Source organism: Vibrio sp. 1978 (assembly GCF_033344345.1).
Genome location: NZ_JAWPOP010000015.1, coordinates 57,672 through 115,342 on the forward strand (window position 1 = coordinate 57,672; position 57,671 = coordinate 115,342).

52 protein-coding genes and 1 tRNA gene (1 of these 53 only partly in view) are annotated in these 57,671 nt (G+C 45.5%); 27 read left to right on the top strand and 26 right to left on the bottom strand.

The annotated features are described in order from the left end of the window. Positions 1 to 1,280 carry the 3' portion of a tryptophanase gene (locus R8N49_RS15465; RefSeq protein ID WP_053307136.1) on the top strand. Its footprint begins 121 nt before the window's first position, so only the last 1,280 of its 1,401 coding nucleotides appear in the window; its start codon lies beyond the left edge, outside the window; the stop codon is at positions 1,278 to 1,280. Positions 1,281 to 1,358: 78 nt separating this feature from the next. Here R8N49_RS15465 and R8N49_RS15470 read toward each other — a convergent pair whose 3' ends face one another. Continuing rightward, entirely contained in the window at positions 1,359 to 1,970 is a 612-nt protein-coding gene (locus R8N49_RS15470; protein ID WP_005374167.1) for a DUF2913 family protein, read from the bottom strand. Between the two features lie 32 nt (positions 1,971 to 2,002). Beyond that, a tRNA-Leu gene (locus R8N49_RS15475) sits at positions 2,003 to 2,086 on the bottom strand. 561 nt (positions 2,087 to 2,647) lie between these two features. Between R8N49_RS15475 and R8N49_RS15480 the strand changes: the two genes are divergently transcribed. Next, on the top strand, positions 2,648 to 3,856 hold the full coding sequence (locus R8N49_RS15480) for a NupC/NupG family nucleoside CNT transporter (RefSeq protein WP_017635515.1): 1,209 nt from the start codon (positions 2,648 to 2,650) through the stop codon (positions 3,854 to 3,856). Positions 3,857 to 3,910: 54 nt separating this feature from the next. Here R8N49_RS15480 and R8N49_RS15485 read toward each other — a convergent pair whose 3' ends face one another. Both R8N49_RS15485 and R8N49_RS15490 read right to left on the bottom strand, forming a co-directional pair. Continuing rightward, a complete protein-coding gene (locus R8N49_RS15485) occupies positions 3,911 to 4,999 on the bottom strand; it encodes a DUF3541 domain-containing protein (RefSeq protein ID WP_005384167.1) in 1,089 nt (362 codons plus the stop codon). Positions 5,000 to 5,068: 69 nt separating this feature from the next. Then, positions 5,069 to 5,674 carry an alpha-ketoglutarate-dependent dioxygenase AlkB family protein gene (locus R8N49_RS15490; RefSeq protein WP_158173507.1) on the bottom strand — a complete coding sequence of 202 codons (606 nt, stop codon included), beginning with the start codon at positions 5,672 to 5,674 and terminating at the stop codon, positions 5,069 to 5,071. A 132-nt stretch (positions 5,675 to 5,806) separates the two neighbouring features. On the opposite strand from R8N49_RS15490, the gene R8N49_RS15495 reads away from it, so the two are divergent. Next, a complete protein-coding gene (locus R8N49_RS15495) occupies positions 5,807 to 7,162 on the top strand; it encodes a diguanylate cyclase (RefSeq protein WP_021035911.1) in 1,356 nt (451 codons plus the stop codon). Between the two features lie 387 nt (positions 7,163 to 7,549). Here the strand turns inward: R8N49_RS15495 and R8N49_RS15500 are convergent, their stop codons facing one another. After that, on the bottom strand, positions 7,550 to 9,106 hold the full coding sequence (locus R8N49_RS15500) for a DUF3612 domain-containing protein (protein WP_080773721.1): 1,557 nt from the start codon (positions 9,104 to 9,106) through the stop codon (positions 7,550 to 7,552). Positions 9,107 to 9,280: 174 nt separating this feature from the next. Here R8N49_RS15500 and R8N49_RS15505 point away from each other — a divergent pair, with 174 nt between their 5' ends. Then, entirely contained in the window at positions 9,281 to 9,859 is a 579-nt protein-coding gene (locus R8N49_RS15505; RefSeq protein ID WP_005374156.1) for a malate synthase, read from the top strand. A gap of 90 nt (positions 9,860 to 9,949) precedes the next feature. On the opposite strand, the gene R8N49_RS15510 is transcribed toward R8N49_RS15505, so the two are convergent. Beyond that, on the bottom strand, positions 9,950 to 10,963 hold the full coding sequence (locus tag R8N49_RS15510) for a GGDEF domain-containing protein (RefSeq protein ID WP_005374150.1): 1,014 nt from the start codon (positions 10,961 to 10,963) through the stop codon (positions 9,950 to 9,952). A gap of 349 nt (positions 10,964 to 11,312) precedes the next feature. Between R8N49_RS15510 and R8N49_RS15515 the strand changes: the two genes are divergently transcribed. From R8N49_RS15515 to R8N49_RS15525, 3 genes are read left to right on the top strand one after another with little or no spacing between them, the layout of a single operon-like run. Continuing rightward, positions 11,313 to 12,665 (top strand): DASH family cryptochrome, encoded by a 1,353-nt coding sequence (locus tag R8N49_RS15515; protein WP_318190014.1) that lies wholly within the window; start codon positions 11,313 to 11,315, stop codon positions 12,663 to 12,665. Next, positions 12,665 to 14,209, top strand: a complete 1,545-nt coding sequence (locus R8N49_RS15520; protein WP_186585525.1) for a cryptochrome/photolyase family protein — start codon at positions 12,665 to 12,667, stop codon at positions 14,207 to 14,209. The genes R8N49_RS15515 and R8N49_RS15520 overlap by 1 nt, the downstream gene beginning before the upstream one ends. Next, the gene (locus tag R8N49_RS15525) at positions 14,209 to 14,916 is read left to right on the top strand and encodes an SDR family oxidoreductase (RefSeq protein ID WP_186585524.1); all 708 of its coding nucleotides are present in this window, start codon (positions 14,209 to 14,211) and stop codon (positions 14,914 to 14,916) included. Before R8N49_RS15520 ends, R8N49_RS15525 begins: the two co-directional genes overlap by 1 nt. Before the next feature lie 61 nt (positions 14,917 to 14,977). On the opposite strand, the gene R8N49_RS15530 is transcribed toward R8N49_RS15525, so the two are convergent. Beyond that, positions 14,978 to 15,124 carry a DUF2256 domain-containing protein gene (locus R8N49_RS15530; RefSeq protein ID WP_005374142.1) on the bottom strand — a complete coding sequence of 49 codons (147 nt, stop codon included), beginning with the start codon at positions 15,122 to 15,124 and terminating at the stop codon, positions 14,978 to 14,980. A 33-nt stretch (positions 15,125 to 15,157) separates the two neighbouring features. Next, positions 15,158 to 16,300 (bottom strand): peptide-methionine (R)-S-oxide reductase MsrB, encoded by a 1,143-nt coding sequence (msrB, locus tag R8N49_RS15535; protein WP_132936960.1) that lies wholly within the window; start codon positions 16,298 to 16,300, stop codon positions 15,158 to 15,160. Positions 16,301 to 16,502: 202 nt separating this feature from the next. Here msrB and R8N49_RS15540 point away from each other — a divergent pair, with 202 nt between their 5' ends. The 5 genes from R8N49_RS15540 to R8N49_RS15560 all read left to right on the top strand — a co-directional run bounded on the left by R8N49_RS15540 (position 16,503) and on the right by R8N49_RS15560 (position 23,958). Further along, on the top strand, positions 16,503 to 16,901 hold the full coding sequence (locus R8N49_RS15540) for an OsmC family protein (RefSeq protein WP_186585523.1): 399 nt from the start codon (positions 16,503 to 16,505) through the stop codon (positions 16,899 to 16,901). Positions 16,902 to 17,030: 129 nt separating this feature from the next. After that, positions 17,031 to 17,585: a sugar O-acetyltransferase gene (locus R8N49_RS15545; RefSeq protein ID WP_186585522.1), complete on the top strand. Its 555-nt coding sequence runs from the start codon at positions 17,031 to 17,033 to the stop codon at positions 17,583 to 17,585. An 87-nt stretch (positions 17,586 to 17,672) separates the two neighbouring features. Next, entirely contained in the window at positions 17,673 to 17,906 is a 234-nt protein-coding gene (locus R8N49_RS15550) for a hypothetical protein (protein WP_005497910.1), read from the top strand. Positions 17,907 to 18,938: 1,032 nt separating this feature from the next. Then, on the top strand, positions 18,939 to 19,808 hold the full coding sequence (locus R8N49_RS15555) for a hypothetical protein (RefSeq protein ID WP_005384146.1): 870 nt from the start codon (positions 18,939 to 18,941) through the stop codon (positions 19,806 to 19,808). 31 nt (positions 19,809 to 19,839) lie between these two features. Then, positions 19,840 to 23,958, top strand: a complete 4,119-nt coding sequence (locus tag R8N49_RS15560; protein WP_054574510.1) for a M66 family metalloprotease — start codon at positions 19,840 to 19,842, stop codon at positions 23,956 to 23,958. A gap of 70 nt (positions 23,959 to 24,028) precedes the next feature. Here the strand turns inward: R8N49_RS15560 and R8N49_RS15565 are convergent, their stop codons facing one another. From R8N49_RS15565 to R8N49_RS15580, 4 genes are all read right to left on the bottom strand, one after another. Further along, positions 24,029 to 24,211 (bottom strand): hypothetical protein, encoded by a 183-nt coding sequence (locus R8N49_RS15565; RefSeq protein WP_005393690.1) that lies wholly within the window; start codon positions 24,209 to 24,211, stop codon positions 24,029 to 24,031. A gap of 164 nt (positions 24,212 to 24,375) precedes the next feature. Further along, positions 24,376 to 25,062 (bottom strand): helix-turn-helix transcriptional regulator, encoded by a 687-nt coding sequence (locus R8N49_RS15570; protein WP_005497912.1) that lies wholly within the window; start codon positions 25,060 to 25,062, stop codon positions 24,376 to 24,378. A gap of 47 nt (positions 25,063 to 25,109) precedes the next feature. Further along, entirely contained in the window at positions 25,110 to 25,424 is a 315-nt protein-coding gene (locus tag R8N49_RS15575; protein ID WP_258489554.1) for a hypothetical protein, read from the bottom strand. A 115-nt stretch (positions 25,425 to 25,539) separates the two neighbouring features. Beyond that, entirely contained in the window at positions 25,540 to 26,463 is a 924-nt protein-coding gene (locus R8N49_RS15580; RefSeq protein ID WP_258489553.1) for a LysR family transcriptional regulator, read from the bottom strand. 138 nt (positions 26,464 to 26,601) lie between these two features. Between R8N49_RS15580 and yjjG the strand changes: the two genes are divergently transcribed. Further along, entirely contained in the window at positions 26,602 to 27,276 is a 675-nt protein-coding gene (gene yjjG, locus R8N49_RS15585; RefSeq protein WP_005374109.1) for a pyrimidine 5'-nucleotidase, read from the top strand. Between the two features lie 51 nt (positions 27,277 to 27,327). Further along, complete coding sequence (locus tag R8N49_RS15590) at positions 27,328 to 27,867, top strand: NUDIX domain-containing protein (protein ID WP_172563700.1); 540 nt, start codon at positions 27,328 to 27,330, stop codon at positions 27,865 to 27,867. A 79-nt stretch (positions 27,868 to 27,946) separates the two neighbouring features. On the opposite strand, the gene R8N49_RS15595 is transcribed toward R8N49_RS15590, so the two are convergent. From R8N49_RS15595 to R8N49_RS15610, 4 genes are all read right to left on the bottom strand, one after another. Beyond that, on the bottom strand, positions 27,947 to 28,381 hold the full coding sequence (locus R8N49_RS15595) for a hypothetical protein (protein WP_005480927.1): 435 nt from the start codon (positions 28,379 to 28,381) through the stop codon (positions 27,947 to 27,949). Between the two features lie 20 nt (positions 28,382 to 28,401). Continuing rightward, complete coding sequence (locus R8N49_RS15600; protein WP_005480925.1) at positions 28,402 to 28,953, bottom strand: YtfJ family protein; 552 nt, start codon at positions 28,951 to 28,953, stop codon at positions 28,402 to 28,404. Positions 28,954 to 29,032: 79 nt separating this feature from the next. Then, a complete protein-coding gene (locus R8N49_RS15605; RefSeq protein ID WP_020841751.1) occupies positions 29,033 to 29,752 on the bottom strand; it encodes a carbonic anhydrase in 720 nt (239 codons plus the stop codon). Positions 29,753 to 29,830: 78 nt separating this feature from the next. Next, the gene (locus tag R8N49_RS15610; RefSeq protein ID WP_206949456.1) at positions 29,831 to 31,174 is read right to left on the bottom strand and encodes an OmpP1/FadL family transporter; all 1,344 of its coding nucleotides are present in this window, start codon (positions 31,172 to 31,174) and stop codon (positions 29,831 to 29,833) included. A gap of 772 nt (positions 31,175 to 31,946) precedes the next feature. On the opposite strand from R8N49_RS15610, the gene R8N49_RS15615 reads away from it, so the two are divergent. Genes R8N49_RS15615 through R8N49_RS15625 form a run of 3 tightly spaced genes read left to right on the top strand, consistent with a single transcriptional unit; the run spans position 31,947 to position 36,479 of the window. Beyond that, entirely contained in the window at positions 31,947 to 33,122 is a 1,176-nt protein-coding gene (locus tag R8N49_RS15615; protein ID WP_258489552.1) for an efflux RND transporter periplasmic adaptor subunit, read from the top strand. Position 33,123: 1 nt separating this feature from the next. Continuing rightward, positions 33,124 to 35,088, top strand: coding sequence for a MacB family efflux pump subunit (locus R8N49_RS15620; protein WP_206949455.1), 1,965 nt, complete (start codon positions 33,124 to 33,126; stop codon positions 35,086 to 35,088). A 14-nt stretch (positions 35,089 to 35,102) separates the two neighbouring features. Beyond that, positions 35,103 to 36,479, top strand: a complete 1,377-nt coding sequence (locus R8N49_RS15625) for an efflux transporter outer membrane subunit (protein WP_206949454.1) — start codon at positions 35,103 to 35,105, stop codon at positions 36,477 to 36,479. Positions 36,480 to 36,574: 95 nt separating this feature from the next. Here the strand turns inward: R8N49_RS15625 and R8N49_RS15630 are convergent, their stop codons facing one another. After that, the gene (locus R8N49_RS15630; RefSeq protein WP_005374097.1) at positions 36,575 to 37,117 is read right to left on the bottom strand and encodes a carboxymuconolactone decarboxylase family protein; all 543 of its coding nucleotides are present in this window, start codon (positions 37,115 to 37,117) and stop codon (positions 36,575 to 36,577) included. A gap of 111 nt (positions 37,118 to 37,228) precedes the next feature. On the opposite strand from R8N49_RS15630, the gene R8N49_RS15635 reads away from it, so the two are divergent. After that, positions 37,229 to 37,828, top strand: coding sequence for a TetR/AcrR family transcriptional regulator (locus tag R8N49_RS15635; RefSeq protein WP_033906273.1), 600 nt, complete (start codon positions 37,229 to 37,231; stop codon positions 37,826 to 37,828). Positions 37,829 to 37,982: 154 nt separating this feature from the next. On the opposite strand, the gene R8N49_RS15640 is transcribed toward R8N49_RS15635, so the two are convergent. Beyond that, complete coding sequence (locus R8N49_RS15640) at positions 37,983 to 39,239, bottom strand: type 2 secretion system lipase (protein WP_017819748.1); 1,257 nt, start codon at positions 39,237 to 39,239, stop codon at positions 37,983 to 37,985. A 466-nt stretch (positions 39,240 to 39,705) separates the two neighbouring features. On the opposite strand from R8N49_RS15640, the gene R8N49_RS15645 reads away from it, so the two are divergent. Together R8N49_RS15645 and R8N49_RS15650 are read left to right on the top strand one after the other, a co-directional pair. Next, positions 39,706 to 41,736 carry a S8 family serine peptidase gene (locus R8N49_RS15645; protein WP_025768035.1) on the top strand — a complete coding sequence of 677 codons (2,031 nt, stop codon included), beginning with the start codon at positions 39,706 to 39,708 and terminating at the stop codon, positions 41,734 to 41,736. Positions 41,737 to 41,745: 9 nt separating this feature from the next. Next, positions 41,746 to 42,108 carry a hypothetical protein gene (locus R8N49_RS15650; RefSeq protein ID WP_005384348.1) on the top strand — a complete coding sequence of 121 codons (363 nt, stop codon included), beginning with the start codon at positions 41,746 to 41,748 and terminating at the stop codon, positions 42,106 to 42,108. Between the two features lie 217 nt (positions 42,109 to 42,325). On the opposite strand, the gene R8N49_RS15655 is transcribed toward R8N49_RS15650, so the two are convergent. From R8N49_RS15655 to R8N49_RS15665, 3 genes are read right to left on the bottom strand one after another with little or no spacing between them, the layout of a single operon-like run. Continuing rightward, positions 42,326 to 43,582: a PTS ascorbate transporter subunit IIC gene (locus R8N49_RS15655; RefSeq protein ID WP_005384349.1), complete on the bottom strand. Its 1,257-nt coding sequence runs from the start codon at positions 43,580 to 43,582 to the stop codon at positions 42,326 to 42,328. A gap of 9 nt (positions 43,583 to 43,591) precedes the next feature. After that, a complete protein-coding gene (locus R8N49_RS15660) occupies positions 43,592 to 43,879 on the bottom strand; it encodes a PTS sugar transporter subunit IIB (protein WP_258489549.1) in 288 nt (95 codons plus the stop codon). Between the two features lie 59 nt (positions 43,880 to 43,938). Next, entirely contained in the window at positions 43,939 to 44,382 is a 444-nt protein-coding gene (locus R8N49_RS15665) for a PTS sugar transporter subunit IIA (RefSeq protein ID WP_005384357.1), read from the bottom strand. A 248-nt stretch (positions 44,383 to 44,630) separates the two neighbouring features. Between R8N49_RS15665 and R8N49_RS15670 the strand changes: the two genes are divergently transcribed. Beyond that, positions 44,631 to 45,659 carry a LacI family DNA-binding transcriptional regulator gene (locus R8N49_RS15670; protein ID WP_005442357.1) on the top strand — a complete coding sequence of 343 codons (1,029 nt, stop codon included), beginning with the start codon at positions 44,631 to 44,633 and terminating at the stop codon, positions 45,657 to 45,659. A gap of 86 nt (positions 45,660 to 45,745) precedes the next feature. Here the strand turns inward: R8N49_RS15670 and phnX are convergent, their stop codons facing one another. The 3 genes from phnX to phnW all read right to left on the bottom strand — a co-directional run bounded on the left by phnX (position 45,746) and on the right by phnW (position 49,150). After that, positions 45,746 to 46,561: a phosphonoacetaldehyde hydrolase gene (gene phnX / locus R8N49_RS15675; protein WP_186585510.1), complete on the bottom strand. Its 816-nt coding sequence runs from the start codon at positions 46,559 to 46,561 to the stop codon at positions 45,746 to 45,748. A gap of 79 nt (positions 46,562 to 46,640) precedes the next feature. Further along, positions 46,641 to 48,020, bottom strand: a complete 1,380-nt coding sequence (locus R8N49_RS15680; RefSeq protein WP_186585509.1) for an aspartate aminotransferase family protein — start codon at positions 48,018 to 48,020, stop codon at positions 46,641 to 46,643. 26 nt (positions 48,021 to 48,046) lie between these two features. Further along, positions 48,047 to 49,150 (bottom strand): 2-aminoethylphosphonate--pyruvate transaminase, encoded by a 1,104-nt coding sequence (phnW, locus tag R8N49_RS15685; protein WP_186585508.1) that lies wholly within the window; start codon positions 49,148 to 49,150, stop codon positions 48,047 to 48,049. A 266-nt stretch (positions 49,151 to 49,416) separates the two neighbouring features. Here phnW and R8N49_RS15690 point away from each other — a divergent pair, with 266 nt between their 5' ends. From R8N49_RS15690 to R8N49_RS15710, 5 genes are all read left to right on the top strand, one after another. Continuing rightward, entirely contained in the window at positions 49,417 to 50,427 is a 1,011-nt protein-coding gene (locus R8N49_RS15690) for a putative 2-aminoethylphosphonate ABC transporter substrate-binding protein (protein WP_171342663.1), read from the top strand. 260 nt (positions 50,428 to 50,687) lie between these two features. After that, positions 50,688 to 51,794 (top strand): putative 2-aminoethylphosphonate ABC transporter ATP-binding protein, encoded by a 1,107-nt coding sequence (locus tag R8N49_RS15695; RefSeq protein WP_186585507.1) that lies wholly within the window; start codon positions 50,688 to 50,690, stop codon positions 51,792 to 51,794. Between the two features lie 8 nt (positions 51,795 to 51,802). After that, the gene (locus R8N49_RS15700) at positions 51,803 to 53,527 is read left to right on the top strand and encodes a putative 2-aminoethylphosphonate ABC transporter permease subunit (RefSeq protein WP_213986350.1); all 1,725 of its coding nucleotides are present in this window, start codon (positions 51,803 to 51,805) and stop codon (positions 53,525 to 53,527) included. Positions 53,528 to 53,536: 9 nt separating this feature from the next. After that, positions 53,537 to 54,241 (top strand): phosphonate utilization transcriptional regulator PhnR, encoded by a 705-nt coding sequence (phnR, locus tag R8N49_RS15705; protein WP_005374048.1) that lies wholly within the window; start codon positions 53,537 to 53,539, stop codon positions 54,239 to 54,241. Positions 54,242 to 54,307: 66 nt separating this feature from the next. Beyond that, complete coding sequence (locus R8N49_RS15710) at positions 54,308 to 55,213, top strand: EamA family transporter (RefSeq protein WP_186585504.1); 906 nt, start codon at positions 54,308 to 54,310, stop codon at positions 55,211 to 55,213. A 68-nt stretch (positions 55,214 to 55,281) separates the two neighbouring features. Here the strand turns inward: R8N49_RS15710 and R8N49_RS15715 are convergent, their stop codons facing one another. After that, positions 55,282 to 55,833 (bottom strand): outer membrane beta-barrel protein, encoded by a 552-nt coding sequence (locus tag R8N49_RS15715; protein WP_005374044.1) that lies wholly within the window; start codon positions 55,831 to 55,833, stop codon positions 55,282 to 55,284. A gap of 12 nt (positions 55,834 to 55,845) precedes the next feature. After that, complete coding sequence (locus R8N49_RS15720) at positions 55,846 to 56,772, bottom strand: VirK/YbjX family protein (RefSeq protein ID WP_005384371.1); 927 nt, start codon at positions 56,770 to 56,772, stop codon at positions 55,846 to 55,848. A 412-nt stretch (positions 56,773 to 57,184) separates the two neighbouring features. On the opposite strand from R8N49_RS15720, the gene R8N49_RS15725 reads away from it, so the two are divergent. Beyond that, positions 57,185 to 57,544, top strand: coding sequence for a DUF3316 domain-containing protein (locus R8N49_RS15725; protein ID WP_017819758.1), 360 nt, complete (start codon positions 57,185 to 57,187; stop codon positions 57,542 to 57,544). The last annotated feature ends 127 nt before the right edge of the window (positions 57,545 to 57,671 follow it).

Sequence of the window (57,671 nt, forward strand, 5' to 3'; positions counted from 1 at the left end):
ATGATGTTTATATCGATTTGCTGACTGACTCTGGCACTGGTGCCATGAGTGATAATCAGTGGGCTGGCATCATGATGGGGGATGAATCCTATGCGGGGAGTCGAAATTACTACAACCTGTGTGATGCAGTGGAGCACTTCTTCGGTTATAAGCTCACCGTGCCTGCACACCAAGGGCGTGGTGCCGAGCAAATTTTGTTCCCAGCTTTGATTGAGCGTATGCGTCAGGTGCGTGGTGGCGAAACGCCAGTATTTATCTCGAACTACCATTTTGATACCACAGCGGGTCACATTGAACTCAATGGCGGTAAAGCGATTAACGTGGTAACGGAAGAAGCATTCGACACCACTACGCCTTATGATTGGAAGGGCAATTTTGATATCGATAAGCTGGTGGCAACAATTGAAGCGCACGGTTCGCATAACATTTGTGCAATTATCACCACGATTACTTGTAATAGCTCCGGTGGTCAGCCTGTGTCGATGGAAAACATGCGCAGTGTGTACGAGATTGCAACCAAGTACGATATTCCAGTGGTGATTGACTCGGCTCGTTACTGTGAGAACGCCTACTTTATCAAGCAGCGTGAAGCGGGTTACGAGAATAAATCGATTCTGGAAATCATCCGTGAGATGTACCAGTACGGTGATATGCTCACCATGTCAGCTAAGAAAGACCCGATGGTAAACATTGGTGGCATGTGTTGTATTCGTGATCATAAGGAGTTGTTCCAGGCGGTGCAGACGCGCTGCGTACCCATGGAAGGATTTGTAACATACGGCGGCATGGCTGGGCGTGATATGGAAGCGCTCGCTCGCGGTTTGTATGAAGCCGCGGATGAGGATTTTCTTCACTATAGAATTAGCCAAGTTCAATACTTAGGTGAGCGCTTACGTGAAGGCGGTATTCCGATTCAATACCCAACGGGTGGTCATGCGGTGTTTGTGGATGCCGCTAAGATTTTGCCACATATTCCAGCGGATCAGTTTCCTGCGCAGGTATTGTGTAATGCTTTGTACTTGGAAGCGGGTATTCGAGCAGTAGAGATAGGATCGTTGCTGCTTGGTCGAGATCCGGAAACGGGTAAACAAAAAGTGTCAGAGCTTGAGTTGATGCGTTTGACCATTCCACGTCGTGTCTACACAAACGATCATATGGATTACATTGCGGATGCGATTATCGAACTGAAAAATCGTGCACATGAGTTAAAAGGGCTCACTTTCGAGTACGAGCCACCAGTGCTGCGCCACTTTACTGCTCGATTTAAAGAGATCGATTAACTCAAGTTTAAATCTAGATAAGCAAAAGGCCGCGAGTTTCGCGGCCTTTTTCGATTCGTTTATTTCTTAGCGTTACACTTACGCCAACTCTAATGTGATGCGAACGAACTGGTCGTCTTGATACTGCACTTCATAATTGAAGGTACCACTGGCGTAAATGCTGCCAAGAAAAAGTGAACGTTGACTCATTGGTCCGCGGAACAGCATCGAAATAGGAGCGATTAGGGCGTTATTATCATCGAAGTGCTGATTTAAGTTCTCAGAAAGCACACACAGCAAACAGCCGTGTTGGTCGTGAGATAAGTCGACGTCTTCCGGTCGAGATAATAACACGGTAGTCCCCAGTTTCTTCTCAATCTCGTTGATCAGCAGCAAGTAGCTATCTAGATCGGGTTGAGGGTTGCTGGGTTTGTCTGCACCGACGCAGCGCTCGAGTAATGCTTCCAGATTTCCGTTCTCACCTTTTGCCTGCTGAGTCAAAGATTTTAACGGCTTTTTAATCAGCTTATAGCGATTACTCTTCAGTTTTGGTTTCAGCCATTTCTGAAGTAAGTCATTACGTTCTTTAAGGGAGAGGCCATGCGAGGACGCGTGAATTTTAAAGTGCAGGTGTAATAAAGCGTGAACCGCAAGCTCACTCAGAAGTTGATTAGCATCTGTAGACTGTCTTGCCTGCTTAGAACTTTGCATTACACTCGAACAAAATTAGGGAAGAAGGATAATGGTGCCGAGAGAGGGACTCGAACCCTCACACCAAAGGCACTAGCACCTCATGCTAGCGTGTCTACCAATTTCACCATCTCGGCATCATGATGCTCTGAATACTCAGAGGCCTCGAAAGAAGCAACGCGAATTGTATAACCAAAATCCACCTGTTGGCGAGAGCAAAATGACGAATTTTGGCTCTTTCGAGTTTGATTGCATATTTATTGGTCACTTTTATGTTTTTTACCATCAACGCCTATCCTTATGCCCTTACTTTTATTAATAGTATGACGACAAAAGAGTACTTTTGCCTAAATTTTGAACGCTTGAACGTTTGCGTAAATAAATGTGATGAATATCTCTTTTTGTTGGCTATACTTGCGTCCCGTTTAAGCGGGAATTAGGGTTTAGTTGTTCAGGACCCTTACCCATACAAGCCGTCACATGGAGCAGGCCAAGCAACATGCTCGCCAGCAGTGAATGACCCCACGGACCGGACCAGCTACGTTCAATTGCTTGTATAAGGTAAAAATAAGATGTCGAACTATTCGTTCTGTCTACATTCTGGATCTAAAAGTGAGTTATCACTCGCTGCGTTGTCCCTTTCTTCTGCCAATTCCTTTGGCTCTTTTTTCTTTTTCAACGTTTAGTAGGTCCAGCTCATGAGTGTTCTATTTAGTCTATTTGGTATTGTTGCACTGCTAGGTTGTGCTTTCCTACTTTCTGAGGGTCGTTCTTCCATTAATTGGAAAACTGTATCTCGCGCCTTGATGCTACAAATGGGGTTTGCTGCTTTGGTGCTCTATTTCCCGTTGGGTCAAGCGGCGCTGGCGAGTTTAAGTAATGGGGTCGCGGGGCTACTCAGCTTTGCTGATGAAGGGATTAAATTCCTCTTTGGTGACCTCGCTTCTTCTGGCTTTATCTTCGCTATTCGTGTCCTTCCTATCATCATCTTCTTCAGTGCTCTTATCTCCGCCCTTTACTATTTGGGCATTATGCAAAAAGTGATTCAATTTATTGGCGGCGCTATCCAGAAGTTCTTGGGTACGAGTAAAGCAGAGTCTTTGGTTGCAACAGGGAACATCTTCTTATCTCAAGGCGAGTCACCACTTCTTATTCGTCCATTTCTTTCTAACATGACTCGCTCTGAACTGTTTGCCGTGATGGCTGGTGGTATGGCTTCAGTGGCGGGCAGTGTGCTTGGTGGTTATGCTGGTTTGGGTGTCGACCTCAAATACTTGATCGCGGCAAGCTTTATGGCAGCGCCAGGTAGTTTGATGATGGCAAAAATTATCGTTCCTGAGCGTCAAACGCCAAGCGATTACAACAATATTGAGCTAGATAAATCAGAAGAAAGCAACGTAATTGATGCGCTAGCAAGCGGTGCTATGGGCGGTATGAAAGTTGCTGTTGCTGTTGGTACCATGCTTATCGCTTTCGTGAGTGTTATCGCGATGGTGAACACGGGGCTAGAAAACTTGGGTGAGATACTTGGTTTCTCTGGCGTAACGCTACAAGCGATTTTTGGTTATTTGTTTGCACCTCTCGCATGGTTGATTGGTGTGCCAAGCCACGAAATCCTAGCTGCGGGTTCATACATTGGTCAGAAAGTGGTGATGAATGAGTTTGTTGCGTTTATCGATTTTGTGCAGCACAAAGCGACACTGTCTGAGCATACTCAAATTATTATCACTTTTGCGTTGTGTGGTTTTGCGAACATTGGCTCAATTGCGATTCAGTTGGGTTCTATCGGCGTGATGGCACCTGAGCGCCGCAAAGATGTTGCAAGTCTAGGCCTAAAAGCGGTTGCTGCTGGTACACTCGCTAACCTGATGAGTGCGTGCTTAGCGGGCATTTTTATCTCTCTCTAATTTAGATTGAAGATACACACTAAAAACCCGCCTAAATGGCGGGTTTTGTTATTTCTAAGGCTTGGGCATTAAGCCGTAAGGTATCGATTTAAAAGCCTCTGGGTGCTCTTGATAAGTTGGCGCTTTATGTACCCCTTTCCAATCGAGCAGCATGATGGCTAGCACGTTACGGTGTTCGCCGTACTTGAGATCAAAGTTACCGTCGACCGACGGAATCATCCCTTTTTCTGCGTTGATTGCGTGACGAATGGCTTGGCGGGTTTTCTTTACGACCGGATCATGGTCCAAGCCTGCTAACAAAAACGAAATGCCGACTTCCGCAATCACGTCTTCTTTGGCGCGCAGTAGGATAGTGTCGATGTTGTTGCGAAAGTAATCATAAATCCATTGGTGTTTCTTCTCGCTTACTCGCTCCTGATAATACTGTGAATCGGCAAAGATGATGTGCGTCATCCCATAGAGTTTGTTCCAATACTGCTGAGCTGAAAGCATCTTATCTTTATCGTCGGGGTAGGTGTCACGGAAGGTTTGAGTGAATTCCTCGACCACATCTTGCTCTCCTAACTGACGAAGCCAGTAGACTTGGTTTGCAAGCTGAGCTGCCCATGCTTCTATCATCTCTTTGTCCGTAACGTAACGCGAGAAATCGTAGCGCCTAATAATTTTTCTCAGCGTTTTGTCTTGTTTATGCTTTAGGCCGTATTCGTTTGCTCTTGCCATTGCGCCAAGCAAATCCACACCAAGATAAAGGTACTCAGGATGGTGTTTAGTCACGGTATAGCGTCGCTGCCCTCGTTCGGTTTCTTTCTCTTGATACGTGGTCAGCCTTTGAGATGAATAGAGAATGATGTCTTCTGGTTCAACAACTTCATTAGCAAATTGGTTTAACCGGCTGGCTACTTGTGCCATGTCGGTCCAAATGGCAGCGTGATATTTCTCATCTAATGTTTGGCGGTACATGCGTAAGCCAAAATGGCCCTCTTTAAACGCCGGGAAAGTGAACAGTTCCTGTTCGTAGGTACTACGAATCAACTGCGCTGATTGAGTATTATCGAGAAGCGGTACCTCTTCCTGTGATGCCTGAGCTGCAAAGGTAAGTGAGCAAGAGAGTAAGACCGCTAAGCTAAGAGGTTTAATACGCATAAATCCATTCCCTATGAAGTCCTGAACCTAAACCTACCATCAATATTAATTGAGAATGTAAAAGCAGAGTCAATAGTTAAAAATTTGCCTAAAAGTCAGGTTGATACGTTCATCTTTGGTTTTCGCGGTTTTTGGTACGCAGTGCTTCCAGTGATGCTGTAGCTCGCCAGCCATAATCAGTAAGGAGCCGTGAGAAAGCTCGTATTCAATCTCAGTTTTACAATGTAAATTTCTAAGCAAAAATCGACGTGTTTCACCTAAGTTCAAAGATGCGATAACAGGGTTTCTACCTAACTCTGGTTCATTATCTTGGTGCCAGCCCATTGAGTCTTGGCCGTGTCGATATAAGTTAGCGAGAACAGAATTAAAAGTGACATCAGCAACTGATTCACAACGCACTTTGAGCTGAGTTAACTCAGGAGTCCAAGGGTGAGGCTGCATGGTTAAGCCTGAGTAAGTATATGCTGCATCACCGTGCCACGCTTGTAAGCGAGGTTGAAGTACTGACTTGCCGAACATAGTAATGTGTTCTTGGTGCCATGGCAGTGTCTTTCGAAGTTGGTCAAAGTAATTATCCGCCTCAAGATTGCTAAGAAAATGAGGATCATAATAAAGTTTTCCTCTTTCTACTTCTTGCCATAGATCGCCGCCAAATAAATCGCCTTGTTGATGCATCATCTCACACCTAAAACATAAAAGTTGTCAATCACTGTTACCTTTCTGATTATGATTGGTTATTCTTGTGATAATAAGAATTTTAACAATAAATAAAAAATCTCGTAGTTGTATACGAGTTGTGGGGAGAAAATGCGTTATTTACCCAGAAAGCGATGCTATTTTGCATTGTTCTTCCTCACCTTTTTCGCTTTGTGTATTGGGGTTATTGAGCTGTTAAATCGAAACCAGCAAGAGCTTCACAAAGAGCGAGTTCAAGTTGAGGCCAAAGAACAACTTTCCATTCTCCGTTCCAATTTGGAAGCGGTACTTATGGCGGATATCTACAAAGCCAGTACTTTAGCGACACTCATTACGTTACTTCCTAAAAATCAAGAAGAAGAATTGAGTATCGCCGCTCACCGAATCCTAAATAAAAGTAAACATATTACAATCATCGGTATCGCGAAAAATGATGTAATTAGTCATGTATTTCCACGCCAAGGTAATGAGCGCCTAATCGGCCTTGATTACCGCGCAGTGCCACAGCAGTGGGTACAGGTGCAAAAAGCCAAGGATGTACAAGAAATTTTCATCGCAGGGCCAGTGACTTTGATTCAAGGTGGCCGAGGTTTGATCGTGCGTGTGCCTGTTTTTCTTGATCCTCCAATGAATCAGGACTACTGGGGAGTGATCAGTGCGGTGATTGATTTCGATGCTCTGATGAGAGAAACCGGCGTAATTGATTTCTCGTATCGTTACCCTTTAATGATCCGTGGTTACGATAGCGGTGGCTCATTTGGTGATGCTTTCTTTGGCGCGCAAAGTGTAAATAGCATGGTATATGCAAAAGAGATGGTTCATTTTCCTTATGGTGGGTGGAGTATGGTGGTTTTCTCTGGAGGCAAAGCTGATCGCCAAATCTCTTGGCATCAGTTGCATTTAGCTAGAGTAATCGGCTATCCCATTATATTCGCACTTAGCCTCGCGCTGTTCGCCATTTATCGACTGTATACCATTGCAGATGACAGAGCTTTACACGATGAACTCACGAATTTACCAAACCGTCGCTATTTTATGAAGTTTTACAAGCAGCAGTTTGAAATAGCGAAACGTTATAAAAAGCGTTATAGCTTCGCCTTAATTAATATTGACCTAGATAGGTTTAAACACATTAACGATACCTATGGTCACGACGCAGGTGACAAAGTTTTAATCGCTACGGCTGAAAGGGTAAAAAGCTCTCTGCGTAAATCAGACATCGTGGCCAGAATGGGCGGTGATGAGTTCTTAGTTGTAGTTCATCACCCAGGAACGGAAGAAAATGTTCAGTCCCTTCTACAAAAACTTCGATTAGCGCTATGCTCGACGCCCGTCATTTACGATGAAACGCTTATCTATTTGAAAGCCAGTATTGGGTACGCGATATTTGACCCGAAAATGTCATCTCCTGAGCAAATGATGAAAATAGCCGATGAGAGAATGTATCAACAAAAGCATGGCGGATGAGCCTGAACCCAGTTTCAATAAGGGGTTAGAAGAATGGTAAAGTTGGGAGCCCGAAATCTCATCATCATTGAGGTGCAAGAATATGTGACTTCATATGTTCACAGACACTTTGCTGAGAGAGTCGTTATTAGCAGTGCATTCAGTGGCATATTTGCATAATGTTGCATTTTGCAAATGCAGTTTGCGAAATTAATGGTTAATAAAGCAACGATATGCATCTGGATCTACTAAAAAACGGCTTTTTTAAAGTTGGCACGCATCGTGCATTACTTAGAGTGACCCTTATTAAGCCGAGGGTCACCTAGCCAACTGACGTTGTTAGTGAATACAAATTGTTCACAAGTATATACCGCCAATCACGTATATTGTGATTGGCGTTTTTTCTTTCTAAAGACCGATGATATTCACGTCGCTGCCCGTCTCATCAGCTTCTCCGCACTTGCTGTAACAACTAGGTTGTCTTGGACAAACCGCCCCTCTGGAGCAGATCAACCTTGCTTGGGTTTGAATCCCGCGCTCTATCCAGTTGATGTTTAATATCTTAGCGATAGTCGTTAAGTCTTTTTTGATGTGGGGAGGAATAACACTACTTCCGCCGGAAGCGACACAAAGGGACTTAAGTTCTTCCGCTATGGAAACGGCATCGCCACCTTGTGCAGAAATAGCAGGGTTAAGATCAATACCGGCACATAGCACGCGATTATTTCCCGCAGGGTCAAATACGTTGACCGATTCGCAGCAGTAGATACGTGGCTCGTCGCCAACATTTAAAATCGAAATTTGCGCTGAACTGGTATCCAAAGGCTGGGAAAGGCGTCGGAATACCGCCCAGTGCTGGCAAGGGTCGTTTACTTTGCGCATGTTGCCCCAAGGCAATGGAATACCATTTCCTCGATACACTGCTTTTAACTTGCCGGGGCCATAGGCATCAAAATAGTGCCAATGAGGGTAAGGCGAGACCACCGTCATGCGACGCATTGCAACAGAAGGAGAAACTCCCGCCTTTTTGTGAACATCAATCTCGTAACCAGAACGGTCAAGCAGCTGACGAAAGGGTACTTTGGGGCAGAGTAGGGCACCGGCAAAGAAGCTGGACTCAAAATCACGCCAAGCTTGCAGGATATCTTGCGAATTGAGTTCAGAGTTCGACACAGGGCTGTCCATTTGCTCCCAATTGTTTTGATGCCCGATAGATAAAACGTTATTCATTGCATCGCTGCTATGGAGTACTCGATGGCCGATATATACCGCCAAGTCATACTTCAATCGGGTTGGATAGTCACGCATTCGTTTATTGAGATAAATAGTCCCAGGTGGCTCCATGAAAGACGTAATCAACTGTTTGGCGCTGACGCCCAGTTCATCAATCACATCTTGTGGCGCTCGATCTACCCAGCGGATATCCAATCCCATACTCTTTGCAATGTCTACGAGATCTTCTACAGATAGATTCAGCCGCTTCAAGCCGACCTCTTCGGCGGCGCGCTCTAAATCAGGAAAATGGTTTTGATGGTTTTCTTGGTGTGCTCGAATCAAGAGATGAGCAAACTGACGCCCCGTGATACCTGTTTGGGAGAGCATTTCTGGTATCGCGATTTGAAGAATATCATTGGAGAACAGAAAGCTCGGCTCCAACGCCATGCCACTAATCCCGCCACGATTTCCTTTGTTGGGTGTGATGGCTTCTAATTCGGGTTCATCATCTAAAAACCAAGCAGGATCTTTTTGAAAAACTTCCGCGATCACTTCGAGCATATCGATACTCGGTACGCGTTTTCCGCGCTCAATCATTGAAAGGTAAGAAACCGACGGAGCGTACTCTGGATTAATTCTTACACAACGGGCAGACAAATCTTCCATCGTTAAATGGTTGTTTTTTCTTAGGTTACGAATTTTCGTACCAAGAAAATGAGACTGACGAATAAGGCTTTTTGACACAGACATTTTGTAAAATTCACATTGTAAAATTTTTGTTGTGAAATTGTAGTCAATATTTCGCTAGTCTACATAATGAGCAGGCAAGGAAATTAACCATCCACTTCACAGAATTGCCTGAAACTTAAATAAAGGATTTAAGTTTTTACTCTAGGACGAGTTTTTAAGTGCGAGGATATGACGATGAATATGCTGAACTTCGATAAAAAAGAGATGCAACAACAACAACGCCCATTTATCGCTGAAGCCGTATTTGCCGTCGAAGCGGTAAGTGCTGAGCAGCAGAGTGAGAAACAAGTAAAAGCGAAGCAACTACTAGACCGCATGTTTCCATTGGAGAACGGGTCGCACCAAGATGTATCAAGTTACGTGATTGATTACCGCCATGTTTTGGCTTATTTCAAAGACGGTACACACAGCGGCCTGAAAAGCCCAAAACACTTCGTGGCGTACACTGGTGAAAAGGAAGATCCAAAGTCTATTTTGTTCAAAGATGATTCGGGCAATCATGTAGAAGTGCTGTTTGGCTGTCATAAAGGCACTGGTTGCGTGGAATTAGTGGACATTGATGATATTCAATTGGAAACTCGCACGACGTTTCATCCTGAACTAACTGGCAATGCACCAACCGCGATGCGCCATTGGATAAGTCTAATCAAAGGCGACAAAAAAGGTAAGCCGATGGCATGCAGTGAAGATAAAGAATATACCGCAAAAAATGGTGACGACTACATTCTAAGTTACTGTTACAGCGTCGATTAAGATACTCATGATTGGATACAAAAACCCCGCACTTTACAGCGCGGGGTTTTCTTTTTCATCATAAAAGTCGTTTTCGCTTAGCCAGTTTATTTAAATTGGCATCACGCGGTTACGACCGAGTTGTTTTGCTTCATAAAGCTGTTTATCGGCTTTATTGATTAAGGCTTCAGGCGTATCACCCGGCTCAAATTCTGCTACCCCAAAAGAAGCGGTAATGCTGTGAACTTGTGTGCCTGAGCGCTTATCTCTGATACGCAGCTTTTCTATCATGCGGCGTAGTGTGTCTGCATATTGGCGAGCAATTCGCAGAGATTTGTTAGGTACAATTAACGCGAATTCTTCACCACCAAAACGGTACGCACATATCCCATCTCGGCAGCTTTGTTGTAGTCGGCGGGCAATGGCTTTTAATACTGTATCGCCAAAAAGGTGCCCGTAATTGTCGTTAAATGATTTGAAATGATCGATATCAAGCATGATCAAGGTCATTGCCTGATTTGATGCAATAAGTGAAGAGAGATCTTTGTCAAATGCTCGGCGGTTGTATAGGTTTGACAAACCATCGAACAACGCATCTTGCTGTACTTCAGCCAATTGGTTTTTGAGGCGAGAAATTTCTTCACTCGCGTTAGTCAATTGGCTATTCAAAAACTTTGTTGAGTGACGAATTTCGTGTGACTCTGCGACAAGTTGACGAATCACCACCATCACTTCTTCAATGCTTAGGCTATTGTCCTCAACTTTTTCCAGTTTATTAAAGCTTTTGTCTACCATCTCAGAAAAGGAGGAAGTATCTGAAATCGTATCGCTCATTGAACTGGATACTTCATGTAGCAGAACTTCTACATTGGTTCTAAGATCTTCAAGGCTGGTTTCTGCTTTGCTGGCCACATAGTTGTTGTAAAGCTGCTTATTGGTTGCTGGCGGGCAAATACCGTAGTTTTCTAACACCGTGTCTAACTCAAAGTTGAGTTCTGGAATGGTCTTGTCAACGTAGGTATACCAAAGCGCGTAGTTGGCTGGCGTGGCAGCAACATGGTTTTTGATCATCAGTGGGACCGCTTTTTTTAAATTAGCGGTTGATTTCTTAAACTCGTCGGTCATTTCTGCGATGGTACTAGCAAAATGGGATTGGGCTTAGATTAACGGATATTAACTAATGTCGCTTTAATTTTTATCACTTTTGCATGGTTTATATAGAAAATGAGTGATTAAGATCGTGATCAATACCGTTGGATTCGAATTTTATAAAATATCAGTATGAAACATGTACAGGCATTTGGTGGTATTGCGTGTTTTGAGATATCCAGCAAATGGATTCCGTGTAAACGTTAGTAACCTAATGATCGTCAAACTCTCGTTTTCGTATAAAAGCAAGTAAATCAAAAGGCTTAACGTCAGGGTCTCCGTGAAAAGAACTCGTAGACGAAGAATTAACATCTGAGGGTGCGAATTGAAAAAGAAAATAGGACTTTATTGGTTCACGAACGACTTGCGATTGCACGACAACCCACTGTTGAAAAGCGCCAGTGTAGAAATGGACGAGTTAATTTGCTTGTATTGCTACCCTTCAATGACGCCTTACTTGCATCACTTTGCGCAGGAAGCCTCTTTCGGGCGTGCGAAATTGCAGTTTCTCGACTTATCGCTTAGTGAACTCAATCAATCTTTGAATCACCTTGGTCAGCGATTATGGGCGGTTGAACTGACGCCCGATCAAGCAATCAAGTATGCTGTTAATCGCTTCGACGTCACACATATATATGCTGACGCCTTTCCCGGTTCGGATGAGCAACAAGCGTTAGATCGCGCAGTTGAAGGCGCGTCTCATGTAAAAATAAAACAGCAAGCAATCCGGACCCTGTTAAGGGAAGAACAACTGCCATTTGACTTGAGCAATCTGCCTACGACTTTCACGCAGTTTAGAAAGCAAGTTGAAGGTTTAGACATCTCTCGGCCCCACGAGAGTATCCGTTCGTTACCTCCAATTCCTTTAGGTGTGAATCTTCCTTCCGTTACTGCATATTACTTTGACACAAAAGCTGCGTTTCATGGTGGAGAAAGCCGCGGGCTTGAACATTGTCGCCAGTATTTTGCTTCCACACTAGCCAGTGAATACAAACAAACACGCAATGGTTTAGATGGCATGGATTACTCCACCAAGTTCTCTCCTTGGCTAGCTCATGGGTGCGTTTCTCCGAAAACTATTTATGCCATGTTGAAACGTTATGAAGCGGAGAATGGTGCAAATGATTCAACCTACTGGATTTACTTCGAGCTGCTTTGGCGTGAATACTTTTATTGGTATGCCCGTCGACACAAGCGACAGCTCTTCCGATTCGGTGGCATCCAAAATCAAGCACCACTCACCAGCTTTTACGCGCACCGTTTTCAACAATGGAAGAAAGGTGAAACGCCATTTCCTATCGTCAATGCGTGTATGCACCAACTTAATGAAACCGGTTATATGTCGAATCGTGGCAGACAGTTAGTCGCCAGTTGTTTGGTGCATGAACTTGGCCTCGATTGGCGTTATGGCGCGGCGTACTTTGAGTCACAACTGGTTGATTACGATGTGGCATCAAACTGGGGAAATTGGCAATACCTAGCGGGCGTTGGTGCTGATCCGCGTGGTTCACGACAATTCAACCTCGAAAAGCAAACCGAAATGTACGATCCGCACATGGAGTTCATCGATAGGTGGCAAGGTCGTTGTCCTGGCGCGCATTTGGATAGTGTAGACATGGTCGATTGGCCGATTGTGATGGGCAGCAGTGACAAAGCTTTGTCATCGGAGAAACCGTAATGCAATTTGAAACCGTACGATTGATCTTGGGCGATCAACTTAACAGTGAGCACTCTTGGTTTCAGCAACCGGATGAGCAAGTGCTTTACCTGATTGCGGAGCTCAAGCAAGAGAATACATACGTCACGCACCATATTCAGAAAGTGTGTGCGTTCTTTTCTGCAATGGAACAGTTTGCGAAAGAGCGTCAGAGTGAAGGTCACCAAGTTCTGTACCTCACATTGGATGACACACAATCCTTCGACGATCTTGAGCAAGTCTTGCAACACTACGCGAGTGAAGTTGGTGCAAGTAAGTTTGAATATCAACGCCCGGATGAATACCGTCTGCTGGAGCAGTTAGCCAAACTAAAGCTTGATGGGGTCGTGACGCGTTGTGTCGACTCGGAACATTTTTTGTTGCCGTTTGAGGAAATAGAATCGCAGTTTCCTCAAGGCAAACACATCATGATGGAGCACTTTTACCGCCGTATGCGCAAGCGCTTCGACATCTTGATGCAAGACGGAAAGCCCGTCGGCGGAAAATGGAATTACGATGCCAATAATCGTAACAAGCTCAAAGCCAAAGACATTGAACAACTTCCACAACCTTTGATGTTCAGTGCCGACGTAAGCGACATTATTGAGCGATTGGCAAAACATGACATCAAAACTATCGGAAATCTCGAAGGAGACTTGTTGTGGCCGATCAATCGCGCGCAAAGCCTCTCTTTACTCGCGCATTTCTGCCAAGTCTGTCTGCCGTTGTTTGGCCGTTTTCAAGACGCCATGACAGGCCAGCATGATGCTAAGTGGAGCTTGTATCACAGCCGAATTTCATTCTCGCTTAACAGCAAATTGCTGCACCCGAGAGAAGTCATTGATGCTTCACTCAAGGCATTTCATTCCAACGCGGACATCGACATTTCTCAAGTTGAAGGGTTTATTCGCCAAATATTAGGATGGCGAGAGTACATTCGAGGCGTCTATTGGGCGAACATGCCTCATTACCCGAAAAAGAACGAGCTGGGCGCAGAAAGAAAGCTGCCAAACTTCTTTTGGAGTGGCGAAACCAAAATGGCCTGTATGCGCAATGCGATTGAGCAGTCCCTCGATTATGCCTACGCACACCACATCCAACGTTTGATGGTCACTGGTAACTTTTGCTTGCTAACCGAGATCGACCCAGATCAAGTGGATGAGTGGTATCTCGGTATCTATGTTGATGCGATTGAATGGGTCGAAATGCCGAACACACGTGGCATGGCATTGTTTGCGGATGGCGGCATTGTTGGCACCAAACCTTACGCGGCGAGTGGTTCTTACATCAACAAAATGAGCGACTACTGTAAAGGTTGCCATTACGACAATAAGGCGAGGAGCGGAGAAGGCTCGTGTCCGTTTAACAGCCTTTATTGGCGCTTTATGAACAAGCACGACAAGCGCCTCGCAGCCAATCCACGAATCGGGATGATTTTCCGCTCTTGGGACAACATGGAAGAACAGCAACGCCAAGCGATTCTTGATACCGCAGAGCACTACATAGAAAACGTGGAGAACTTGTGATGGAAATACTCATCGTCGGTGGCAATGGTGGAATTGGTTTGGCAGTGGTGAGAGAAGCCGCAGCTCGGTTCCCTCAAGCGCGCGTGCATGCCACTTATCGTAAGCAGCAACCAGATTGGCAACACCCAAATGTCGTTTGGCATCAAGTGGATGTATCGCAAGACGAGCAGATAAAAGCGTTCAGTGAGCAGATTGAACACGTCGATTGGTTGGTGAACTGTGTTGGTATGTTGCACACCCAAGAGAAAGGCCCTGAAAAGAATCTTAATTCGCTCGACGCAGACTTCTTTCAGCAAACCATCACGGTTAATACTTTGCCAAGTTTGCTGTTGGCGAAATACTTCACGCCCAAGCTAAAGCGCAGTACTGCACCCAAGTTTGCGACCATTTCGGCCAAAGTTGGCAGCATTAGCGATAATCAGTTAGGTGGTTGGTACAGCTATCGAGCATCGAAAGCCGCATTAAACATGTTCCTAAAAACCATGTCGATCGAATGGCAAAGAGTGGTCAAACATGGCACGGTGCTTTCACTTCACCCTGGCACCACAGATACCGCTTTGTCGGCACCTTTTCAAACCAATGTCCCAGAGGGAAAGTTGTTTACGCCAGAGCGAGTTGCTAAGGATTTATTAGGCTTGATAGAAAAAGCAACCCCGCAAGATAGCGGGGCGTTTTGGGCTTATGATGGGACGTTATTACCTTGGTAAGAGAACGCGTACAAACGTTAATACAAATGAAATAACATACTCCAGAGAGGGTCGGAGTGACCTACGTTTTCGTTGATTTATTTCTTCGGCAACGCTCAGAACAATAAACGATTTCCTCCCAATTTCGCGCCCACTTCTTTCTCCAAGAAAATGGGCGCTGACAGACCGGACAGACTTTCATGGGAAGGTTGGATTTAAAACCTTTCATCGCGCTGAATGTTCACTCCTAATTTGGTTAAAACTACTTATCAAATAGGTACAGGTAATCGCCGTAGCCTAAACTCGCCATCTTGTTCACAGGTACAAATTTCATCGCAGCAGAGTTCATACAATAGCGTAATCCCGTCGGCTTCGGACCATCTTTAAACACATGACCTAGGTGTGAATCACCAAACTTACTGCGGATCTCCGTTCTAGGGTAGAGCAGTTTATAATCGGTTTTCTCCACGATGTAAGCCGGGTTAATTGGTCGAGTAAAGCTTGGCCAACCTGTGCCAGATTTGTATTTATCAGTAGAAGAAAATAGCGGTTCACCGGTCACAATATCCACATAAATTCCCGCTTCTTTGTTGTCCCAGTATTCGTTATCAAACGGACGCTCCGTGCCTTCTTCTTGCGTCACGTAATACTGTAGCTCTGTTAAGTTTGATTTGATTTCAGACTGAGCAGGCTTACTGTACGCTTTCACTTTCGAAAGCAGCTTTTTTTCTTCAATCAACTGTCGAAGTGTTTTAGGGCTTTCTTTTCGATCTTCACCAAATACTTCGTCGAGATATTTATCGCGACCTGATGCGTAGCGGTAGTATTTGTACTTCAGGCTACTCTTCTTGTAGTAATCCTGATGGTACGATTCCGCAGGGTAGAACTTTTCAAACTCGATCAGTTCTGTTTTCAACGGTTTTGGATAGATCATCGCCTTGTCGATTTCCATCATAAACTGCTCAGCAATCTGCTTTTGCTCCGCATTAAGATAGAAGATCGCCGGGCGGTATTGGGGACCACGGTCGACGAATGAGCCTTTGTCGTCAGTCGGGTCGATATGGCGGAAGAAGTAGTCCAGCACTTGTTCGTAGTTCACGACAGCAGGATCGTACTTCACCTCAATCACTTCAATATGACCAGATTTACCAGAAGAGACTTGGCGGTAAGTCGGGTTTTCAATATGACCACCTGAATAACCTGATACAACATCGATTACGCCGGGCAGTTGCTCTAAATCCGATTCTGTACACCAGAAACAACCGCCAGCTAGCGTTGCGATTCTTGTATTCTCTGAAGCCTTCAGCTTATCCATCGTATCGGCGGTACCTGTTTTACTCAATAGTAGAAACAAGACTGGAAGTGCGAAGGAGAAACCGGCCAATAACTTAGACATATTCTTCATAGCTACCTCATCGTTATTTTTGTAGAAAGTGTTACTTAAATAAAAAGTGTTACGTATAGAGAAAGGTAACCGAGCGAAAAAATTACAGTAATGTTGAAAATTCCGTTGCCCTTTTATGCGATAGAGCTAAAGTATCGACAAGAAACACACCGCTAGTAAGGGCAACGATGCCTTGAATAAGCGATGCTAAATGAGGTAAATCATGCAAGCTGAAGTTAAATGGATAGAAGATTTTAAATTCCTTGGGCAATCTCAGTCGGGCCACTCCGTAGTGATGGATGGCAATGGTGGTGCAACCGCACCAAGCCCAATGGAAATGGTACTAATGGCTGCTGGTGGCTGTAGCTCAGTCGATGTTGTTGATGGTTTGAAAACAGCAGGCCAAAAGGTTTCGTCAGTTAATGCCAAGCTAACCACAGAGCGTCGTGAAACCGCACCGCGTATCTTTACGCAAGTGAATATCCACTTTCAAGTGTCAGGTGACGAGCTTGACCCAGAAGTCGTAGCAAACGTGGCGGCTGACTCGCTAGAAAAATACTGCTCGGTTTGCTTAATGCTAGGCGAAGGTGTTGAGATGACCCACAGTTGGGAAATTGTGTAAGTTGACAGACTCCACAAAATATAAAAACAGGAAAGAGAAAAGTCCGGGCTTTTCTCTTTTTTTATTTCGCAGTTCACGTACCTTGTGAGGAGTCTGAAAGCAGTAATTGCAGGTTGTAGGAGTCTTCCAGTGACAGAACTAGAAAAAATGATGTCTGGCCAGGTCTTTGATGGCATGGACAAAGAAATTGACGCCATTAGAAGCCATGCTCTTCAAGCACTTAGAGCACTCAATAATAACACCGACGAAAGTCAGCGCGACGAATTGCAAAAGCAGCTATTTGGCAAGGTAGGCCGTTGTATTGTCCAGGTCCCTTTTCATTGTGAATTTGGTAAGACCATCGAAATAGGTGAAGAAACCTTTATCAACATGAACGTGGTCATGCTCGATGGTGCCAAAATTACCATCGGGAACCACGTGCTCATTGGACCGAGCGTGCAATTTTATACCGCTTCTCATTCTGTTGATTACCGAAGTCGCCGACGTTGGGAAACGTTTTGTAAACCCATCACGATTGAAGATGATGTGTGGATTGGCGGAAATTCGGTCATTAACCAAGGTGTGACGATAGGTGCTCGCTCAGTAATTGCGGCGAATTCAGTCGTTAACCATGATGTGCCGCCAGATTGTCTATACGGAGGCACACCAGCGAAGTTGATTCGTCGTCTCAACGAAGAAGAGTAAGAATCGATAGTGATGGCATGATGACTCGCTTTACGGGCGTAAGAGAATCATGCCATCAGAAAGGGATAATTCGTCAAGGAGTCTAAGATGTCGAACAAGACAGAAGTCCTCATGTGCCCTACATGTGGGGTAGAAACGCATCATGTCGTGGTGTTAGTTAGAAAGAAAAGTGGCTATGAAGGCGATAAAAATCGCAACAAGAAAGAGTTCATCGCTGGCTTTCTTAAAAGTGTAGTGTTCGGCGCCTTCCTTGCTTCTATGGATGAATTTGAACGTCACTTGATCTGCGAAAACTGTGGTCATAAAACCATTCAACAGTAACTGATAGTCTTTCTTTCTCTGCATAAGTTCATAAGTGCGGTTTGAAGCACTGGTTATTCAAATCGCATTATCCTCTTTTAGTGCTTTTGCTCTTCTTATGTTCCTCTCTCAAAAGTGAGTCACATCAGTACGCATTTTAACCGCTTGGATGCAGGTAACTCACTGCTATGTATAATAAATTTTGGTGGGAAATACGTGTTTCAGCTCGATGTTTAACCTCTGTTCTATCGACACGTTTTGAGTCAGTAAACACTTAAATTTCGTTTACTTTATGTTGTACGCAGTGCAATTGTGTGAAATTAGTCACATTAATGTTTAATTTATGAAAAAATAATTAATGAATAGTAATTCACAAATATGCTGACCGTATGTGCTATTTAGTTTTGACTTATCTTTTGAATATTCACTTGGTGAATGCTTTGTTGTTTTTAGATTGACTGAAGGTTTGATTTTCTATTCAAACTTGTGAAAGGTTGAATCGATATATTAGAAAACATGAATTTGATCTTGTTTCTATCTTTTGTTTTAAATGCGAAATTCATTATTAACAACGGATGGTTTTGATGATTTCTCTTATGTGTATCCCACCAATTTTAGAAATTGAAAATTAAACTTTCTCAATACAATAACGACTAAAATTAAACGGAATGATGTTCTTATATTTTTATTGTATTTTAACTTATACATTTTGACTCATTCATTTTAACTGTTTTTGTTGATTTTAAGTTGTTGATAATAATTGCCTTTTAACTTTTGTTTTAATGACGTTGCTTTGCTGTTTCTTTAATGTTGTGGTGTGTGGCTTTATTTATAAAAAGTCATTTTAAAGTACGTTTTTAAGCAAATTAGAACGCGACAATACTCAGATAAATAGTATTAAAAAGTTAAATAAGGATTTAACCATAAGAGTAATTTTATGGTTGATAGGTTTATTGGGGTTGATTATCTGAATTTTTATGGAATTTCATCCCAATAATCTGTTTGTCTTTAAGTTTATTCTAATAAACTTAATTCTCATGGAAGTTTCAAAACATGCAGCACACAACAAAGTGGATGATGACGCCGCTTGCAATGTTGTTGGGTACGCTGTTTTCAGCGCCATCATTCGCGGTGGAAACGAGTGTAATTGATAGCACTAGCACGCCTGAATCTACACAAAATGAAGGAGATACGTCCTGTATTGTTTGTAAGTTTAGTGGGGCCGTTTACCTATCTTACGATACAAACATTTACGATAAAGACGACTACCGTTCTGTCCGCAATTTCTCGTGGGGAGGCGATCTCGTTTATTCCTTTTCGAGCGACACAAAAGCCTATTTTTCTACGGGGGGCTATCGTGCCCTAGAAGATGAAGTCGGCACCTACGCGACAGATTCGGTGTTGGGCTTGCAATACACGAACCTATATCGCTTTGGAGATACAGGGAAAATCGGCGTTGCGGGTCAGCTCACCATTCCAACTTCAGAAACATCTCGTAAAGATGAACTGCACACCGCGGTTCGTTTAGATGTGCCGATCTCTTTTTCAGCTTGGAGCGTCGATTTTTCGGTTTCGCCAAGACTGAGAAAAAATTTCCACGAATACAAAACCATGGGTGGACGCTCGCTGACTGAGTGGACTTACTCGTTGTTTGCTGTTGCGGAAAAGTCGTGGGAATCGTTCGCAGTGGGGATTACGGCGTTAGGTGGTAACAGCATCAGTTATCAAGGTACGCGCAGAAGCAGTTGGCAGTATGAGGGGGCGTTGTACGGCACATACGAGTTTGATGAAAGCTGGTCATTGCTACTCGCGGCATCATCAACGGGTTTCTATCAAGATGCAGAGCGAGGCACCTTGGGCAACATCGATTTGTTGGACCAAGAGAAAGCGTCTTACATCGTGACAGTGACTTACTCCTTCTAGGAAAATAACAACAATTAAGGATATCCAAATAATGTTTAAAAAATTGACTCTGGTGTCAGCAATAACGGCCGCACTTGCAGGCTGTGGCGCAGATGATCAGGCGTATGACTATGTCGAAAGAGATGCAAAAGAAGTCGCAGTAAAAGACCTTAAAGACGGTCGTTGGTTTTACGTTCCGACGACTGGTGCCGCGCCACGCTTTGCTCTGAACCAATTCCCATTCTTGCAAGGTTCACCTCGTTACGTTGAGCTTTGTTTTACCAAAGAAGGTCTGGAAGTTCGCAGTTACGATAAAAACTACCCAGACGCGCATCTAAGCAAAGATGCTAATAACTACTGCGGTGAAGAGAAATTTGTCGCAGACGACGACGGCGTTAACTTCGCGCAAGTGCTGACGATTCCGGGTGACTTTGCGGCGTATCGCTGTCAAGAAGACGCGCATGGTGATTGCACCAACAAAGAAGAAACCAACGAAGACGCAAGCCTAAACTACAAGAAGAAAACCCACTTCACTCCTCGTCCTGAAGATCTCGAAATTGCAGAATTCAATATGGAAGATCTGTATGGCATTACCGAAGGCATTGATGAAATTGGCGCACCACGATTGATCTCGTGGGACTTTGACCCTAAAAACGGTCTTCTCAATTTCGAACTAGAGCGCACGTTCCGTATCGATTTAGATAATATTTCTGACTACATCAACTTTGCAACGAAAGCGAGCTTGGATGAAGCGCTTGTGGATGGCGCGTTTAAATCTCGTTTCTACTACTCGTTAGTGCACGAAAGTGAAGTGGCAACCGAAGGTTACCAACCGATCTTGTACCCTGTGGGTGATGAGAACGACATTGGTTTCTTCACCACGTCGACGAAAAAGCTTAACCCAGTCACGAATAAATACGACCGTGATGTGGTTTACCTCAATCGTTTCAACCCAGATCAAGGCTCTATCAAATATTACTTGAGCGACAATTTCTTTGAAGAGAAGAACAAGTTGTTCTTGGATGCAACGCTGCAATCGATCGACAAGATGAACCAAGCGCTGAATGTATTTGGGGCGGATGCAGGCAAGCCTGAAATCGAGATTGTGAACAAAACCAAAGCGGCTGGTATTCACCCAGGTGATCTGCGTTACAACGTGATTAACCTGATTGACGAGCCTCTAGCGAACGGTCTGCTTGGCTATGGCCCGTCGGTTTCTAACCCGATGACGGGGGAAATCATCAAAGGCCACGTGAACCAATACGCAGGTGTTGCAAGAACGGGTGTGCCTTTCTATTGGGACAACTTGGCGCGTTTCTATAATCGTAATCAACTGGACTTAGATGGCTTAGATCCATTGCCAACCAGCAGCGAATCTGTGAAAACAGAAGTCGCGGATAGAATTGAAGCGCTTTCTACAATGGCGGCGATGGCGAGCCTGAAATCGGATGAAAACATTCATGCGCCGCTCGTTTCAAAAGAAGACATCGTTTCTGGAAAAGCAGCGACGAAGAGCCCAACTCAGCTAATGAAAAACTTCAATGATGACATGGAGTTTGAAAAGGTGGTTGAAGCTGAAGAGAACCGTTTGTCTTTCTGGGCAGAGAACAACGTCTATCCAATCGAAGCGTCGTGGGTTTCTTCAACCAACAAGGCCATGTTGGACAACTTGAAGTTGGATGACGAGCGTTACTTTGAGATCAAACTCGATGACGCAGGTAACGAAGTATCGCGTCAGCTTAAGCGTTGGAAATACCTACCAAAAGAGTTGCAAGTGAAAGCCGCAGATGCGATTACGGTTGCGACTTACAGCAATACGCTTGTTCACGAGCTTGGTCATAACATGGGTCTGCGCCATAACTTTAAAGGCTCAAATGACAAAGCGAACTACTACACGCTAGAGCAAGCGCATCAACTTGGTTTGAACAACATTCCTGCTTACAGTTCGACAATGGACTACGCACCAAGCATGTTGGATGAAACGCCAACTTGGGGTCTGTACGACATTGCGGCGTTTAAGTTTGGCTACGGTCGTAAAGTCGAGACGATTCAAGATTCTTCAGGTTCAGCTCCTGCGCCTGTTGCGAAACCGGCAGACAGTGCGAGCGATGAAGACAAAGCGGCATACGCTCGTTACCTCGCTGATCAGCAAGCCTACCAACAAAGCTTTGCATACAAGTTTGGCAACAATCCAGACAACACATCGCTGATGGTGTGTTCTGAAGTGAAGGCACTAACGGGGAGCGAGAAAGGCAAATCACTCTACAACTGTGACTTCAGCCGATTCGATACCGCCGCGTTGTCTGATGATCCTGAACTGAATGCGAAAACTCGTTATGGCGCACTTTACTACCTAGATAAAGTGAATGAAATTGAGCGTAAGTCTTACGATTTCTGTACCGATGGGAACGTTTCTCTAAACAGCGACTGTAACCGTTTTGACGAAGGTACAAACCTAGAAGAAATTGTTTCTTACGAGTGGCAGAACTATCTCGATAGCTATGATCGACGCAACTTGGAGTTATATGGGACGACGGGATTATTCTCGTCCGATTATCCTGGTTACTTAGTGCGCCGTTATATGGAAATGAGCGCTATCCGTGACAAGATGGAAGATCTTGAGCGCATCGATAACCTGTACACCAATCTTGGTTACACTTCGTCAACGGATAAGCCGGGTGATTTCTTATTGCGCATTGCTTCAAACCCTCAATACTGTAGCGAAGGCAAAGCCGATAACTCATGGTTCTGTGATTACGCGAATGGGGCGAAAAAATCCGCGGCGTTCTTCCTTGATATCTTGCGCACACCAGAGCATCAATGTGTGATAGAAAATGCGGCAGGCAACCAAAAAGTGATTTCTTTTGGTCAACTGTTAGACAACAACTCACACCAAATTCCGGCTGATTACGATCTTTCAACAGCCAGCTGTTTTGATGATTTGGCAGCACGCTTTATCGAAGATTCAGATGAGGGTTATATAGCTGTTGCGGAAACTGCGAATGGACGCTTCCTAAACTCAATTGGTAGCTTTGACCCTGATTATCCTTGGTCAAATGCGGTGTCTGTGTTGGGCAACTGGCCAGACAAAGCGTTGGCGAGCCACTTCTTAGCACGTCGATTCTCGAACCGTTTTACCGATGAGGTGAGCTTTGCATCGCTGCTTGATATCCCTGGGGTGCAAGCTGAATACGAAGACATCATGGGCAACATCGTGGCAAATGACGCGTTAAATACGCCAGTTAAATTGGTGGGTAAAGACGGTAAGGAATACACCAATCTAAAAGGTGTTACCGTGAACCTACACATCACTGAGCAAATGGAGTCCCTACCACCAATGCCTCGTGGTATTGCAAGATTCCTTGATATTGGTGCAGAAGGCCGCGGACGTGTTGGCGATGTCATCTTGAGAATGGGAGTGCGCCAAATGAAGTCTTACGACTACACAGTGAAGACTCGTGGTCAATCTCAGTTTGATACGTTTACGAAGCAGCAAGACCGCTACGGTATTATTGCGGGTGACAAGGTTGAGTTTGTTATCGACGGCGAGAAGTTTGTGGCAACAAAAGCAAACAAGCTGGCTTACGACTACGCAAATCAACTGGTGACGTCCAAAGGTTACGATCTAAAAACGTACCTAGATAGCTATGAGCCTGCAACACTAAACAAGGTCGCAGAGAGCATCGATAGCGCTTGGGGGCCATTCCGAACAGCGATTGTCCCAGCGTTCCACGATCCTGTATTGCTGCTGGATGCGCCAATGGTCAACGCAATGAAGCGAACCATTGATGCGGATATTGCGGCAGGTGTGCTGTCGTTCAGCCAGTCTTTCATCAACTTTACGACAGCGAATGTGACTTCGGGTGATTTGGTCATCGATGCAACTTCGGGCACATTGAGCTATAAAGGTGGTAAAGCGCACGATGAGCTGAAAGCGTTCGAAGCTTACACAGATGCGATGCTTTTGATTTACAACGATCACGCCGAAGACATGATGTTCGCGGTCGACAATGTGTACGCAGGGTACATGGCGTCTTCAGATGCTGACAAAGAACTTTGGCTGAAAGATCTCAATATGATTCAAGCGTATTTGCGTGGTGATATCGGCGCTGTGGCTGGTGATTACTACAAGATGCTTGATCGCCTACCAACTGCAGTGAGTTTCCAGTAAATAACTCTTAATTCACTCATACAAAGGCCTGCAGCAATGCAGGCCTTTTTCGTCATAGGACTGATAGAATTTAGGAGTGAAAGATGATCTGTCCGTCTTCTGTCATCACAAGTGTCGCTTTGCTTTGTTCGATAAGTTGGGCAGCATAAGAAGGGGTAACGGCCTGCATATCACCTTTAGATCGAAGAGTTAAAGACTCCCACGCTTGATCTCGATATTTCCCTGCTTGGGTGTATTGAATCAGTACTTTCATAGCTTCACGCTCCGGTGTGGTTGACGTGCTACTTAAGTTAACGATCTTAGGTTGGTTGCGCATCTGTTAAAAATGAAACATTAGTTTAACCAAATGTGCCTTTCCAAATATCGCGCATTGAGCAGAGCAATTTAGAATCCTTGTGATGGAAGGATGAAGAACACTCAATCTTTCGATTCATACTGCGCAATATAATGTTTGAGAGATTTGGTTTCCGCACTCTGAAACTCTTCATCGTGCATACGCAGTGCTTGGATACGGTCGAGGCGGAACTGGCGGTAGTCATCGCGCAATTCGCACCAGGCGACCAGCGTCCAGACTTTGCCCCAAAAGAACTGGCCTAACGGTTGGATTTTTCTCTCGGTCACCTGTCCGCTTTCATCTTGGTAATCCAAACTGACTTTAAACTGATGATCAATCGCGTGGCGCAGAAGCTGCCCTCGTTTGGCAGTCTCGGATTGGGTGTGATAATCGGGCACAATCAGCGGACAATCTTCCACTTGTTGTTTGAGCTTATCGGGCAATACCGAAAGTATTTTGGTGGACGCAGAGTGAGACGCTTCGGCGAGTTCGGCATCCGACCAAGCTCGAACCATCCGCATACCCAGTTCAAGCGCCATCATCTCTTTTTCTGAGAACATCAAAGGCGGGAGATGAGAGCCAGCTTGCAACAAGTAGCCGACACCTGCTTCACCTTGAATAGGAACACCAGAACTAAGCAACGACTGAATATCGCGATAAATCGTACGTTCGCTAACTTCCATTCTTTCTGCGAGCTCTTTCGCTGTCACGGCGTAACGCTTTGCGCGCAAAAGCGTCAGTAGCTCAAACAGTCGTTCTGATTTGCTCATGATGTTCCTTATCTAGACCTACTGGTTGTTAGTGGTAGTGCGGCTGATTACTTCTCTAGCTCACTGCACATTTTTAAGTTGTGATGTTTAAGCTCGAAGCTTTCGCAGTCAATCATTGATAACAGAGGCTGAAATTCAGCGGCTTGCTTAAGCTGTTTTCCCGCCTGTTTTGCATCGTCCATTGAACGCCAGTAAATGATGTCTGTCCACACATCGTCCGTCGCTTCGTGACTGAGTGAGCGATACAAAAAGCCTGGCAGATTCTTCACAAACGTTTGTGACTGTCTGGCAGCGGCGATCACGTCTTGCTCTGTTGTGCCTGCGGTTAGACGAAATTGCACAGTTTCGATAACGGTTTCCATATTGTGATTCCTTATTGGTTTTGGCGGATTGCCTGTTGAGTTCCAAATAAGGTTACGCGGATGGAATGTCAGAACATGTCAGTAGTGAAATCTCACTCACTTATCATCAATATGGTTATTTTTCTGGGCTGTTGTAACGATCCCAGTAAGGTAAATCTGTGCCGAGTTTTTCGCTGATAAAATCGATAAAGGCTCTTACTTTCAACGGCATGTGCTTGCGCTCAGGGAACACCGCATAAATGGCGTGTTCTGGTAGAGAATACTCTTCCATCACCGGTTTTAGATTTCCTGCGGCAAAGTCTCTTCCTGCAATAAACGTCGGCAGTTGCGCAATGCCCGAACCTCTTAACAGCAACTGGCGAATGGCTTCGCTGTTATTGACGATAAAGTTTCCTTTTGGAAGCACCTTGTATTCGCTGCCATTGTTGATGAACATCCATTCGACGCCGCCACGGAAATAGGAGTAGCGCAGGCAGTTGTGACCGACTAAATCACTTGGTTTTTGTGGTGTTCCAAACTCCGCTAAGTAATCTGGTGAGGCACAAAGCACACTTTTACAAGGGGCGAGACGTTTTGCGATTAGATTGGAAGAGGTGAGTTCACCAATACGGATCCCCAAATCAAAACCTTCTTTAACCAAATCGACCATTTTGTCTTCGAGGTTTAAATCCACTTCAATTTTCGGGTAACGAGCGAGAAACTCGCTGATCAAAGGCGCGATATGCAGCACACCGAAAGACATCGGCACGGTAATTTTGAGCCGACCTTGTGGAGATCCTTGCAGCTCCGATACCGCGTCCACGCCTTGCTGGGCCAGATTGAGCGCTTGAGAAGCGTACTCAAAATAGCGTTCTCCTGCTTCGGTCAGGCTCAGCTTACGCGTAGTTCGATTAAGGAGACGAATGCCCAAATCGTCTTCTAGTTGGTTGATGCGTTTGCTGATCGCCGATTTCGTCAGATTCAGCTGTTTGGCCGCAAGGGAAAAGCTGCCGCATTCGACAACAGCAACAAAAACGGGCAGGGAGGCAATCGCGTTCACATCAATCTCCTATTATCGTGAAGCATTTATTGTTGAGCACAAGGATACAATTAATTTCCAATTATAGAGATTATCTTCAAGAAGAAAACAATCTAGACTATGCACCAGTATTACGACCTTGATTTTGGGAAGAAGAAAATGAAGTACGATTGGATCCTGTTTGACGCTGACGAAACCTTATTCCACTTTGATGCTTTCAAAGGTTTGCAGCTTATGTTTTCTCGCAAAGGCGTAGATTTTACTGAACAAGATTTTGCTCATTACCAAACCGTAAACAAACCGCTTTGGGTGGATTACCAAGACGGCAAAGTAACGGCAGATGAGCTAAAACATAAGCGTTTTACCGAGTGGGCTGAGAAGTTGAATACCACAACAGCAGATCTCAACAGCGCATTTTTAGAAGCAATGGCCGATATTTGCAGCTTGTTGCCAGGTGCAAAAGAGCTGATGGAAGCGCTGCAAGGCAAAGCTAAAATGGGCATTATCACCAACGGTTTTACAGAGTTGCAAGCGATCCGCCTTGAGCGCACAGGGATGACTGAGTACTTCGATAAAGTGGTGATCTCTGAACAAGTGGGCGTAGCAAAACCGGACTTAGGTATTTTTGAATACGCGATGCAGCAAATGGGCAATCCCTGCAAAACGCGCGTACTGATGGTGGGTGACAACCTGCATTCCGATATTCTGGGTGGTAATAATTTTGGTATTGAAACTTGCTGGTTAAATACCACAGGCGCAAGCGTTGATGAGCGTATCGCACCAAATTACACCGTTGAGTCTTTGAGTGAACTAAAGAACATTTTGGTGGCGTAACCGAATCGGGTATTATTCCACAGTAACCCTCAGAAAAATCAAGGAATAACCATGTCAGACATCAAACAGCTAGACAGCAAAGTCGTTTACCAGAATAAGTGGATGACGGTGCGTGAGGACAAAATTTTACGTCCGAGCGGCGCAGAGGGCATCTATGGTGTGGTCGACAAACCTGATTGTGCTGCGATTCTGGCTATCGATAACGGGATGATTCACTTGGTTCAGCAGTACCGTTACACCGTAGGTCAACGTTGTTGGGAGATCCCACAAGGGGCGTGGGAATCAAACCCAAATGCGGATCATCTTGAGCTTGCCAAAGGCGAGCTGCGTGAAGAAACGGGCATGCAGGCGAGCGCCATGGCGTATGTCGGCGCGCAGTTTATCGCATACGGCTTTTTGAATCAGACATGTCACGTCTATTTCGCCACTGATTTAACGGACGTGGGCAATCAACTCGACAGTGAAGAAGAGGATTTGATCGCTCGTGCTTTTTCGGTTGAGGAGTTCGAACAGATGATGATCGACGGTACGATCAAAGATTGTGTCACCATCGCTGCTTATGGTTTGGCGAAGCTGAAGAAATTCATTTAGTTATTCATTACGATTTTTTAATGAAAACAGCGGCCTAGTGCCGCTGTTTTTAGTTTGGGTGAGCTCGTTGAGCCATCGCTTACTCGTCGATTTTCTTACCTAAGATTTCCACTTGCGCTTTTTTGGTCACCCCCGCGACTTGCAGCGCAGTGCTGCCAACCGATTCATAGTTCAACTCGATTTTGTCTAACTTCGCGTTATCTTTTGTTGGTAGGCTTAAGCTTCTTGATGACATGCCTTTAGTCAGAACCCCTAAACTGTCGAACGTCTTTTCCTGACCATCTTTCATGATTACTTTAACGCTTTTCAGATCGACCGTACCTTGCGTACATTTGATTTTTATGTGGCTGAAACGAGCGTTAGCAAATGGTGACAGTGGATTGACTGTGTCGGTTTCCGATTTAAAACTGACGGTCTTATCTGCAATCTTATCCCAATCGTTGTCTCCTGCAACCGATTGGAAAGAGGCTACAGCCGCTAAAAGACAGAGTGCGATGGTGTTGAACAGTTTCATAGCTTTTCCTTACCTTAGGTTTAGATATTCTGTTTAATCAGTTCGATGACGTGTGTGACTTCGTCTTGAGTTAAAGCCCCTTCTTTCACGAATAAAATTTCGCCTTGTTTATTTTGTACGATAATCGCAGAACTTTCTTGCTGTAGATCCCAAGTTGTTGCTAATACGCCATTTTTGTCTAACACCATGGAAGACCAAGAGAATGTCTTTTTGCTGTCCTCTGCCGACGATTTAACAAATGTACCGGTTCCCCATATGGCGTCTTCTTGGTTGATCACGGTTGTGGTCTGATACTGATCTTCAGGAAAGTGAGCGGCAGTGATTGCTGACATCAGCGGCGCGTTCATCTCTTTGGCTTTACTACGACCTGCAATGGCTTGTATCACACGGACTTTGCCTAACATCTGCTGAGTTGCCCAAGGTTGATAAGCCACATCGTCTCCTTGCAGCGTCATTTCGCCATAGGTATCAATGCTGACGGAAGGGGTGGTTTGACCGACAGAAAGGTTATGAGAGAAGGCGAATGTCGGGGCGAGTGCGAGTAAGAGTGACAGAACAGATGGAGTTTTCATTGGGGGTTCCTGTAACGAAGTGAGGTTAGATCGAATCAAAATAAGGGGCAAATACGATGCCCCTTATCGGATGTGGCGTTTAGTTAGAAAGTACAACGCGCGCATTTAGCGGTTGCAGCGGACGATTGTTTTGTCCCATGACTTCCATCAGTTTCGCGGCTTGATCTTTGGATAAGGTTTGAGTGTCTTTAAGCACAAACCAGCGCACACCTTCTGAACATGGCGGTGTGGTTAAAGAGCCGTTAAATCGATAGTAGTTTGCAGTTTTTGGCAGTAAGTCATTAATCTCAAAAGTATCTTTAAAGAACGTGGTTTGATTCTCTTGTGGGATTGCGTTGATCAGTTTAGACAGCGCTGCGTTTTGATCGCCAGCATCAAACATCACCGAAATTACCGCCAACTCGCCGTCTGCGTTGGCGTGTACAAAGTGCGCTTCAAGTGGATATTGGCGGCCTTTGATTTGGTTTTCTGAAGGTGTGTGGAAATGGAACTGTTGCAGCTCGAACGTCTCGCCATCGATGGTGAAGCTGTTACGTCCGTTCACTTGCGCTTGCAGCGTATGACCATTGTTGGTTAAACCAATGACCTGACCAGTGTACGAAAGGTTCAGTGCTTCCAGTTTTGCATCGGCTGGGTTGTCGATGTTGATTGGGCTTTGGTTTTTCGTGGTTGCGCAGTCTTTGGCGATTTCTCCCCAGTGTTCTGGCCCGTGTTTGTCATTGCCATAGCCCCATTCCGAAGCCTGAGCCGCGCTTAGAGTGAGAAGTGAGAGTGAAAAAGCAAGTAGTGTTTTGTTCATAATAATGTCTCTGTTCGGTCGCTTTGATAAGCGTTGTTACAAGGCAATGACCTAGAGGTTTGATCACTGCCTGACGAATTAGAAACGGTGGCTGAGTTGGGCACCAATTAGGAACGCATTTGAATGGGTAACGCCCGTCACCATCGGTGCAGGAACACCTTCATACGCGTACTCTTCTACGTTGACATCTTCACCAATCAAGTACGTCATGCCGATGTCAACCGTGGTATCTGATGACCATTGGTAAGAGGCCCCCGCAGATAACCAGTGACGGTTCGAATCTGGGATAGAAAGCGAAGTCAGCTCATCGACAGGTGTTTTGTCGAACATGTAACCCGTGCGTAGTGTCCAACGTTCATTGGCGTACCAAGTCGCACCGATGGAGTAGTGCGCGGAGTCTTGCCACTGAAAATCTTTTAGCAACTGATCATCAGCTTTCAAGCTGTCAAATGCTGACCAACCAATCCACTGCACAGAATAGTGCAGGGCAAATTTAGGTAAGACGCGGTGATAACCGGAAAACTCCGCAATATCCGGTAGCGGCATAGCAAGCGAGTCGTACGATTCGCCAGCAAAGTGGATGTCACCCTTGGCATCAATGTTAGGGCTGTGCTTGTAGCTTAAACCTAAGCGATGACGTTCGTTAAACTCGTACATCATGCCAATGTTCGCGCCAAGCCCAATGCCGCCAGCTTCCACATCAAGTGCGTTGCCTTTTACGGATCCACAGCGTTGTTCTAGTTCGTTTCCAAGTATGTTCCCACCAACGCAAACACCCACGTCCATATCGCGGTACAGCTCACCAGAGCCGTAAATCACATCAATACCACCACCGATACTAAAACGATCGTTCACCTTGTATGCCAAGCTTGCGCCAAGGTTGACACTCGCTACGCTGGTGACACCGCCAAAAACAGGTGCGCCATAGTTTGGTTTAAACTCCATGTCGGTTCCGAAGTTGGAATATGCCGATAAGCCTAGATACCAGTCGTCGTTGATAGGGTGAATAAAGTAAAAATTGGGTACAACGGCTGGTTGACCAACGCCATCGACGTCATCAATGTCGGTCACGGTTTGAGAGAAGGACGGGGTAATGTCAGCTTGAGGGGACGGAGGAAAACCACCCATACCAACATTGACATCCGCATTAATGTTAGCTCGATGATATTGCGCATTTTTAACGGTAACGTCAGGTTTGACGTAAGTGACACCGAACGATAAGGCATTTTGTTTAAACAGCGTCATCGCTGCGGCGTTACGGCTGACTACAGACGCATTATCACCAATGACGGCATCACCAGCAAAAGCACGACCAAGACCCGTCGCCGAATGTTCGTTAATTTGAAAACCACCGGCATACGCCGTCGAGTAGGCTAACCCGATTAATAAATAAATCGGTGAAAGAGTTAATTGTCGCTGCATGTTTTTCTCATGAATTAATTAGAATTTGTATTGCAACTAAAATCAGTAAAATAAACAAATCTGACCAGTGCATTTAGGAGTAAAATTAACAGTGTGCTGACAATAAGTAAATTTAACTTAATAAATATTTATTGTTGAATTTATTAATGCTTCATGGCGTGAATATAGTGGTTATTTTACGTGTAAATTAAATCCTGAACCTCTATTTTTATTTTTGCGGTATTACTTCTCTATTTTTATTGTGCTGACTGTTCCCTAACAAATAGAGGGAAATCCAGCGATAAAGTGTCCGTGATGGAAACTCTGAGTCATTTGTATTTCCATTGCATCCCAACGTTGGTAGTTCGAATCAGCAAGAGAACTATCGTTTTAAACCCACATGACACACTCCTCTCGGTCTTACCTGTGTTATGTGGGTATTTTTTATTTAACTTGCCACTTAACTCCTCTTGAAATTCAATAATTAAAAATGGCCATAATGAAATTTTAATGGATTGTATATTTAATAAGTTAAGATTTTTACTGGTTTGTTGGTATTTAAAAGTTTTGTTTATAATACTTATAACTTGAATTTCTATATTAAAAATGGTCTTTGCTATACGTATTGAATAATAAAGTTTTGAAGTGACTATAATATCTCTGATTTTTCACGTTAGTGAAGTTATTCATTCAGTTTCTTGACGTTAATTTACCTATCTTTACGTCTCGTACCCTGTACGGCTAAGACAAATAGCAGTATAAAATCAAAACGATTATTTACTTCACTCCTGCTATGAAACTCAATAAAAAATGGCTCGTTTTGTGTGGCTTACTTGCTATTGGTGCTGGTGGTTATCATTATCTGCAACGTCCAGAACCCATTTCTCCTTACGCGACAGAAGTCGTTCGTAAAGGCAATATCGAAAAGGCGGTATTAGCTAACGGCATGTTGCAAGCGTCCAAATTGGTGAATGTAGGTGCGCAAGTATCTGGGCAAATTCAACGCCTCGCTGTGAACTTAGGGGATGAGATAAAACAGGGGGACTTGATTGCACAGATTGACAGCCTGACTCAGCAAAACAGCCTCAAAGAAGCCCAAGCGTCTCTTAATAGTCTCAACGCTCAGTACCAGGCTAAGCAAGCGCAGATTAAACAAGCAAACTATGAATACGTGCGCCAAAAAGGCATGTTGGCAGCGAAAGCGAGCTCACGAGCTGATTACGAGAATGCCGAAGCGACGCTCGCCATCTACAAAGCCGAGTTAGCGCAACTGGATGCTGAAATCGAGAAAGCCAAAATCAACGTCGACAATGCGCAGTTAGATCTCGGTTACACCACCATCAACGCACCGATGGATGGCACGGTGGTCTACACCGCGGTGGAAGAAGGACAAACCGTAAACGCCAATCAAACCACGCCAACTATTATCGAGTTAGCCAAGTTAGATACTATGACGGTGAAAGCTGAAATTTCGGAAGCCGATGTGATTTTTGTTCACCCAGGCCAAACGGCGCTGTTCACCATTTTAGGCAAACCGAATCAGCAGTTTAAAGGTACATTGCGCGCGATTGAGCCGGGGCCAACCATCATGGATGGCGATGATAGCGATCTGAGCATTTCAGATAGCGACGCCATTTACTACAACGCTGTATTTGATGTGAAGAACCCGCAAGGTATTTTGCGCATCGGCATGACTGCGCAAGTTTCGATTGTCCTTGAGCAATCGGAAAATACCTTGATTGTCCCTTCACAAGTGCTGCAAAAATCTGGCGGCAAAGGCAACTATACCGTGCCAGTGCTTGAACAGGGCCAAGTGGTGCAAAAGCCCGTGACAGTGGGTATTAACAACAAAGTGAACGCAGAAATTCTCTCAGGTTTGAAGGAGGGCGACCAAGTTGTTCTTGGCAATGCTAAGGATGGAGAATCATCAAGCCGAGGTGATCGTCGTCGACCTCCAATGAGGTTCTAAGATGAGTGACGTGCTTTTAAAAGTTGAGGATTTAACTCGACGATTTGTCTCTGGCGACGAGTCGCTTACCGTGTTGAACCACATTAATTTAGAGATAAAACGCGGTGAAATGGTCGCGATCGTGGGGGCTTCGGGCTCAGGTAAATCGACGCTGATGAATGTGCTCGGCTGCTTGGATAAACCGTCCAGCGGTCGATACTTCATTAATGGGCAAGATGTCTCGACGTTGGAATCCGACCAACTGGCGGAACTGCGCCGCGAGTATTTTGGCTTTATATTTCAGCGTTACCATCTGCTGGGGGATTTAACCGCGGTGGCAAATGTGGAAGTACCAGCGGTTTACGCGGGAGTTCCTCATCGTCAAAGAACGGAGCGAGCGCAGTCACTATTGGCTCGCTTGGGGCTGGAAGATCGTTTGACTCACAAGCCCAGCCAACTGAGTGGTGGCCAGCAACAGCGCGTGAGTGTTGCTCGTGCACTGATGAACGGTGGTGAGGTGATTCTCGCCGATGAGCCCACTGGCGCATTAGACAGTCACAGTGGGCAAGAGATGATGGCACTGCTTAAAGAATTGCATCAACTTGGGCATACGATCATCTTAGTGACTCATGATATGAACGTGGCGAACTTTGCGGATCGCATCATTGAAATCAAAGATGGTGAAATCATTGCAGATACGCCAAATGCACAAGTTGTAATCAATGAGCAAGCAGCAAAGACACCGAGCGCGTCTTTTCATCGCCCAGCGCAAGCCGCCAGTAAGTGGTGGAAGTGGGACAGTTTTATTGACGCGCTCAAAATGGCGCTGCTGGCGATGTCTAGCCACAGAATGCGCACGTTTTTGACCATGCTCGGCATCATTATTGGTATAGCCTCGGTGGTTTCCGTGGTGGCACTAGGTAATGGTTCACAACAGCAAATTTTGTCGAATATTTCATCCATGGGAACAAACACCATTGATGTCAGGCCGGGCAAAGGGTTTGGTGACCGCCGCTCCGGACGAGTGAAAACGCTAACCGCCGGCGATGCCAAATCGTTGGAGAGTCTACCTTTTGTCGACAGTGTCACGCCGTCTTTATCCAACAGCTTAACCGTGCGTTACGCCAATCAGGATGCAACTGCGTCTGTGGAAGGGGTTGGGGAAGATTATTTCCGTGTGCGCGGTTATGAGATCGCCAAAGGTCAGTTTTGGGATGAAGAGAGCGTGAACTCACTCGCCCAAGAAGCAGTGATTGATGACAACACCAGAAAGGAAATGTTTGCGGATAGAAATCCGATTGGTGAAGTGATTTTTCTTGGTTCATTGCCAGTGCGTATTGTGGGTGTCACGCAGAAAAAAGAAGACGCGTTTGGCAACAGCGACGCGCTGAAAATTTGGGTGCCATACACCACCATGTCTGGGCGCATGATGGGACAACGTTACCTCAACGGCATTACTGTACGGATTGATGAGAACGCCCCAAGCGCAGCGGTAGAACAGAGCATCATCAACTTGTTAAAAATGCGCCACGGTACAGAAGATTTCTTCACGATTAACACTGACACCATTCGTCAGAGCATCGAGAAAACCACCGCAACCATGACGTTACTGATCTCAGCGATTGCGGTGATCTCCCTAATTGTCGGGGGAATTGGCGTAATGAACATCATGTTGGTGTCGGTGACAGAGCGCACGAAAGAGATCGGTGTGCGAATGGCTGTGGGTGCGCGGCAAGCGGATATTTTGCGTCAGTTTTTGATTGAAGCGGTACTAGTGTGTTTGTGTGGTGGCATTGCTGGTATTGGCTTGGCGTTTTTGATTGGTTTTGCATTCAGTACGTCTGGTAGCAGCTTCCAAATGATTTACTCGATGAACTCGATCATCTGGGCGTTTATTTGCTCAACGTTGATTGGCATCGCCTTCGGCTTTTTACCCGCTCGCAATGCCGCCAAACTCGATCCGATAGAAGCGCTAGCGAGAGACTAAAAATGAGTAACACAATGAAATTCAAAACTCGATTGGTCGCGGCTGCCTTAAGCGCAGTGTGGTTGTCAGGTTGTGGTTCGCTTATGCGTAGCGACTATCAAGCTCCTGAGGTGCAAGTGCCTGCAAATTGGCAACAGATGCATGTTGCGGGTGATGTCAGTATGGATCCTTGGTGGTTGGCGTTTAACGACCCAACGCTTAATCAATACATTACTCAGGTGTTGGCTCAAAACAACGATTTGACGCTGGCAACGCTAACGCTAAAGAAAGCGCGTTTACAGCTGGGTTTAGCGCAAGATGACCTTTTCCCTACGTTGAGTTCTTCCACATCAGGACAAGTTCAAAAATCTCTTGATAGCGGGGAATCGGCAGATAGCTACAGCACCAACTTGTCCGTCAATTACGAGTTGGATTTGTGGGGAAAAATCTCGGCAGACGTTGACCAAGCTAAGTGGACGGCGATGGCAAGTCAACAAGATCGCGAGGCGACCGCACAAAGTTTGGTAGCAACGACGGCATCGCTATATTGGCAAATCGGCTATCTGCAACAGCGCTTACACCTCAGCCAGCGTAATGTGGTAGACGCAGCTCAAACGCTACAATTGATTAAAAAACAGTACCAACTTGGCGCTGTGGATCAGTTAGATGTGCTTGAAGCCAAACGTACGTTGGCAAGCTTACAAGCGCAGCAAAGTGAGTTTGAACAGAGTTTACTTGAGGTAAACAACGCCTTTGCGATTTTGTTCAATCAACCGCCGAAGAGCATCAGTGCAAACATCCAAATGCTGCCTGAAGGCGATATGCCATCGTTGAGTGTTGGTGCTCCGTCTGATTTATTGATCCGCAGACCCGACATTAAAGCAGCGATTTATGACGTCAAAGCCGCGCTAGCTAATAAAGACGCAGCAGATTTGGACTACTTGCCTAAGCTGACGCTCACTGGGGCTTTGGGGGGATCGTCACAAGCGCTCAAAGACCTGCTTTCCAACCCGATCGGCAGTTTAGGTGCGGATATGACGCTACCGTTTTTGCAGTGGAATGAGATGAAAAACAGCCAAGCCATTGCCGATTTAGACTATCAATCGGCCATTGTGAGCTATCGCCAAGTGTTGTACGCCGCATTCCAAGATGTCGAAAATGCCTTGTCGGCACGAGAAAAATTGAAGTATCAAGCGGCGCGTTTACAAGAACAATATGATGCCGCAAGTGCCGCTGAGTCCATATATGCTGCGCGGTATCAGTATGGCTCGACATCGATCATGGACTATTTGAATGCCCAAGAAGACACCAGAAACGCACAAGCTTCTTTGTTGGAGAACCGCTACAACCAGTTTCTCACTCAGGTTACGCTTTACCAGTCTTTAGGAGGAACCGACGTTGCGCCGTTGTAATTAGGTGTCAGCTCACACTAGCGAAGCGCCATGCAACAAAGCCTTTTTGAAGGTATTACTGGTCCCATGAATGGGACCAGTAATAAAAGCTTAAGTTACTTGGCGAACTTCTTGAAAGGTGCATCAACCGGGGTGTCAGCTAGGTGATTGGTGTAGTTACTCATCACTTTTTGCGCTAGACCAAGAACAATTTCAAGCAGTTGCTGCTGTCCGTAACCTGCCGCAAAGAATTTCTCTATCTGAGACTCTTCCACTACACCACGTTGACGCACCATTTGAAGCGTTGTTTCTCGTAGTGTTTCAAGTTTTTCGTCTGCCAATGGTGTTTGGTTGACGAGAGCATCAACAATCTCCTGATCCACTTTCATTGACGCCGCGATCGCACTATGAGCAGGAACGCAGTAGTGACAACCATGTTCAACGTTGATGGTTTGCCATACGACGGTCAATTCTTCTGCGTTAAATGATGTTTGTTGAAAGAGCTCATGCACAACTTGATAACCCTCAAGCAAGGTTGGCGCTTCAGCCATAACAGCATGAAGATTTGGTAGCATGCCAAACGCTTTGACTGAATTTTCAATCAGGTGCTTTGATCCTTCGGGTGCGTTTTCTGCGGTATACAGTTTAAATTCTGCCATGTTTAAATCTCCTGTAATTGGATATGAGCGGATTAGGCAAGAACAGGATAGTTGATTTTGAGCGGTCGCTCAATATAAAATTGAGCATATGTTCAAAATTGATAATTGCTCATGGCGAATACAAAGAAATTCCAACGTGATGAAGTGGTGAAAGCCGCCTCGGATCTATTCTGGAAGAAAGGTTTTCATGCAACATCTACACGTGATTTACAAGATAGCGTTAATCTGCGTCCTGGAAGTATTTATGCGACGTTTGGGTCAAAAGAGGGGCTATATTGTGAAGCGCTAAAAATGTACGTTGCGAACTTACAAGCCCTGTTTGAGTTGCATTTAACTCAGAACACAACGGTTCTAGATGCAATAGAAGCTTTCGCGATTGATGTGGTTATCAATCAGCGAGACTCCAATCCCAGTGAAGTGTGCATGTTAGTCAAATCAGCAAGTGAATTTGCTGAGGATTTTAATGCTCTGCGCAATCAAACAAACAGCTTAGCAAACCAATTTGAATCTTTTCTTGCAAAGCTGTTTGAGCGAGCAATCGAGAATGGCGAAATTGAAGCTCAGGATACATTGCTTCTTGCTCAGTTGTTCCAGGTTCAGTTTACGGGTATACGAGCCTACTCATACCGCAGTGATGATGTAACCTTAAAGACGTTGATCTCTATTATGGTGGACAGTTTCCGCGGTAACGTACCAAAAACAGAAAGCTGAATGAGGCTGCTCAAAGTCAACGTCTCTAAATCAACGGCTTGAAGTAAGCGAGCTCAAATAAACCCGTATCGGGGTTCGATATCGATAAAAAATGACCACGAAGCATCGTGGTCATTTTTATGCAGATTAACTTGCAATGAACAACAACGGCTCATTAAAAGCGAAACTCTTCTAAGTTATTGCTGCTTTCTAACATTTTTTCAGCCACATAACGATGCGTTGCTGTGGTTGGGTGAGTCACATCCCAGAACACGAACTTATCTGCGCCAGATGCTGCACATTCAGAACGTAATGAGTGAGTGTACATGTAGTCAACAGAGGATGAACGGTTGATGTCTAAGCAAGGGTCGCTTGCATTTACGAAACCGTGTTCTTCTGGTGCCGAGGTTAACTTCTCAAACAGTGCGTGTGTATCAAACAATGCGATGTTGTAGCCTTGGGCTTTGTAGTACATCGCTTGTGCTTTGATGAACTCGTTCATCTTCAATACTTTCGCACGAATCGTTTCAATTTCTTCCTGTGTTGAGTATTTGAACTGTGGTGCTTTGGTTGCATCTGGCAGTGTCATCAACATGAAGTTCTTCGCGCCAGCGTCTGTTAAACGAATCAGAGCTTCAGCGTAATCCGCTTTTACTTCCGGCACGCTACGGTTGTAGTTCATGAAATCATTTAAACCAAACTCTAACGTAAACAATGTGTTAGCAGGGTTGTAGTTCTTCGCCAGCTTTGTGTAGGTTAAGTAAGAAGAAACTTGTTCGCCGACACCAGTTAGCGCGATGTATTGGTTTTCACCTGCTGCGCCACCAACTGCCCAGTTGTATAGCGGTAAGTTTTTGGCTTTAGCAACGTATTCCGTCCAAACAAAACCGTTTGAGAAGTGACCCAAGAACCAGCTATTCGGGTTAGGAAAGCGCCATTGGGACGCGTTAAAGATGTTGCCTGTATCAGACAAGCTATCGCCTAAAGCCACTACTTTGTTTATCTGATCTGGTTGCATTGCAGCATCATTGCTCCAGATCGTGTGGTTATAAGAATAACGATTGTCAGCAGCAAAAAATGTAATGTCTGCGTTCTCGTTCGCTAGATCTAGTGTTTCTTCACAACGCTGACGAATTACGTTTTGTGAGGTATTGGTGTAGAACATGTTTTTAAATGAAACAGAGCTCCACCAATAGCCATCGATAGTGAAGTCACTACCATCTTGGTTTTTTGCCCATTTCCAATCGGTAGCCGCATCGTCCTTAGAGTGGCTCGTACGATACCAGCATCGAACGTACGTATAAGTTTGATTTTCTTGCGCGCTAACCACTTCAGCCGCAGAAACCATTGCTGGTGATAAAGTTGGCTCCTCTGCAATGGCGGAGGCAAGCGGAAGTAATGCAGTTAATAGTGTGATTGTTTTTTTCATCATTCACTCTTCTTGTAATGGTTATTGTTCCGAATGCGTGAATACGCTCGGCTATAACAGTATTTAGATGAGAATTTTTCTCACTAAACCTTCTAATTCTGAGTAAATGCTCAAGACAGTCAACAACTAAATATTCAATATTTCAGTTTTGGCACCACGGTCAAAAAATCCATTCAGCATAGCAATCGATTAAATGGGTGATATTTAGAATAATTACTCACTAACATTAATTTAACATTCACTTTTTGTTAATTAAGTAATTGCTTTATAAGGTTTTGTCGGTGATTTTTAATGTTAACTTAAAGTGTTTATTGAATGATCTTTTGTACAAATTTGTATATTCATGAAACAAATTGTTTGGCATTTTTGCTCTGTAAACTATAGCTGAAGCTCTCATGCAAACATCATGATGATGACTTTTCATGAGAATATAGTGAATAAAAATTAGCTCAAATAAGGAATAGGGCAAATGCACTACACAACAAGTAAAAAACAAGGCTTATTTTCGTTGTCTGCCGTAGCAATAGCACTGACCACTTCGATGTCAGCGTTTGCGGCTCCACCAATGGGATTTGATGAATCTAAGTTACCGACGAAGTACATCGTCAAATTCAAAGAAGATGCAGTCAGCCGTTCTTCAATGGGTGGTAACTCATTCTGGGGGCCACGAATCGCGCAGGAGTCTGTTCTAGAACAGGTGAAGGCACGTAAGGTGGAAAAACTAGGCAATCGCGCCATTTACAGCGTTGAATTGGATGGCGATGACTTAGAGCCGCTTCGCAATCGTAGTGATGTGGAATACGTGGAAGTCGATCCACCTCGCTATTTGCTCAGCGAAACGACCCCATGGGGATATGAAGCGGTTAATGCTCAACTGCTAGCTGACTTCAATGCGGGTAATCGCACTGTATGTATTATCGATTCAGGGTACGACATTTCGCACAACGACCTAAGCGGTAACCGCGTTGCTGGTACTAACGATAGTGGTACGGGATCATGGAGTGATCCGGGTAACAACAATGCCCACGGTACTCACGTCGCGGGTACGATTGCTGCGATTGCCAACACCGAAGGTGTAAAGGGTGTGATGCCAAACCAGAATGTTAATTTGCACATCGTGAAAGTATTTAACGAATCGGGTTGGGGTTACTCATCTGGGCTTGTTAAAGCTATCCAGACCTGTGCCGATAATGGTGCTAACGTTGTGAACATGAGCCTTGGTGGTAGTCAATCAAGCCGAACTGAGCAAAATGCACTGCAAAATATTTACGATCAAGGCGTTCTATTGATCGCCGCTGCGGGTAATGATGGCAATACAGCGCACAGCTATCCAGCTTCTTATGACTCAGTGATGTCTGTTGCGGCTGTTGATAATCAAAATGATCATGCAGCGTTCTCACAATCTACTAATCAAGTTGAGATCTCAGGCCCGGGTGTGGCGATCTTATCAACGGTTACGGTAGGTGAAGGTAAACTTTCTGATATTACCTTGAATGGTGTCAGTCAGTTTGATCGTGGGATTGTTCCTCACAATCGTTTGATCAATAACGGTTCTTCGTATGTTCCGGATCCAATCGCGGGTTCAGTAACGGCAACGCTAGATAGCTGTGATGTCTCTGGCGGTAACTTTAACTGTGGTGATATGTCGGGCAAAATTTGTTTGACTGAGCGTATCGGCAACCAGTCTTCAGGAAACTACCCTGAAGTAGATGCGGTTCAGGCTTGTTACAATGCGGGTGCGCGAGCTGCAATCGTATACAGCAACTCTGAACTACCTGGTTTACAAAACCCTTTCTTGGTAGACACAAACAACGCTTATCGTATGGTTTCGGTAACGGTTGATCGTGCATTTGGTCAAGAGCTGTTGGGGTATGTTGGTCAGGAAATTACTGTTGCAACAACCTCTGGTGAAGATTACGAGTACTACAATGGTACATCAATGGCGACACCGCACGTAACGGGCGTAGCTGGCTTGGTGTGGAGTTACCACCCAACCTGTACCGCAGCGCAAGTACGTAATGCCCTAGTGAAAACTGCAACAGATATTGATGTTGCTGGTCGAGACAACCGTACTGGCCACGGCCTAGTTAATGCTGAAGCGGCGAAGCTGTTCTTGGACGCTGGCTGTAATGGACCTGATGGTGGTAGCTCTTCGGACTCTAGCTTCTCAAATACCAGCCCTGTTGCGATTCCAGATAATAAATCTTCTGGCGCAATCAGTGCAGTAGAAGTCGATCGCTCTGGTGATTCAGGCACAGTAAGTATTGACGTTGATATTAGCCACACTTACATCGGTGATCTACGAGTGACTTTAACGTCACCGACTGGTGGAGAAGTTGTACTTCACAATAATACTGGCGGCAGCGCTAACGATATAAAAAACACGTTCCAAGCGGATTTTTCTGGTTTTGAATCGCAAGGTACATGGGAACTAAAAGCGGTGGACAGTGCCAGAAGAGACACAGGCACCATCAACAGTTGGACTCTGACCTTTCAATAAGGAGTGGCTATGAAGAAGTTGACCTTACTTTCTTTGTCTGCGGTAGGCGCTACCGCACTATTGGCAATCGGACTGAGCTCAAGCAGCTTGGCAAACAATCAAGGATTTCCTCTCGTGGATGAACGCCAAGATCAAGCCGAGCAGCAACCTGCACGTTACTTTGTTAAGTATCATGAAGGAAAAGAGAGCGAAGTGAGAGCGCTTCTTCGTCAGCACAACATTGAAGTGGTCGATGCTCTGGTGAAACAACATGTGTTGATTGTGGTGGGTGAACAGGCGGAAGTCGATAAGCTCGCGGATCACGATGCGGTCGAATACACTGAGCAAGAGCCGACAAGAAAGCTGCTATCTAACGGAAATACGCTTCAATAAGCCAAACCTCCTTAAGATAGTGCCAAAAAGAAAACGCCCCTCACGTTAGGGGCGTTTGTTTTCTTTCTACGATTGTTTTCTATGATTATTTTTTATGACTGGTTTCTTCTAAAGCCAGTCGTTTGCTATGACGAGATATTCTTGAAGATTGATGCCGATGAGCCTATTCGCGCATCAATCAAGTCAGTTATCAGCTAGTTATATTCAGACTAACTACTTAGCGAACAATCAGACCCAGTAGGATACCAACAGCGCCGAAGTCTGCGTCACTAAAGGTCGTGTTAGCAAAGCCTAGGTCACCCAGTACTGGCATTAGGAATACTGGTAGGAAGGTAATCAGTAGACCTTGTGCAAAAGCACCCAAGATTGCACCGCGACGACCACCTGTAGCGTTACCAAATACACCTGCCGCTGCACCTACAAAGAAGTGTGGAACGACACCAGGGATAATCACAGTAAGCCCCATCACGTAAAGTAGGAACATACCCAAAAGACCCGCCGCAAAGCTCGATAGGAAGCCAACCAATACTGCGTTTGGTGCGTATGGGAATACAACCGGACAATCAAGCGCAGGTTTCGCGTTTGGTACTAGTTTGTCTGAGATGCCTTTAAACGCCGGAACGATTTCTGCGATAACCATACGTACACCTTGAAGGATAACGTACACACCACCGGCGAATGTGATGGATTGCATCAGCGCGAACATGAACCAGTGCTTACCACCGCTAACTTCGCGTACAAAGTCACCGCCAGCAAAGATACACGTCACCATAAAGATGATGCCCATGGTGAACGAGATTGCTACAGGCGTATCACGTAGGAACAACAAGCTCTTAGGTACGTTCATCTCTTCAGTAGAGTGTTCTTTGTTACCGAACTTGCTGCCAATAAAGCCCGCTAGTACGTAAGAAAGGGTAGAGAAGTGACCAATCGCAACGTCGTCAGAACCTGTTACTTGCTTCATGTACTTGTGAGCAATCGCAGGGAAGAACACCATCACAGAGCCCACAACCAGAGAGCCAAGTGCGATCAGTGGAACACCTTTCATGCCGCTAGAAGCAAGGATCGCCGCTACCATCATCGACATAAATAACGTGTGGTGACCCGTTAGGAAGATGAATTTCCATGGCGTGAAGCGAGCGATCAAGATGTTCACTAACATACCGAAGAACATGATCATCGCCATCTCTTTACCAAACGCTTCTTGTGCGATAGAGACGATAGCTTCGTTGTTTGGAACCACGCCTGTGATGCCGAACGCGTGTTGGAAAATCGTCGCAAAGTCACCCAGAGAAGTCACAACCAGACCCGCACCCGCGCCAAGCACGATGAAACCAAGAATGGTTTTTACCGTGCCTTTAATGCACTCGGTGACCGGTTTTTTCTGGGCAATTAAGCCGATTAGGGCGATGAGACCTACCAGAACCGCCGGCTCTGATAGGACATCGTTCATTAAGAAACTGAAAAATTCCATAACGTCACCTTATAGAGCGCCAAGCTCTTGAAGTGCCACAGATAGACGCTCTTTCATTGCCACTTTGTCGACCATGTTATCAAGCGCAACGATGCGAGGTTCAACGCCAAGTGCGTTCAACTGTTCAACGATGTCGTTAGTACCGATGAAGATGTCACAACCCGTACCTTTTGCAGAGCCTAGATCGATATGATCCACTTCTGCGTTTACATTCAATTCTTTCACGATGCCTTTGATGCTCATTTCCATCATTAGGCTAGTACCAAGACCGTGACCGCAAACAACCATAATTTTCATAATTCAGACCTTTTCTTTTTATAGGGGTGTATGCCCATTTTTTAAGGGCACATCAGGAGTTAGTATTTTTCGATGATCGCGAGAACATCTTGTGTGTTTTGAGCGGTGCAGATGGCTTCTACATGCTCTTCATTCATAAACAACTCAGCCAGTTTAGAAATCGCATCCACGTGCGAGTTACTGTCTGTCGCGGCTAGCGTAACCAGCATTTTTACTGGGTCGTTACCTTCAGAATCGAAGTTCACGCCGTTTTGAATCACTGTGATGGCAAGAGACAAACGGTTAACGCCATCTTCAGGGCGAGCGTGTGGCATTGCCATACCAGGACCTACCACGTAGTAAGGACCGAGCTCTTCGTGTGAGCGGTAAATAGCGTCCACGTAGCTTGGCTCAATCGCGCCATTTTCAATCAGTGCTTCACAGGATTTGCTCACCGCATCTTTCCAGTCAGTAGCATCAGAATGGATGCGAATCACATCAGAGGTAATCAGTTCACGTAGCATTGGATCTTTCCGGTTTGTTGTTTTGTTGATGGGTACTTTATCGATCAATTTGTCAGAAAAACCTGAGAATGATCACAAATGGTAGCGCTATCTGATAGCGCTATCATAAATTGTGATAGCGCTACCATTTTTATCAGTCATCCGAGTTTCATATGCTTGTGATCGACTTCTAATGCGCTAATATCAAAACCACTAAAACGCTGTGGTAAGATGTCGCGGCAGAAAATAGAGAACACTAAATAAGAACAATGAGCGAACCTCGCAAACGAAGAAGTACTGGCAATGTCACCTTGGCGGACGTCGCTAAAAAAGCCGGCGTAGGCACCATGACGGTGTCGCGAGCATTACGAACGCCCGAGCTAGTATCTGACAAGCTGAGAGAAAAGATTCAACAAGTGGTTGATGAGCTCGGCTATATCCCGAATAAAGCGGCAGGGGCTTTGGCGTCTGCTGAAAGTTACTCCATCGCTCTTATCATTCCTTCCCTGTTTGAAAAAGCGTGCGCGCTTTTCTTACCGAGCTTTCAACAAGCGTTGAACAAAGCGGGTTATCAGTTGCTGCTTGGCTACAGTGATTACTCGGTAGAGCAAGAAGAGAAACTGCTTTCGACATTTCTTGAGAGCCGCCCAGCGGGAGTGGTGTTGTTTGGTAATGAACACAGCCAGCGAACCAATCAGCTTTTGGAAGCCTCGAACACGCCAGTATTGGAAATTGCAGAGTTAAGTTCGAAAGCCAGTTATCTCAATATCGGCGTTGACCATTTTGAGGTGGGTAAAGCCTGTACCAAGCATGTGATTGAACAAGGCTTCAAGAACGTGGGCTTCATTGGTGCGCGTGGCGATCACTCCACTTTGCAACGTAAGCTACACGGCTGGCAAAGCGCGATGATTGAGAACTATCTTGCGCCGGATCATTTCTTAACCACGCACGAAGCACCATCTTCACAATTGGGTGCGGAAGGGTTGGCAAAGCTATTGCTGCGCGATTCAAGTTTGAATGCTTTGGTATGTAGCCATGAAGAGATTGCGATTGGCGCGTTGTTTGAGTGTCACCGCCGAGTGCTGAAAGTCCCGACCGACATTGCGATTATCTGTTTGGAAGGTTCTTCCATGGGTGAGCACGCCTATCCAAGTTTGACCTGTGCGGAATTCGACTACGAACGCATGGGGACGAAAGCTGCAGACAAGTTACTGCAAGCCATTAAAGGTGAGCCTGTAGAGCATGCAACGGATATGGGCTTTAAGCTAAAACGCCGAGCGAGCACTGCGATCAACTAATTTGATTTGGTTAGATACTAAAACGCGATACAAAAAACCTCTCAATGCTGAGAGGTTTTTTTATACGTGAGAACAGTGATTCTCGACTACGGACGCTCACCTGCTGCTAGGCGACGTTCGATATCTGCAACCACTTCTGGGAAGTCAGCAATGGTGTCGATGAGGTAGTGCGGCGAGCTCTTGAGCAATTTTGCACGCGCTTTTTCACGAGCGGCATTAAGCGTTGCTTCGTCCGCAGCTTGGTATTCTTCAAACGTCAGACCTGCTTCGTTACCAGAAAGCAGCAAGCCAACGGTCCACATACCGGCGTTGTGACCTTCATCAATGCCCGGTGCTGCGTCATCCACTTTGATACACGCTTTAACGTCGGTTACATTCAGCTCAATCACGTTTTTCAGTGCCATAAATGGTGCTGGGCGACCACCTTGAGGCAGGTCATCTGTTGCTACTACGTAATCCGGTTTGTAGCCGTAATCCGCCGCCACTGGAATCAATACGTCCATCACTTCACGAGGGTAACCAGAACAAGAACCGATCTTGATGCTTTTGTCTTTCAGACCGTTCACAACTTTAATCGCATTAAGGATGGGGTCTGCGTGGTCAGCCACTTTTGCTTTTTGCAGAGGCATGAATGCTGCGTAGATAGCGTCGATGTCTTCGCTGGTCATTGAGCGACCAAACTTCTTATTCCAACGCTTATCAACAGCAGGAATACGACCCACAGCTTGGATGTGATCCCACTTACCAAGCCCCATTGGTTCACGTGCTTCTTTAAGGTCGATTTCAAAATCAAAACCTTGTTTGAACGCTTCCACAAAGATACTGGTTGGCGCAAAAGAGCCGAAATCGACGATAGTGCCAGCCCAGTCAAAGATCACTGCTTGAATTGGTGAGTTGCTCATGTTCAATCCTTTTTCTTGCTTGCCAGAGCGCTGCCTACACGTTGGAACTGCGCTCAGGATAAATTGGTTTTTGTTGAGGTTAGAAGTAGTTAAAGTCTTTGCATACTTTGGCGATGGCTTCTTCGAATATCGCCAACGCTTCGGTTAGTTGTTCGCGAGTAATGATCAGCGGTGGGCTGAGCTGAATCACGTTACCTTGCGATACCTTGAAGCTCACTCCGTTGTTGAGGCATTGGTACAGCACAGCTTCCGCTTCGTCATACGCGCGTGCTTTGCTTTCGTGGTCAGTGACCAGTTCAATGCCCCATAACATGCCGATGCCACGAACATCGCCAATCACTGGGTACTTGGCTTTCATCTCTAGCAACTTTTCACGCATGAACTGGCTGTCGGCTTTGGCTTTATCTAGCAAACCGTCTTGCTCAATAGCTTCCATGGTTGCCAGTGCCGCTGCACAACCGATAGGGCTTTTCTCATGAGTGTAATGGCCCATGGAGATCTGCTCAGCAGTGTTGTATTTGTCTTTGGTCACCATGGCTGCGATAGGCACTAAGCCACCACCCAAGCCTTTACCGATGCAGAGCATATCTGGCTCGATGTCGTAGGCTTGGTATGTAAACCATTCACCGCTGCGACCCATGCCGTTAGGGATGTCGTCGATGATCAGCATGACATTGTGTTTGTCACAGATTTCACGGATGCGTTTCCAGTAGGCTTTACTCGGCACTTGAACATCCGTGTTGCGAACCGCTTCTGCGATAAATGCGCCCACGCCGCCTTCTTTCTCAATCACGTATTCGAGGTAATCGGCGTAATGCACGTCGCTGCCGTCCTCTACTGGGAAAGCGCCTCGGTAAGACACGGCTGGTGGAATGCGTTCAACACCTGCCATTAATGGTCCCATGCCTTGGCGGAAACACGCTTCGCCACCTACTGAGATGGCATCCAACGATGCGCCGTGGAAGGAATCCCACAGAGACACCACCTTGTAGTTGCCCGTGATGTGGCGCGCTAGTTTAAGTGCCATGCCAACCGCAGATGTGCCACCCGGAGCAAACAGCACGCGATTCAATTCGCCGCCACAGATTTGGGTGAGTTTTTCGGCACATTCAATCGCGGTCTCGTTGGTAAAACGACGCGGTGAAAACGGCAGTTTGGCAATTTGCTCTTGCACACGTTTAATCACATGCGGATGACCATAGCCCAACTGGTGGACGTTATTACCATGGAAATCCATGTACTTTTTGCCGGTAGCATCTTGGATATAGATGCCTTCTGCCGCTTCCAATGTATCTAAGCAAGGCGTTGACATGGCTTGATGAAGAAAGACCTCCGAATCACGCTTCAGTAATGCTTGCGTGCGCTCGTCGTCCATCGATGCGTTCCAAGCTTGGCGCGCTGGTGTCGTGTTGACATCGCCTTCGCTGCGGAAATGGGTCGGTTTGATATTCTGAGTCATAACGCTCTCTCAATCAGAAGGCTGCTTTACGCAACTTGCCAGTACATTGCTTTTTCAATTGCACCGATTAAGCGCTCGATATCAGCTGGGTAAACTTCGCCAATGTTGCCGATACGGAAGCAATCTGCGTTCGATACCTTACCCGGATAAATCACAAAACCTTGCTCTTTTAAACGTGTGTAGAACGTTTTGAACTGGTAATCACTGTGCGTCGGAGAGTAGAAAGAAGTGATGATTGGCGAGTGAAGATCGTCACTCAGTAGCGGTTCAAACCCCAAAGAACGCATACCTGCAACCAGTGTTTTCTGGTTAGTTTGGTAACGGTGATGACGAGCCTCAATACCGCCTTCTTGTTCCAGCTCTAACAATGCTTGATAGAAAGCGCGAACCGTGTGCGTTGGAGACGTGAAACGCCATTTGCCGTGATTCACTTCCATGCAGTGCCACTGGTCGTAAAGGTCAAGGCTCAAAGAACGTGCCTGACCTTGGCACTTTTCTAGCTCAGTTTGTTTTGCAATCACAAAGCCAAAACCCGGCACGCCTTGAATACATTTGTTTGCAGAGCTGATCATAAAATCGATGCCTAATTCTGCAATATCGATAGGAATGCCACCAAAGCTCGACATGGCATCGAGAATCACCACTTTACCGTGTGCTTTTGCCGCAGAAGCAAACGCCTCAATTGGGTTCAGCATGCCAGTGGTTGTCTCACAGTGAACAATTGCCACGTGTGTGATCGCAGGATCCGATGCCAATGCAGTTTCCACCTCGTTCAAGTGTGGCTGTGATGTTTCGCCTGGGGAAACTACATGGCATGGAATATTTAGGTATTCAGCGATCTGAGCGATACGCGCACCGTAAGCACCGTTGTCGACAACCAACAATTTTCCATCTTTGCCAATGGCACTGCCAATCGTTGCTTCTACTGATGCGGTGCCGCTACCTTGCATTAGTACGCTGGTGTAGCTGTCTTGCTCCGTCGCCAGTTTTACAAGCTTAGTGCGGATCACTTCTACAATGTCTTTGTTGTATTCATCATCCCAAGTACACCAGTCTTTTAGCATGGCTTCACGTACTGTTTCAGAAGTAGATAGAGGACCTGGAGTCAGTAGTAGGTATTCGTTTTTCATCTCGATTTCCATTAGAATAGGCTAATTGGTCTACACCAAATTTCGAGTTAACTCTAGCGAGGAAGAAAAGGGCAGTAAATAGGCGAATGTCCAATTTCATAAAACTTTAATATCCAGAAAATTGCGGATCAATTGAACGATTATTCATCGCAAATTTTCGTAAAACTGCCATTTAATGGTCATGATTTCGTCACAAAGGCTCAGTAGGGTGTATATCGTCAACTGGTACAGACCAAATTAAAACTTGGCCAAATTAACTGGAGAAAATGATGAAAAACCGTTTGATGAAAGGATCGCTGGCTGCACTTGTCTCTCTGCTAGCTACGAATGCAATGGCAGCACAGGAAGTCACGGTTTACACCGCTTTCGAAACTGACATTCTTGCTAAATACAAGTCTGCGTTTGAGAAAGATAACCCAGATATCAAGATTAAGTGGGTTCGCGATTCCACCGGTATCATGACGGCGAAATTGCTGGCCGAAAAGAACAACCCTCAAGCGGAAGTGGTTTGGGGTCTTGCTGGATCGTCAATGGCACTGCTTAAAGATGAAGGTCTTCTTAAGCCTTACACACCAAAAGGTTTGGAAGAGCTGCACGCGAACCTAAACGACCCTCAATCAAACCAAGCTTGGTTTGGTAACGATGCGTTCTTTAACGCAGTTTGTTTCAACGAAGCGGTAGCGAAACAACTTAACCTACCGAAACCAACTTCTTGGGAAGACCTAACAAAGCCGGTTTACAAAGGTCACATTGCAATGCCGAACCCTGCGTCTTCGGGCACTGGCTACATGCAAGTTTCTGCGTGGCTACAAAACATGGGTGAAGATCAGGCATGGAACTACATGCGTGACTTAGACAAGAACATTGCACACTACACGCACTCGGGTTCTAAGCCATGTGTTCAAGCGGGTATGGGTGAAGTGGCTATCGGTATCTCGATGGCAAGCCGCGGCGCGAAGTTGAAAACACAAGGCGCGCCACTAGCGGTGATCACACCAAAAGGCATCGGTTGGGAATCAGAAGCCGTTGGTCTAGTAAAAGAGTCGGATGCAGCGAAACGTGTTGTCGACTGGTCAATCTCTAAAGCGGCAAACGAGCTTTACGTAGAAATGTACCCAGTGGTTGCACATAAAGAAGTGAAAGCTACTGTGTCTAACTTCCCTAATGTTCAAGAGAACATGGCGAAGATGGACTTTGCGCAAATGGGCAGCAAGCGTGCAGAGATTCTAACGGCATGGTCTGAGAAATTTGACGCGAAATCAGAGCCAAAATCTTAATTGAATTTGCTTTGAGTTGAATACTGAAATCCACCTCGGTTGAGGTGGATTTTTTGTTTTCTATGTTATTTCAGAGTTTGCTGCAAGTAGATTCCTAGTCTCACCTAGGTTCGCTGGAATGACGGACTTAAGAAAGTCGGGAATCTCTAATTACCACTCTCATCTCCCTTCATCTATTTGTCATCTTCTGGCTATAAATTTGTCATTGGAACGTAACACTCCAAAACTAAAGTTGGTATATACCATCTGGAGCGTGTGTTATGTCAACTAACCAACATTACCTAAATATCGAAAATGTAGTGAAGCAATTCGGACAGTTCACTGCATTAAAGAAAATCTCGCTAGCGATTGAAAAGGGCGAGTTTGTTTGTTTTCTTGGTCCTTCTGGCTGCGGTAAAACCACTCTATTACGTGCCATTGCAGGCCTAGACTTGCCAACGTCTGGTGCAATTTTTCAAAACGGTCAAGAGACCACATTCCTACCACCAGAGAAGCGCGATTTCGGCATCGTATTCCAATCTTATGCGCTGTTTCCGAACCTAACTGTGCAAGAGAACATTGCGGTGGGTTTGAAAAACCAAGGTATGTCGACCAAAGAAGCGTTAGAGAAGGTGGATTACTGGCTAGAAACCATTGGTCTTCCAACCTCTGGCGAGAAATTTCCTAATCAACTTTCTGGCGGTCAACAACAGCGTGTTGCTTTGGCTCGTGCATTGGCGTTGTCTCCGGGTTTATTGTTATTGGATGAGCCGCTGTCAGCGCTGGATGCAAAAGTACGTGTTCACTTACGTGATGAGATTTGCAAGCTGCAACGTAAGCTGGGCATCACCACCATCATGGTTACGCACGATCAGGATGAAGCGTTGTCGATGGCGGATCGTATCGTGGTAATGAACCATGGCGTGATTGAGCAAGTTGGCACACCTCAAGAAATCTACCAACAACCAGCAACGCGCTTTGTCGCTGAGTTTGTCGGCAGCATGAACTTTATTGAAACCTCAGCCGCAACGGACTCCCAAGTACGCATTGCAGAAACCCTAATGCCAGCGCCAAGCTTGACTAATCGTAAGATCCAACGCGGTGACCGCTTCGACCTTGCGGTGCGTCCTGAAAGTATCAAGTTCGTTGAAAACTACACCAATTCTTTACCTGTGAGAGTTACGGCTACCGAGTTTTTGGGGGCGTTTTTCCGCATTGATTGCGTATTGCAAAACGACAGCGCAACGAAAACCATCGTCGTGGATGTGCCTGTGGAAACGGTTCAAAAACTCAATATCAAGGCGGGCGATGTACGTTACATCCAGTTTGCTGAAGAAGGGCTGCATGGTTACGCCGTGCCCTCGGTTGATAAAGCGCTAGCGGCGTAGGTGTAAACATGGATGCGAAGACAATGACGATGAATAGCCTGACCACACAAGACAAAGCAAAATCCCTACTCGGACGTGTTAGCCGCGACAACCTTGTGTTGTTTGGTTTGCTCGCTGGCTTGTCGACCATGATGGTGTTGTTCATCTTAATGCCGCTTTGGGCTATGTTGACCAAGAGTGTGCAAAATGCCAATGGCGAATTTGTCGGATTGGCAAACTTTGCGACGTACTTTTCCTCTTCAAGCTTGTGGGTGTCGGTGGGCAACACCTTCACTTTGGGCGTGATAGTGACCTCGTTAGTCGGTGTGCTTGCATTTGGCTATGCCTACGCGCTGACTCGTTCATGCATGCCGTTTAAAGGTTTGTTCCAAATCCTAGGTACTGCGCCAATTCTTGCGCCTTCGCTGTTACCAGCGATCAGTTTGATCTTCCTTTTCGGTAATCAAGGCATTGCCAAAGAGATGTTGTTAGGAAACTCGATTTACGGCGTGATTGGTATCTCGATGGGTTTGATTTTCTGGACCTTCCCTCATGCATTGATGATTTTGACTACTTCGCTGCGCACTTCAGATGCCCGTTTGTATGAAGCTGCCCGCGCACTTAAAACATCGCCCATCAAAACCTTCTTTATGGTGACGCTACCTGCGGCGAAATACGGTTTGATCAGTACGCTTATCGTCGTCTTTACACTGGTTATCACGGACTTTGGTGTGCCGAAAGTGATTGGTGGCAGCTACAACGTTCTGGCGACTGACATCTTCAAGCAAGTCGTGGGGCAACAAAACTTTGCCATGGGGGCGGTGACCAGCATTATGCTTTTATTCCCTGCGGTAATGGCATTTGGAGCAGACCGCTGGGTACAGAAAAAGCAAAAGAGCTTATTTGACACTCGCTCGGTGCCTTATCAGCCAGAACCTAACAAAGCGCGCGACAGCATTTGTTTGGTTTACTGCAGCATCATTTCTATTGCAGTGTTGGCAGTACTTGGCATGGCGGTGTATGGCTCGTTAGTTACGTTCTGGCCTTGGAACAAAGCGCTGACACTAAACAACTACAACTTTGCTGAAATGAGCACTTACGGTTGGAGCCCATTCTTCAACTCGCTAACGCTGGCAGGTTGGACGGCAGTTATTGGTACAGCCATTATCTTTGTCGGTGCTTACTGCATTGAGAAAGGACGTGCGTTTGGTCCAATTCGTCAAGTGATGCAAATGCTTAGCGTGGTGCCAATGGCGGTTCCTGGTATGGTGCTTGGCTTGGGTTACATCTTTTACTTCAACGATGCGAACAATCCTCTGAACGTGCTTTATGGCACCATGGCATTCTTGGTGATTAACACGGTAGTGCATTACTACACAGTGGGTCACATGACCGCCCTGACAGCGCTAAAGCAGTTGCCATCAGAGATTGAAGCCACGGCGGCATCGGTGAAGCTTCCTCAGTACAAGTTGTTCTTTAAAGTGACATTACCTGTGTGTTTACCTGCGATTTTGGACATTGCGACTTACTTGTTTGTTAATGCATTGACCACCACTTCTGCGGTAGTATTCCTTTACTCAACCGATACGATTCCGGCTTCGGTCTCGATTCTGAATATGGACGATGCAGGTCAAACTGGCGCTGCTGCGGCAATGGCTGTGATGATCATGATGGCTGCCGCAATTGCGAAGATTGTTCAGATGACTTTGGGTAAATTGTTAGAAAATCGCACACAAGCTTGGCGCAAAAGATAAGGACACTTCGTGCAATACGTAAAAATTAAAGATTCGATTGTTGAACAGATTGAAGCGGGCATGCTATCGCCGCGTCAAAAACTGCCAGCAGAGCGTAAGTTGGCGGAGTCGTTCGATACTACACGCGTCACTCTGCGTGAAGCTTTATCACTGCTGGAAGCGGAAGGTCGAATCTATCGCGAAGATCGCCGAGGTTGGTTTATCTCACCTGAGCCATTGCGTTACGACCCAACCCAAACGCTGAACTTCCCGAACATGGCGAAAGCGCAAAATCGTGTGCCAAAAACGGAGTTGGTCGCAGCAAAAGGGACGTTGGCAAACAAACAAGCGGCGCGTTTGCTGGACTTGCAGCCTTTCTCGGATGTGTATCGAGTCGACCGTGTACGATACCTTGAAGACAGACCTGTGGTGTTCGTAACAAACTACATTCGTCCAGAGCTGTTTCCGAACCTGCTGGATTACGATTTATCAAATTCACTGACGGACATTTACCGCGAGCATTATGGCGTGACGTATCAAAAGATTCGCTACCGCATTTCAACCAGCACTTTGTTGGGTGAAATGGCTCAGGCACTGCGTGCGACAGCCGGTACGCCTGCGATGGTAGTGGAGCGCATCAACTACAATCAACACGGTGAGTTAATTGATTGCGATATCGAGTATTGGCGACACGATGCCATCAGCATTGAATCTCTGGCGGAACTCAATCGTTAAGTGGATTTTCTCATTATGTAAGGCTCCATCTCGGGGCCTTTATTTTATTCAGACAGGAACATTGAAATGGATTTGTTGGCGATTGGTCTCGTCGTTTTTTCTGCTGTTCTCCATGCGGGGTGGAATATCCTTGGTAAAAGCAACTCAGGTTCTGGACTCGCGTTTACCATGGCCGCCAGCTTCTCTGCCTGTGCCATTCTTACCCCTTATTTGATTTGGTATTTGGCGACCATTGGCTGGACATCATTACCGAGCGAGTTTTGGGGATTGCTGTTCATTAGCGGCATTTCACAAATGGTTTATTTGGTCGGTTTGATTGTCGCTTATAAGCACGCAGACGTGGGTGTGGTTTATCCGATTGCTCGAGCACTGCCTGTGATGATGGTCGGCGCAATCACTGTGGTATTGGGACATGAATTATCCAGTCAGCAGTGGGTTGGGTTCTTGCTGATTACCCTTGGTTGTATGCTGGTGCCACTGACGAATTTTCGTCAAATGACATTGGGCTCTTATTTGAATGTCGGTGTGTTCTGGGCATTGATTGCCGCAATAGGCACAACGGGTTACTCTGTGGTCGACAAAGAAGCGCTGAGTTTACTCACAGGACAAGTATCAGAGATCTTGAATGATCAGTACAGTGCAATCTTCTATTTGGGCGTGCAGTTTTGGGCAATTGGTATTCCTGCCCTTGTGTGGTGCTTGGTTACGGGCAAGCCAGATGAGATTAAGACAGCCTGGCATATCCGAAAAACAGCCAGCATGGCAGGGGTAATGATGGCATCCACCTACGGCTTGGTGCTGTTTGCGATGACCATGACCGACAACGTGAGTTTGGTCGTAGCACTAAGGCAAATCAGTATTGTGTTTGGATTGTTTATGGGGATTTGGTTTCTGTCTGAGAAATGGTATCTCACCCGAGGGCTTGGCGTTACTTCTATCGTGGCGGGGATCATTCTCGCGCTTGCGTATTGACCTATATTCACGAAAAAAGGCAGCGAATGAGCCTCTCGCTGCCTTTTGTATTAACTTGTAAGCCTTGTTTAAAAACGCAGTTGCGCACCAAACATCACGCCGCTAGAGTCAAAATCGCTGTTTTTTGAGTACACATATTCTGCATTCAAACCAAAGTGTTTATAGCTCCAGCCGATACCGCCAGCCGCTTCACCTCCGACACTTGAGTGTTCGATGTTCTTGCTCTGACCGTTCACTTTATAAGTGTATTCGAGAGTGTAGAGAGTGACACCTGCCTTGCCGTACAGTTCGAAACCTGAACCCAGAGGATAGCTAGCATAGCCACTCAAGCGAGGTCCGGAGAAGCTCGTATCGGTGACTTCTGAAATCGGACTCACGAGTATCGAGCCGATACCGTCAAACGCGCCTTTATAACCTGCTTCGATACCAAAGTTATGTGTTGGCATGTAGCGGTAATATATTTCACCTAAGAACATGTCGCCTGATTCTTTGCTTGTCGGAGCATCGTAGTTCACATCGCCATAGCCAATGTTTGTACCTATGATGTGCTCACTGGTTTCTGCATTGGCTGACAAAGAAAAAGCCGACAACACTAAAGCAGTAATGAATGAATAACGCATGAACGCTTCTCCTTAGCTTTTAGCTTGCTCGCCTTTTAATATTTGTTCGAAAGTGATCTTGGTGTTGTCTAGCCATTCATAACGGCGACGATACATCGAACGCTTAGAGCGCGACATGCCTTCGATATCTCGACGGGGTGCATTTACATCAATTGAGTAAAAATGACGATTGTATTCGGTGCCGCCTAATTCTTGCCAGAGTGCATCGTAATCTGTTTTGATTCGCCCTTTGCTGTAGCGCTTAGCTGCGTAAGTATGGGACTGCGTTTTCACTGCTAGAATCGTGTTCACTTCCCAAATTTGTGCGAGCAAAGTGAGCAAGCTCACCATCAAGCTTTTTGGTCTCTGTCCGTAAAGCTTACGAGTTAGCTTTTTAATTTTCGCGTTGTTTTCTTCACTGCTTCGCGGTCCTTGTAAGCCGCCAATCATAATGCTGCGTCCAGATTCGATGTGACCGAGCGTAAAAGAGAGTGTGTAGAAGTTGCCATCTTCAGCGCTGTGCAGCACTAGGCTCATATCGCCTTCTTTTTGATAACGTGCTTCGTATACTAATCTCACCGAGTACAGGATTTCGTCAATTTCAAAAGAGGCTAATGTTAGGCCTTTCGAGTCTGTGTAGATTTCTTCGATTGTTTGTTTAGAAAACAGTTCTGAAATCGTTTTATAGTGATCAACCACCAAGTTAGAACGATCGAACGCTGAGTTGTTTTTGATGATATACGGACGAAACGGCTTCTCTAAAAATCGATGCGTACGTGTACAAAGCAACTCTAACAATGACGATTCAATATTGTCTGAAAGGTGCTTAAACGCACGTTTGTAATAAAGCGCACGTAAGATGAACTTAGCTCTGTAGGTCCAAATTGGCTTGTAGACATCAGCATAATCATCTGAGTAAATCGATTTGCTATGGTAAAAAATGGATTTGTTCGCGGTCATTTTCACTCCAGATTAACTTGTGCTCAATAGCGACAATTAAGAACCGACGGACGAGCAGCGAAGAACCCGAAAAGGAGGAATGCAAAGCACGACTGAAAAGAGGTGGTTTTTGCTGTGTCCGACGTTTGTGTAAGGTTTTGAACACTGTTCTTTTGCTGGAATTCTAAGAGAAAATTGACCTTAGGTATTGTATGGTTTGGTAAGGAAGTGTCAGGTTGAAACCCATTGTTCTAAATGAAGAAAATGCGAATGTAGGCTGAATATGACGTTGAGTTGCTAAGTTAATGTGAAATAAGTTGAACGAAAATTGAACATTATTTGAAATTGTTTTGACGTGTTTTAGGTCTTTATACGTACCTTATAAGTATCGAGCCAATTTTGGCCCGATGTAAAGGTAAGTAAGGAGAGGTTTATGAAACGCTTAACAACTTTAGCAAGTACGATTGCTCTGATTGCTGCACCTTCTATGGCTCTTGCTGGTGGTTATCAGTGGACAAACGATACTGAAACTATCCATGGCGACGTAATGGATAGCAAACAAGCGGCTTATGAAATGGGCCGAGACATGATCCAAAGCTACCAAAATAAATCATCTGGACAACTCCGTGATGAGTTTACGAGCCTTACAACGTATGTTGATCGCCAATCGTTTTCTATCACTGACTCAAAAGTCATGGTAAATGAGTTCTTGCAAAGTGACGGGCAAGTTGTTTACCAGCCTATTCTCAATGTTCAATACGAGTACCGCATGCGTGATACCGGTAAATACTAACCAGTAAGACGGACTTGAATTGTTTACCACTAATATTTTTTGCTGTTTGTTTTGGGGAGCCACGAGCTCCCCATTTTGTTTTTGTCGAAAGCGAAAATTTCACACTCTCAGTGCAACATTTTCTATC

What these genes read in the sequence shown, in the direction of transcription:
- R8N49_RS15470 (WP_005374167.1), bottom strand. Translation starts at nt 1,970, where the DNA reads ATGCAAAGTTCTAAGCAGGCAAGACAGTCTACAGATGCTAATCAACTT.
- R8N49_RS15480 (WP_017635515.1), top strand. Translation starts at nt 2,648, where the DNA reads ATGAGTGTTCTATTTAGTCTATTTGGTATTGTTGCACTGCTAGGTTGT.
- R8N49_RS15485 (WP_005384167.1), bottom strand. Translation starts at nt 4,999, where the DNA reads ATGCGTATTAAACCTCTTAGCTTAGCGGTCTTACTCTCTTGCTCACTT.
- R8N49_RS15490 (WP_158173507.1), bottom strand. Translation starts at nt 5,674, where the DNA reads ATGCATCAACAAGGCGATTTATTTGGCGGCGATCTATGGCAAGAAGTA.
- R8N49_RS15495 (WP_021035911.1), top strand. Translation starts at nt 5,807, where the DNA reads ATGCGTTATTTACCCAGAAAGCGATGCTATTTTGCATTGTTCTTCCTC.
- R8N49_RS15500 (WP_080773721.1), bottom strand. Translation starts at nt 9,106, where the DNA reads ATGTCTGTGTCAAAAAGCCTTATTCGTCAGTCTCATTTTCTTGGTACG.
- R8N49_RS15505 (WP_005374156.1), top strand. Translation starts at nt 9,281, where the DNA reads ATGAATATGCTGAACTTCGATAAAAAAGAGATGCAACAACAACAACGC.
- R8N49_RS15510 (WP_005374150.1), bottom strand. Translation starts at nt 10,963, where the DNA reads ATGACCGACGAGTTTAAGAAATCAACCGCTAATTTAAAAAAAGCGGTC.
- R8N49_RS15520 (WP_186585525.1), top strand. Translation starts at nt 12,665, where the DNA reads ATGCAATTTGAAACCGTACGATTGATCTTGGGCGATCAACTTAACAGT.
- R8N49_RS15525 (WP_186585524.1), top strand. Translation starts at nt 14,209, where the DNA reads ATGGAAATACTCATCGTCGGTGGCAATGGTGGAATTGGTTTGGCAGTG.
- R8N49_RS15530 (WP_005374142.1), bottom strand. Translation starts at nt 15,124, where the DNA reads ATGAAAGGTTTTAAATCCAACCTTCCCATGAAAGTCTGTCCGGTCTGT.
- msrB (WP_132936960.1), bottom strand. Translation starts at nt 16,300, where the DNA reads ATGAAGAATATGTCTAAGTTATTGGCCGGTTTCTCCTTCGCACTTCCA.
- R8N49_RS15540 (WP_186585523.1), top strand. Translation starts at nt 16,503, where the DNA reads ATGCAAGCTGAAGTTAAATGGATAGAAGATTTTAAATTCCTTGGGCAA.
- R8N49_RS15550 (WP_005497910.1), top strand. Translation starts at nt 17,673, where the DNA reads ATGTCGAACAAGACAGAAGTCCTCATGTGCCCTACATGTGGGGTAGAA.
- R8N49_RS15555 (WP_005384146.1), top strand. Translation starts at nt 18,939, where the DNA reads ATGCAGCACACAACAAAGTGGATGATGACGCCGCTTGCAATGTTGTTG.
- R8N49_RS15560 (WP_054574510.1), top strand. Translation starts at nt 19,840, where the DNA reads ATGTTTAAAAAATTGACTCTGGTGTCAGCAATAACGGCCGCACTTGCA.
- R8N49_RS15565 (WP_005393690.1), bottom strand. Translation starts at nt 24,211, where the DNA reads ATGAAAGTACTGATTCAATACACCCAAGCAGGGAAATATCGAGATCAA.
- R8N49_RS15570 (WP_005497912.1), bottom strand. Translation starts at nt 25,062, where the DNA reads ATGAGCAAATCAGAACGACTGTTTGAGCTACTGACGCTTTTGCGCGCA.
- R8N49_RS15575 (WP_258489554.1), bottom strand. Translation starts at nt 25,424, where the DNA reads ATGGAAACCGTTATCGAAACTGTGCAATTTCGTCTAACCGCAGGCACA.
- yjjG (WP_005374109.1), top strand. Translation starts at nt 26,602, where the DNA reads ATGAAGTACGATTGGATCCTGTTTGACGCTGACGAAACCTTATTCCAC.
- R8N49_RS15590 (WP_172563700.1), top strand. Translation starts at nt 27,328, where the DNA reads ATGTCAGACATCAAACAGCTAGACAGCAAAGTCGTTTACCAGAATAAG.
- R8N49_RS15595 (WP_005480927.1), bottom strand. Translation starts at nt 28,381, where the DNA reads ATGAAACTGTTCAACACCATCGCACTCTGTCTTTTAGCGGCTGTAGCC.
- R8N49_RS15600 (WP_005480925.1), bottom strand. Translation starts at nt 28,953, where the DNA reads ATGAAAACTCCATCTGTTCTGTCACTCTTACTCGCACTCGCCCCGACA.
- R8N49_RS15605 (WP_020841751.1), bottom strand. Translation starts at nt 29,752, where the DNA reads ATGAACAAAACACTACTTGCTTTTTCACTCTCACTTCTCACTCTAAGC.
- R8N49_RS15610 (WP_206949456.1), bottom strand. Translation starts at nt 31,174, where the DNA reads ATGCAGCGACAATTAACTCTTTCACCGATTTATTTATTAATCGGGTTA.
- R8N49_RS15615 (WP_258489552.1), top strand. Translation starts at nt 31,947, where the DNA reads ATGAAACTCAATAAAAAATGGCTCGTTTTGTGTGGCTTACTTGCTATT.
- R8N49_RS15620 (WP_206949455.1), top strand. Translation starts at nt 33,124, where the DNA reads ATGAGTGACGTGCTTTTAAAAGTTGAGGATTTAACTCGACGATTTGTC.
- R8N49_RS15625 (WP_206949454.1), top strand. Translation starts at nt 35,103, where the DNA reads ATGAAATTCAAAACTCGATTGGTCGCGGCTGCCTTAAGCGCAGTGTGG.
- R8N49_RS15630 (WP_005374097.1), bottom strand. Translation starts at nt 37,117, where the DNA reads ATGGCAGAATTTAAACTGTATACCGCAGAAAACGCACCCGAAGGATCA.
- R8N49_RS15635 (WP_033906273.1), top strand. Translation starts at nt 37,229, where the DNA reads ATGGCGAATACAAAGAAATTCCAACGTGATGAAGTGGTGAAAGCCGCC.
- R8N49_RS15640 (WP_017819748.1), bottom strand. Translation starts at nt 39,239, where the DNA reads ATGATGAAAAAAACAATCACACTATTAACTGCATTACTTCCGCTTGCC.
- R8N49_RS15645 (WP_025768035.1), top strand. Translation starts at nt 39,706, where the DNA reads ATGCACTACACAACAAGTAAAAAACAAGGCTTATTTTCGTTGTCTGCC.
- R8N49_RS15650 (WP_005384348.1), top strand. Translation starts at nt 41,746, where the DNA reads ATGAAGAAGTTGACCTTACTTTCTTTGTCTGCGGTAGGCGCTACCGCA.
- R8N49_RS15655 (WP_005384349.1), bottom strand. Translation starts at nt 43,582, where the DNA reads ATGGAATTTTTCAGTTTCTTAATGAACGATGTCCTATCAGAGCCGGCG.
- R8N49_RS15660 (WP_258489549.1), bottom strand. Translation starts at nt 43,879, where the DNA reads ATGAAAATTATGGTTGTTTGCGGTCACGGTCTTGGTACTAGCCTAATG.
- R8N49_RS15665 (WP_005384357.1), bottom strand. Translation starts at nt 44,382, where the DNA reads ATGCTACGTGAACTGATTACCTCTGATGTGATTCGCATCCATTCTGAT.
- R8N49_RS15670 (WP_005442357.1), top strand. Translation starts at nt 44,631, where the DNA reads ATGAGCGAACCTCGCAAACGAAGAAGTACTGGCAATGTCACCTTGGCG.
- phnX (WP_186585510.1), bottom strand. Translation starts at nt 46,561, where the DNA reads ATGAGCAACTCACCAATTCAAGCAGTGATCTTTGACTGGGCTGGCACT.
- R8N49_RS15680 (WP_186585509.1), bottom strand. Translation starts at nt 48,020, where the DNA reads ATGACTCAGAATATCAAACCGACCCATTTCCGCAGCGAAGGCGATGTC.
- phnW (WP_186585508.1), bottom strand. Translation starts at nt 49,150, where the DNA reads ATGAAAAACGAATACCTACTACTGACTCCAGGTCCTCTATCTACTTCT.
- R8N49_RS15690 (WP_171342663.1), top strand. Translation starts at nt 49,417, where the DNA reads ATGATGAAAAACCGTTTGATGAAAGGATCGCTGGCTGCACTTGTCTCT.
- R8N49_RS15695 (WP_186585507.1), top strand. Translation starts at nt 50,688, where the DNA reads ATGTCAACTAACCAACATTACCTAAATATCGAAAATGTAGTGAAGCAA.
- R8N49_RS15700 (WP_213986350.1), top strand. Translation starts at nt 51,803, where the DNA reads ATGGATGCGAAGACAATGACGATGAATAGCCTGACCACACAAGACAAA.
- R8N49_RS15710 (WP_186585504.1), top strand. Translation starts at nt 54,308, where the DNA reads ATGGATTTGTTGGCGATTGGTCTCGTCGTTTTTTCTGCTGTTCTCCAT.
- R8N49_RS15715 (WP_005374044.1), bottom strand. Translation starts at nt 55,833, where the DNA reads ATGCGTTATTCATTCATTACTGCTTTAGTGTTGTCGGCTTTTTCTTTG.
- R8N49_RS15720 (WP_005384371.1), bottom strand. Translation starts at nt 56,772, where the DNA reads ATGACCGCGAACAAATCCATTTTTTACCATAGCAAATCGATTTACTCA.
- R8N49_RS15725 (WP_017819758.1), top strand. Translation starts at nt 57,185, where the DNA reads ATGAAACGCTTAACAACTTTAGCAAGTACGATTGCTCTGATTGCTGCA.